At 43.5% G+C, this 57,671-nt stretch carries 53 protein-coding genes (1 of these 53 only partly in view); 47 read left to right on the top strand and 6 right to left on the bottom strand.

The window, feature by feature from the left end; translation table 11 throughout:
- The first annotated feature begins 205 nt into the window (after positions 1–205).
- The 15 genes from BA724_RS01160 (at position 206) to BA724_RS01090 (ending at position 15,845) form a co-directional block, all read left to right on the top strand.
- The gene (locus BA724_RS01160; protein WP_069936861.1) at positions 206–1,498 is read left to right on the top strand and encodes an ABC transporter substrate-binding protein; all 1,293 of its coding nucleotides are present in this window, start codon (positions 206–208) and stop codon (positions 1,496–1,498) included.
- Between the two features lie 95 nt (positions 1,499–1,593).
- The gene (locus tag BA724_RS01155; protein WP_069936860.1) at positions 1,594–2,454 is read left to right on the top strand and encodes a carbohydrate ABC transporter permease; all 861 of its coding nucleotides are present in this window, start codon (positions 1,594–1,596) and stop codon (positions 2,452–2,454) included.
- A complete protein-coding gene (locus BA724_RS01150; protein ID WP_069936859.1) occupies positions 2,454–3,278 on the top strand; it encodes a carbohydrate ABC transporter permease in 825 nt (274 codons plus the stop codon). The genes BA724_RS01155 and BA724_RS01150 overlap by 1 nt, the downstream gene beginning before the upstream one ends.
- A 39-nt stretch (positions 3,279–3,317) precedes the next feature.
- Positions 3,318–4,352 carry a LacI family DNA-binding transcriptional regulator gene (locus tag BA724_RS01145; RefSeq protein WP_069936858.1) on the top strand — a complete coding sequence of 345 codons (1,035 nt, stop codon included), beginning with the start codon at positions 3,318–3,320 and terminating at the stop codon, positions 4,350–4,352.
- Positions 4,349–5,068, top strand: coding sequence for a ThuA domain-containing protein (locus BA724_RS01140; protein WP_069936857.1), 720 nt, complete (start codon positions 4,349–4,351; stop codon positions 5,066–5,068). The genes BA724_RS01145 and BA724_RS01140 overlap by 4 nt, the downstream gene beginning before the upstream one ends.
- Before the next feature lie 5 nt (positions 5,069–5,073).
- Positions 5,074–6,099 carry a Gfo/Idh/MocA family protein gene (locus BA724_RS01135; RefSeq protein WP_069936856.1) on the top strand — a complete coding sequence of 342 codons (1,026 nt, stop codon included), beginning with the start codon at positions 5,074–5,076 and terminating at the stop codon, positions 6,097–6,099.
- Positions 6,100–6,116: 17 nt separating this feature from the next.
- Positions 6,117–7,154 carry a Gfo/Idh/MocA family protein gene (locus BA724_RS01130; protein WP_069936855.1) on the top strand — a complete coding sequence of 346 codons (1,038 nt, stop codon included), beginning with the start codon at positions 6,117–6,119 and terminating at the stop codon, positions 7,152–7,154.
- 15 nt (positions 7,155–7,169) lie between these two features.
- Positions 7,170–8,138: a sugar phosphate isomerase/epimerase family protein gene (locus tag BA724_RS01125; RefSeq protein WP_069936854.1), complete on the top strand. Its 969-nt coding sequence runs from the start codon at positions 7,170–7,172 to the stop codon at positions 8,136–8,138.
- 135 nt (positions 8,139–8,273) lie between these two features.
- Positions 8,274–9,275, top strand: coding sequence for a LacI family DNA-binding transcriptional regulator (locus BA724_RS01120; protein WP_069936853.1), 1,002 nt, complete (start codon positions 8,274–8,276; stop codon positions 9,273–9,275).
- Positions 9,276–9,325: 50 nt separating this feature from the next.
- Positions 9,326–10,087, top strand: a complete 762-nt coding sequence (locus BA724_RS01115) for a sugar phosphate isomerase/epimerase family protein (RefSeq protein WP_069936852.1) — start codon at positions 9,326–9,328, stop codon at positions 10,085–10,087.
- Between the two features lie 14 nt (positions 10,088–10,101).
- Positions 10,102–11,196: a Gfo/Idh/MocA family protein gene (locus BA724_RS01110; RefSeq protein ID WP_342669979.1), complete on the top strand. Its 1,095-nt coding sequence runs from the start codon at positions 10,102–10,104 to the stop codon at positions 11,194–11,196.
- Between the two features lie 174 nt (positions 11,197–11,370).
- Positions 11,371–12,393 (top strand): Gfo/Idh/MocA family protein, encoded by a 1,023-nt coding sequence (locus BA724_RS01105; protein WP_069936850.1) that lies wholly within the window; start codon positions 11,371–11,373, stop codon positions 12,391–12,393.
- A 124-nt stretch (positions 12,394–12,517) separates the two neighbouring features.
- The gene (locus BA724_RS01100) at positions 12,518–13,402 is read left to right on the top strand and encodes a PucR family transcriptional regulator (protein WP_069936849.1); all 885 of its coding nucleotides are present in this window, start codon (positions 12,518–12,520) and stop codon (positions 13,400–13,402) included.
- 107 nt (positions 13,403–13,509) lie between these two features.
- Positions 13,510–14,610, top strand: coding sequence for an ABC transporter ATP-binding protein (locus BA724_RS01095; protein ID WP_069936848.1), 1,101 nt, complete (start codon positions 13,510–13,512; stop codon positions 14,608–14,610).
- A gap of 59 nt (positions 14,611–14,669) precedes the next feature.
- Positions 14,670–15,845: an MFS transporter gene (locus tag BA724_RS01090; RefSeq protein WP_069936847.1), complete on the top strand. Its 1,176-nt coding sequence runs from the start codon at positions 14,670–14,672 to the stop codon at positions 15,843–15,845.
- A gap of 412 nt (positions 15,846–16,257) precedes the next feature.
- Here BA724_RS01090 and BA724_RS01085 read toward each other — a convergent pair whose 3' ends face one another.
- Entirely contained in the window at positions 16,258–16,863 is a 606-nt protein-coding gene (locus BA724_RS01085; protein WP_069936846.1) for a hypothetical protein, read from the bottom strand.
- A gap of 296 nt (positions 16,864–17,159) precedes the next feature.
- Between BA724_RS01085 and BA724_RS01080 the strand changes: the two genes are divergently transcribed.
- On the top strand, positions 17,160–17,465 hold the full coding sequence (locus BA724_RS01080; protein WP_069936845.1) for a Dabb family protein: 306 nt from the start codon (positions 17,160–17,162) through the stop codon (positions 17,463–17,465).
- Between the two features lie 221 nt (positions 17,466–17,686).
- On the opposite strand, the gene BA724_RS18205 is transcribed toward BA724_RS01080, so the two are convergent.
- Positions 17,687–17,851, bottom strand: a complete 165-nt coding sequence (locus BA724_RS18205) for a hypothetical protein (RefSeq protein WP_211272203.1) — start codon at positions 17,849–17,851, stop codon at positions 17,687–17,689.
- Positions 17,852–18,003: 152 nt separating this feature from the next.
- Here BA724_RS18205 and BA724_RS01075 point away from each other — a divergent pair, with 152 nt between their 5' ends.
- The 20 genes from BA724_RS01075 to BA724_RS00980 all read left to right on the top strand — a co-directional run bounded on the left by BA724_RS01075 (position 18,004) and on the right by BA724_RS00980 (position 43,520).
- Positions 18,004–18,837, top strand: coding sequence for a VOC family protein (locus tag BA724_RS01075; protein WP_069936844.1), 834 nt, complete (start codon positions 18,004–18,006; stop codon positions 18,835–18,837).
- Positions 18,838–19,026: 189 nt separating this feature from the next.
- Positions 19,027–22,338, top strand: a complete 3,312-nt coding sequence (locus BA724_RS01070) for a substrate-binding domain-containing protein (RefSeq protein ID WP_069936843.1) — start codon at positions 19,027–19,029, stop codon at positions 22,336–22,338.
- 18 nt (positions 22,339–22,356) lie between these two features.
- The gene (locus tag BA724_RS01065; RefSeq protein ID WP_069936842.1) at positions 22,357–23,067 is read left to right on the top strand and encodes a LytR/AlgR family response regulator transcription factor; all 711 of its coding nucleotides are present in this window, start codon (positions 22,357–22,359) and stop codon (positions 23,065–23,067) included.
- A gap of 213 nt (positions 23,068–23,280) precedes the next feature.
- The gene (locus tag BA724_RS01060) at positions 23,281–24,282 is read left to right on the top strand and encodes a LacI family DNA-binding transcriptional regulator (protein WP_069936841.1); all 1,002 of its coding nucleotides are present in this window, start codon (positions 23,281–23,283) and stop codon (positions 24,280–24,282) included.
- A 329-nt stretch (positions 24,283–24,611) separates the two neighbouring features.
- Positions 24,612–25,421, top strand: coding sequence for a sugar phosphate isomerase/epimerase family protein (locus BA724_RS01055; RefSeq protein ID WP_069936840.1), 810 nt, complete (start codon positions 24,612–24,614; stop codon positions 25,419–25,421).
- Between the two features lie 31 nt (positions 25,422–25,452).
- The gene (locus tag BA724_RS01050; protein WP_425388962.1) at positions 25,453–26,619 is read left to right on the top strand and encodes a substrate-binding domain-containing protein; all 1,167 of its coding nucleotides are present in this window, start codon (positions 25,453–25,455) and stop codon (positions 26,617–26,619) included.
- A gap of 30 nt (positions 26,620–26,649) precedes the next feature.
- Positions 26,650–27,843 carry a levoglucosan dehydrogenase gene (locus tag BA724_RS01045; protein WP_069936838.1) on the top strand — a complete coding sequence of 398 codons (1,194 nt, stop codon included), beginning with the start codon at positions 26,650–26,652 and terminating at the stop codon, positions 27,841–27,843.
- 63 nt (positions 27,844–27,906) lie between these two features.
- On the top strand, positions 27,907–29,406 hold the full coding sequence (locus tag BA724_RS01040) for a sugar ABC transporter ATP-binding protein (RefSeq protein ID WP_211272202.1): 1,500 nt from the start codon (positions 27,907–27,909) through the stop codon (positions 29,404–29,406).
- Positions 29,387–30,385, top strand: coding sequence for an ABC transporter permease (locus BA724_RS01035; protein WP_069936836.1), 999 nt, complete (start codon positions 29,387–29,389; stop codon positions 30,383–30,385). Before BA724_RS01040 ends, BA724_RS01035 begins: the two co-directional genes overlap by 20 nt.
- 20 nt (positions 30,386–30,405) lie before the next feature.
- Entirely contained in the window at positions 30,406–31,584 is a 1,179-nt protein-coding gene (locus tag BA724_RS01030) for a Gfo/Idh/MocA family protein (protein ID WP_069936835.1), read from the top strand.
- Positions 31,581–32,552: a sugar phosphate isomerase/epimerase family protein gene (locus BA724_RS01025; RefSeq protein WP_069936834.1), complete on the top strand. Its 972-nt coding sequence runs from the start codon at positions 31,581–31,583 to the stop codon at positions 32,550–32,552. The genes BA724_RS01030 and BA724_RS01025 overlap by 4 nt, the downstream gene beginning before the upstream one ends.
- A 28-nt stretch (positions 32,553–32,580) precedes the next feature.
- On the top strand, positions 32,581–33,615 hold the full coding sequence (locus BA724_RS01020; RefSeq protein WP_083255985.1) for a zinc-dependent alcohol dehydrogenase family protein: 1,035 nt from the start codon (positions 32,581–32,583) through the stop codon (positions 33,613–33,615).
- Positions 33,616–33,635: 20 nt separating this feature from the next.
- A complete protein-coding gene (locus BA724_RS01015) occupies positions 33,636–34,475 on the top strand; it encodes a sugar phosphate isomerase/epimerase family protein (protein ID WP_069936833.1) in 840 nt (279 codons plus the stop codon).
- A gap of 98 nt (positions 34,476–34,573) precedes the next feature.
- The gene (locus BA724_RS01010) at positions 34,574–35,743 is read left to right on the top strand and encodes a substrate-binding domain-containing protein (protein WP_069936832.1); all 1,170 of its coding nucleotides are present in this window, start codon (positions 34,574–34,576) and stop codon (positions 35,741–35,743) included.
- 473 nt (positions 35,744–36,216) lie between these two features.
- Positions 36,217–37,980, top strand: coding sequence for a methyl-accepting chemotaxis protein (locus BA724_RS01005; protein WP_069936831.1), 1,764 nt, complete (start codon positions 36,217–36,219; stop codon positions 37,978–37,980).
- Between the two features lie 222 nt (positions 37,981–38,202).
- Entirely contained in the window at positions 38,203–38,502 is a 300-nt protein-coding gene (locus tag BA724_RS01000; RefSeq protein WP_069936830.1) for a helix-turn-helix domain-containing protein, read from the top strand.
- 316 nt (positions 38,503–38,818) lie between these two features.
- Positions 38,819–39,571: a sensor histidine kinase gene (locus BA724_RS00995; RefSeq protein ID WP_069936829.1), complete on the top strand. Its 753-nt coding sequence runs from the start codon at positions 38,819–38,821 to the stop codon at positions 39,569–39,571.
- Positions 39,572–39,740: 169 nt separating this feature from the next.
- Positions 39,741–41,453 (top strand): thiol reductant ABC exporter subunit CydD, encoded by a 1,713-nt coding sequence (gene cydD / locus BA724_RS00990; protein WP_069936828.1) that lies wholly within the window; start codon positions 39,741–39,743, stop codon positions 41,451–41,453.
- The gene (gene cydC / locus BA724_RS00985; RefSeq protein ID WP_069936827.1) at positions 41,450–43,147 is read left to right on the top strand and encodes a thiol reductant ABC exporter subunit CydC; all 1,698 of its coding nucleotides are present in this window, start codon (positions 41,450–41,452) and stop codon (positions 43,145–43,147) included. Before cydD ends, cydC begins: the two co-directional genes overlap by 4 nt.
- Before the next feature lie 115 nt (positions 43,148–43,262).
- The gene (locus BA724_RS00980) at positions 43,263–43,520 is read left to right on the top strand and encodes a hypothetical protein (protein WP_069936826.1); all 258 of its coding nucleotides are present in this window, start codon (positions 43,263–43,265) and stop codon (positions 43,518–43,520) included.
- Positions 43,521–43,577: 57 nt separating this feature from the next.
- On the opposite strand, the gene BA724_RS00975 is transcribed toward BA724_RS00980, so the two are convergent.
- Positions 43,578–44,174 (bottom strand): TetR/AcrR family transcriptional regulator, encoded by a 597-nt coding sequence (locus tag BA724_RS00975; RefSeq protein WP_069936825.1) that lies wholly within the window; start codon positions 44,172–44,174, stop codon positions 43,578–43,580.
- A 117-nt stretch (positions 44,175–44,291) separates the two neighbouring features.
- On the opposite strand from BA724_RS00975, the gene BA724_RS00970 reads away from it, so the two are divergent.
- Positions 44,292–45,284: an NADPH:quinone oxidoreductase family protein gene (locus BA724_RS00970; protein ID WP_069936824.1), complete on the top strand. Its 993-nt coding sequence runs from the start codon at positions 44,292–44,294 to the stop codon at positions 45,282–45,284.
- Between the two features lie 55 nt (positions 45,285–45,339).
- Here BA724_RS00970 and BA724_RS00965 read toward each other — a convergent pair whose 3' ends face one another.
- Entirely contained in the window at positions 45,340–46,065 is a 726-nt protein-coding gene (locus tag BA724_RS00965; protein WP_069936823.1) for a 3-ketoacyl-ACP reductase, read from the bottom strand.
- A gap of 78 nt (positions 46,066–46,143) precedes the next feature.
- Complete coding sequence (locus BA724_RS00960; protein WP_069936822.1) at positions 46,144–47,445, bottom strand: acetamidase/formamidase family protein; 1,302 nt, start codon at positions 47,443–47,445, stop codon at positions 46,144–46,146.
- Between the two features lie 357 nt (positions 47,446–47,802).
- Between BA724_RS00960 and BA724_RS00955 the strand changes: the two genes are divergently transcribed.
- The 6 genes from BA724_RS00955 to BA724_RS00930 all read left to right on the top strand — a co-directional run bounded on the left by BA724_RS00955 (position 47,803) and on the right by BA724_RS00930 (position 52,796).
- Positions 47,803–48,261, top strand: a complete 459-nt coding sequence (locus BA724_RS00955) for a small multi-drug export protein (protein ID WP_069936821.1) — start codon at positions 47,803–47,805, stop codon at positions 48,259–48,261.
- A gap of 3 nt (positions 48,262–48,264) precedes the next feature.
- Positions 48,265–48,996, top strand: coding sequence for an oxygen-insensitive NADPH nitroreductase (gene nfsA, locus BA724_RS00950; protein ID WP_069936820.1), 732 nt, complete (start codon positions 48,265–48,267; stop codon positions 48,994–48,996).
- Complete coding sequence (locus tag BA724_RS00945; RefSeq protein WP_069936819.1) at positions 48,993–50,210, top strand: hypothetical protein; 1,218 nt, start codon at positions 48,993–48,995, stop codon at positions 50,208–50,210. The genes nfsA and BA724_RS00945 overlap by 4 nt, the downstream gene beginning before the upstream one ends.
- Before the next feature lie 166 nt (positions 50,211–50,376).
- Positions 50,377–51,030, top strand: coding sequence for an MtnX-like HAD-IB family phosphatase (locus BA724_RS00940; RefSeq protein WP_069936818.1), 654 nt, complete (start codon positions 50,377–50,379; stop codon positions 51,028–51,030).
- A gap of 156 nt (positions 51,031–51,186) precedes the next feature.
- Positions 51,187–52,386 (top strand): MFS transporter, encoded by a 1,200-nt coding sequence (locus BA724_RS00935; protein WP_069936817.1) that lies wholly within the window; start codon positions 51,187–51,189, stop codon positions 52,384–52,386.
- 224 nt (positions 52,387–52,610) lie between these two features.
- On the top strand, positions 52,611–52,796 hold the full coding sequence (locus tag BA724_RS00930) for a hypothetical protein (RefSeq protein WP_069936816.1): 186 nt from the start codon (positions 52,611–52,613) through the stop codon (positions 52,794–52,796).
- A gap of 245 nt (positions 52,797–53,041) precedes the next feature.
- Here the strand turns inward: BA724_RS00930 and BA724_RS00925 are convergent, their stop codons facing one another.
- A complete protein-coding gene (locus BA724_RS00925; RefSeq protein WP_069936815.1) occupies positions 53,042–53,284 on the bottom strand; it encodes a hypothetical protein in 243 nt (80 codons plus the stop codon).
- A 115-nt stretch (positions 53,285–53,399) separates the two neighbouring features.
- Between BA724_RS00925 and BA724_RS00920 the strand changes: the two genes are divergently transcribed.
- From BA724_RS00920 to BA724_RS00905, 4 genes are all read left to right on the top strand, one after another.
- Positions 53,400–55,085 carry an ATP-binding protein gene (locus BA724_RS00920; RefSeq protein ID WP_083255982.1) on the top strand — a complete coding sequence of 562 codons (1,686 nt, stop codon included), beginning with the start codon at positions 53,400–53,402 and terminating at the stop codon, positions 55,083–55,085.
- Positions 55,086–55,168: 83 nt separating this feature from the next.
- On the top strand, positions 55,169–55,843 hold the full coding sequence (locus tag BA724_RS00915) for a response regulator transcription factor (protein WP_069936903.1): 675 nt from the start codon (positions 55,169–55,171) through the stop codon (positions 55,841–55,843).
- Complete coding sequence (locus BA724_RS00910; RefSeq protein ID WP_245676105.1) at positions 55,833–57,218, top strand: sensor histidine kinase; 1,386 nt, start codon at positions 55,833–55,835, stop codon at positions 57,216–57,218. The genes BA724_RS00915 and BA724_RS00910 overlap by 11 nt, the downstream gene beginning before the upstream one ends.
- 163 nt (positions 57,219–57,381) lie before the next feature.
- On the top strand, positions 57,382–57,671 hold the 5' end (the start) of the coding sequence (locus BA724_RS00905; protein ID WP_069936813.1) for a S1C family serine protease. 946 nt of this gene lie beyond the right edge of the window; only the first 290 of its 1,236 coding nucleotides appear in the window; it begins with the start codon at positions 57,382–57,384; the stop codon falls past the right edge of the window.

Below are 57,671 nucleotides of genomic sequence, written 5' to 3'. Positions count from 1 at the left end.
TTTGCGTGGAAACTTCGAAAATCATTTTGTATATACAAGAAAAATAAATATTGATACAACAATGATGAAAGGCTTTACAAAAAACATGCAAACGATTTCTTAAAAAGTGTTGACGTTTTCATAAAAGCGGTGTTATATTATGTGCAGAAGTTGAAAACGGTTACCGCTTTCAACCTAAATCAAAGACTGCAAAGGGGTAGATGACATGTTTAAGAAAAAAGCATTTGTACTTTCATCCGCATTGTTTTTAGGTCTTGCTGGCTGTTCAACAGCTGAAGAAGAGAGTGGTTCTTCAAACGATTCAGGCAGCGGCAGCGGCGACAAAACGGTTGTTGATGTTTTCCAGTTTAAAGTAGAGTTTAAAGAGCAGTTTGAAGAGCTTGCAAAACAATATGAAGAAGAAAATCCAGATGTGGATATTAACGTAGAAACAGTCGGAGGCGGTAACGATTACGCTTCAGCTTTAAAAGCGAAATTCTCATCTGGTGATGAGCCGGCGATTTTTAACATTGGTGGTCCAACGGCTGTTGCAGAATACCGTGATCGTTTAACAGATTTGAGTGATACAGAAGCGGCTGGCGCAGCGCTTGAAGGAACACTTGACACCGTAACGGAAGGCGAAGAAGTATTAGGTCTTCCATTTAACCAGGAAGGTTACGGATTCGTTTACAATAAAACGGTTTTTGAAGAAGCGGGTGTTGATCCAGAATCAATTAAATCAATTGAAGATTTAACAAAAGCAGCCGAAACGATTGACAGCAAAAAGGACGAGCTTGGTCTTGACGGTGTCTTCGCAATGGCAGCTAAAGAAAAATGGGTAGACGGAAACCACGGTTCCAATGCCTTTACATCAGCTGACTTCAATGACAGCGCTTTAGAAGCTTTTAATTCAAAAGAGCTTCCATTTACAAAAGCGGATCAATTCAAAACGTATATTGATCTTCAAAACAAATATTCTGTGCAGCCAGTTGTAAGCCTTGACTACTCACAGCAAGTGGAAGAGTTATTCTCAACAGGCCGCGTAGCGATGATTCAGCAAGGAAACTGGGTATATCCAACTATCGAGCAAATGGATCCTGAGCTTGCCCAAAACGTAGGCATTATGCCAATTCCTGTTGATGGTGAAATGAAAATGCCTGTAGGTGTCCCGCAATACTGGACAGTTAATGCAAAAGCAGACGAAACAGAGCAAGAAGCAGCAAAAGCATTCTTAGACTGGATGTATACATCTGAAGAAGGAAAAGAAGCTGTCTTAACGCAATTCAAGTTTATCCCGGCTTACGATGGCTATGATACTGACAAAATCTCTGATCCACTATCTAAGACGATTTATGAATACGCACAAGAAGGCAATACACGCGGCTGGACATTCCTTGGCTATCCAACTGGATGGGGCGATGTGCTGGGTGCAAACTTGCAGAAATACCTTGCAGGCGAAGCGTCATGGGATGAAGCGATTCAAGCATCAAAAGATGAATGGGCGAAACTTGCCAAGTAATCAACGAGCCACCTGAAAACGAAAAAGATAACAGGCTCCATCACGCTGTTATCTTTTTCTTTACACAAATTCACCTGAAATGAGGTTTTACAGGCATGAGAAATAAAGATCTTTCCTTCTGGCTTTTTCTCGCACCCGTATTATTCGCTCTCGGAACCGTTGTTCTCATTCCCCTTTTATATGGCATTTATTATTCATTTACCGACTGGAATGGAGTCAGCTACACTCAGTTTCTCGGACTTGATAACTATGTAACTTTGTTAAAAGATGAAGGGTTCCGGGACGCACTTTGGTTTACCGTGAAATTCTCGGTTGCATCTGTTATTGTCATTAACATTTTAGGGCTTGCATTAGCAATGCTCGTCACATCAAAAATTAAATCACGCAACCTACTCCGGACGGTTTTCTTTATGCCGAACTTGATCGGTGGTTTGATTCTCGGATTTATCTGGCAGTTTATTTTTACAAAAGTGTTTGACTCAATCGGCCGCGCAACAGGCATTGAATGGATGCAGGGCTGGCTGTCTGATTCTGCAACAGGTTTCTGGGGCATGGTCATTCTTATGAGCTGGCAAATGGCGGGTTACATTATGGTTATTTACATCGCTTATTTGGAAAATGTACCAGGCGATTTGTTGGAAGCAGCGGAAATCGATGGTGCGAATCCATGGCAAAAATTCCGTAACATTACCTTCCCACTTGTAATGCCCGCATTCACTGTCAGCATGTTCTTGACGCTTTCCGGCGCATTCAAAATTTATGACCAAAACTTGTCACTCACAAATGGCGGTCCATTTAACTCAACGAAGATGGTTGCGATGGACATCGTTGATACAGCATTTAAATTTAATATGATGGCAACTGCACAGGCAAAAGCCGTTATCTTCTTTATCATCGTGGCTATTATTTCATTAACACAAGTCTACATTAACAAAAAACGGGAGGTGGAGATGTAATGGAAAAGAAAAAATCCAGACAGCGATTAATCATCGAGGTTTTAGGAATTCTCTTCGGTCTTCTCTGGCTCTCACCATTTTATTTAATGATTGTGAACGCCTTTAAAACAAAATTGGAAATTTTCCAAAATACATTAAAAGTTCCAACGGAATGGACATTTGATAATTTCACGCAGGCGTTTGAAGAACTTGCCTTCTTACAGACATTTATGAATTCACTGCTTATGTCTGTGGCTAGTATTGTCATTATCCTTTTTTTCTCGGCGATGGCAGCCTATGCATTGTCGCGTAATGGAAGCAAGCTGTCTGGAGCGATTTTCTTCCTCTTTGTTGCAGCGATGCTGATTCCGTTTCAATCCGTTATGATCCCGCTCGTTGCTCTGTTCGGGAAAGCGGATGCGCTGAATTTTTATGGATTAATATTTATGTATCTTGGATTTGGGTGCAGTTTGTCAATCTTCTTATATCACGGGGCATTAAAAGGGATTTCGAAGTCGCTTGATGAGGCTGCAACGATTGATGGGTGTAACCGGTTCCAGGTGTTTTGGTACATCATTTTGCCAATGCTGAAACCAATTTCGATTACTGTTGCGATATTGAATATCATCTGGATTTGGAATGATTACCTTCTGCCGTCACTTGTAATCAGCGGTGCTGGAACTGATACGATTCCATTGAAATTGTTCTTGTTCTTTGGTCAGTATACGAAACAATGGCATTTGGCGCTTGCGGGATTAACCATTTCGATTATCCCGGTAATCATCGCGTACTTGTTTGCCCAAAAACAAATCATTAAAGGAGTATCCGATGGCGCGGTAAAATAAAAAAATGGTACTATAAACAAGAAAAGGGAGGAACCGGTCATGACTGTAACAATTAAAGATGTCGCAAAAAGGGCACAGGTTGCACCGTCGACCGTCTCTCGTGTCATTGCCGACCATCCAAAAATTACACAGGAAACAAAAGAAAAAGTAAGAAAAGTTATGCAGGAACTTGGCTATCATCCGAACTTGCTGGCTAGAAAGCTTGTCACACAGTCCTCACAGACCATCGGCATTATCCGAAAAACGTCATCAAAGCATTCGCTTTCTGATCCGTTTTTTCCGGCAGCGCTTCAAGGGATGAGTGATTTGCTGCACCAGAAAGAGTACAGCATTTTACTGACGAGCGGCGAGTCGGATGAAGAGATTTACCGTGAAGTCGTAAATATGGTGCAGGGAAAAAGTGTCGATGGCATGATTATGCTTTATTCACAGGATGATGACCCGGTATTGCGTCTGCTTTTAGAACGAAACTTTCCATTTGTCATGATCGGCAAACCGACAGATCATATGGATAAAGTCATGTATGTGGATAATGATAATGTAAAGGCGGCCCGTGATATTACGGAGTACTTAATCCGCGCAGGACACGAGCATATTGCATACGCTGGGGGCGATCCGAGGTTTGAAGTGCACAAAGATCGTGAACATGGATATAAACAGGCGTTAAAGCGTGCGAATATTCAGTCGGAATTTATGTTTAGACAAGAAACCTCAAAAGAAAACGCTAGAGAAATAATTAAAAAAATCTTTGATTTAAATCCACGGCCAACAGCAATTGTCACAACAGACGAATTAGCAGCAATGAGCATATTGTCAGCACTATATGAACAAAAGCTGCGAGTGCCTGATGATATGGCGGTCACAGCGTTTACAGATTCGATGCTGTCTGAATTATCAAGTCCGCCGATGACAACGGTTAATATCAACCCGTTTCAACTTGGTTTTGAAGCTGCGAAAACGTTAATTGATCTTTTGGAAAATCCAAGCATGATGAAGCGGAATATTTTGGTCCCAACATCGATTGTTGTACGGGAATCATGCAAAAAAATAAAAGAAAATGAGGCGATCAGATGAATATTACAGTATGGAACGAATTCCGTCATGAAAAGAAAAATGAAACAGTGAAAGAGATTTATCCGAATGGCATTCATGAAGTGATCGCCGATTTTCTTCAAGAAGAAGGCCGGACTGTTAAAACAGCGACATTGGATGAAGCAGAACATGGGTTGACGGATGACGTATTAAATAATACAGATGTACTTCTCTGGTGGGGACACGTGGCTCATGAAGAAGTCGACGATGAGATTGTGAAAAAAGTACAGCAACGCGTGCTGGATGGAATGGGATTGATTGTTCTTCATTCCGGTCATTTTTCGAAAATCTTTAAAACTTTAATGGGTACGTCGTGTGATTTAAAATGGCGCGAAGCAGGCGAAAAAGAACGCCTTTGGGTCATTGACCCGGCGCATCCTATTGCAGAAGGCATCGGTGAATATTTTGAACTAGAGCATGAAGAAATGTACGGTGAGCACTTTGATATTCCGGCACCGGACGAGCTTGTCTTTATGAGCTGGTTTGAAGGAGGCGAAGTATTCCGCAGCGGCGTGACCTACAAGCGCGGCAATGGCAAAATCTTTTATTTCCGCCCTGGACATGAAACACACCCTACATATTATAACGAAAACGTCCAAAAAGTAATTCAAAACGCAGTAAAATGGGCCGCGCCTGTGAAACGGGAGCGTCCTGTTTACGGAAATGCACAACCAATTGAAACGATAAAAGGAGAATAAATAAAATGGTAAGAATTAAAGTAGGCATTATTGGCTGTGGAAGCATTGCAAAACACCGTCACATTCCTGAATATGCAATGAACGAAAATGTTGAAATCGTCGCTTTTTGCGATATTATTGCAGCGCGTGCACATGCTTTTGCGGATCAATACAACGCGAAAGCGTATGTGGATTACAATGAACTTTTAGAAAATGAAGAGATCGATGCAGTGAGTGTATGCACACCGAACTCTCTTCATGCGCCGGTGTCCATTGCCGCACTGAAAGCGGGCAAACATGTTCTGTGCGAGAAACCAATGGCCACATCAAGTGAAGAAGCAGAAGCAATGATCGCAGCGGCGGAGGAGAACGGAAAAAAATTAATGATCGGGCACAACCAGCGTTTTGTCCCGTCACATGCAAAAGCTCGCAGCATCATTGAAAGCGGCGAACTCGGCAAAATATACAGCTTCCGCACGGCATTCGGTCACAGCGGGCCGGAAAATTGGAGTGCAGATGGCGAGCATAGCTGGTTCTTTGATAAAGAACAAGCATTTATTGGCGCGATGGGTGACCTCGGCGTTCATAAAACGGATTTGCTCCGCTATTTAATTGGTGAAGAATTTGTGGAGGCAGCAGCATTTGTTGAAACATCGGCTAAACAAAATTCCACAGTAGATGACAATGCCGTATGCATCTTAAAATCAGAAAGCGGCATTATCGGTACGCTGGCTGCAAGCTGGTCATACAACGGCGGCGAAGACAATTCAACTGTCTTTTATGCGGAAAAAGGCATAATGCGTTTAGAAGATGACCCGGATTATTCGCTTATTATCGATTACAAAAACGGCAACAGCGAGCGCCACAGCTTAGGGACGATCCAGTCGAACGAAGAAGGCCAGCAAACAGATACACACGTTGTGGAACATTTTATTAACAGTATTGTAGAAGACAAAACCCCGCCTGTATGCGGAAATGAAGGCAAAAAATCACTCGAAGTTATTTTAGCGGCACTGGAGTCAAGCGCAGGAAAACAAATCGTCCGTATTTAATCAAAGAGGTGACCAGCATGACAAAACTGAGAATCGGCGTTTTAGGCACAGGCGGCATTGCGACGGAGCGGCATATTCCCGCTTTTAAGCACGTAAAAGAAGCAGAAATTACAGCTGTTATGGATGTAAATGCGGAGCGGGCAAAGGAAACAGCCGAAAAATTTGGCATCAAGCATGTTTGCAAGAGTCTTGACGACATGCTTGGGAAAATTGATGCTCTTTTAATTACCACGCCGAATAAATTTCATGCACCTGCTGCTGTGCAGGCATTAAATGCCGGTGTTCACGTCATGTGTGAAAAACCAATGGCATTGAATACAAAAGAATGCGAAGAAATGGTGGCAGCCGCTGAAAAGTCTGGCAAGGTACTGCTGATTGCTTATCACTGGCGGTTTATGAAAGAATCACGGGCGGCAAAGCGCTTGATTGACAGTGGGGAAATTGGCCAGCCGCTTGTTATTCGGATTAAATCCATGCGGCGCCGAAAGGTACCAGGCTGGGGCGTGTTTACAAATCGTGACCTGCAAGGCGGCGGCGCTCTTATTGACTACGGCTGCCACCTTCTGGATTTAGCGATGTGGCTGACTGGCAGCCCGAAACCATATGAAGTAAGCGGCACAACCTTTAACCATTTAAGCATGCAAAAAGATATGGTCAATGAATGGGGCACGATTAACCCATCGACATTTGAAGTGGAAGACCACGCAACAGCATTCATCCGGCTTGAAAACGGAGCTGTTGTGATGCTTGAAACGTCTTGGGCGGCGAACATTCCAAAAGATGAAGAAACAATCAGCATTTCCGGTACAAAAGGGGGCATTGAGGTATTTCCACTTCGTGTGAATAAAGCGGAGAACGGCGTCCTGATCAACTCTGATATTGCATGGATTCCCGAAGAAAAACCATTTGCGATCCTGCAGGCGGAGCATTTTGTTTCCTGCTGTTTTGGGGAAAGCACGCCGATGTCAAGTCCCGAAGAATCAATGTATGTATCAAGCATTATTGAATCAGTCTATGAAAGTGCTAAAATTGGAAATAGCGTTAGAATTAGATAAAAAGGAGCGATTCATTTGAAATTAGGTGTATTTACTGTTCTTTTCTCCAACAAATCGTTTGAAGAGATGCTGGATCATGTAAAGGCATCCGGCTTGGACGCCGTTGAAATTGGTACAGGCTGTTATCCGGGCAATGCACATTGTCCACTTGATGAATTGCTCGAAGATGAAAAAAAGCGGGCAGACTATCTTGAAGCAGTGACATCACGGGGACTCTCGATCAGTGCATTCAGCTGCCATGGCAATCCACTTACACCGAATAAAGCATTCGCGGAAGAATCTGATTCGGTGCTCCGCAAAACAATTAAACTGGCTTCTCTTTTAAACGTACCGGTTGTAAATTGCTTTTCCGGCACAGCGGGTGATTCAGACGACGCGAAGCAGCCGAACTGGCCGGTTGTTCCATGGCCGGCAGAATACGGGGACATACTTGCATGGCAGTGGGAAAACAAATTGATTCCATACTGGAAAGAAATTGGTGAGCTTGCAAAAAGCCATAACGTAAAAATCGGTTTGGAGCTGCATGGCGGTTTCCTCGTACATACACCATACACGATGCTGAAGCTTCGCGAAGAAACATGTGATGCCATCGGCGCAAACCTTGATCCGAGCCATATGTGGTGGCAGGGCATTGATCCGATTGCCGCGATTAAAATTCTCGGCAAGGCCGGTGCAATTCACCATTTCCATGCAAAAGACACATACATTGATCAGGACAATGTGAATATGTACGGCTTGACGGACATGCAGCCATACGGAAACGTACAGTCACGCGCGTGGACATTCCGCAGTGTCGGCTGCGGACACAGTCTGCAGGAATGGTCAGACATGATGAGTGCACTCCGTATGTACAATTATGACTACGTTGTCAGTATTGAGCATGAAGATGCGATCATGTCGATCGACGAAGGCTTCGGCCGCGCGGTTAAAAATTTAAACGATGTCCTTATCCGTGATTCTGCGGGCGAGATGTGGTGGGCTTAAAAAGAGAAGGGTTCTTGTCTCATGAAAGTTGAGGCAGGAACTTTTTTTATTCCGATGGTAAACGCTTGCAAAAGGGATTGAAAAAAGATAAAATAGCCCTATAAATGTAATCGATTACATTTAAAGGAGAAGAAAATGGCTAAAATGAGTGATGTGGCAGAACTTGCCGGCGTTTCAACTGCCACTGTTTCAAGAGTGCTGCGAAGTCCGGAAGCGGTAAAAGAAGCGACACAAAAAAAGGTATACGATGCGATCCGACAGCTTGATTATCAGCCAAACATGCTTGCCCGGAATTTACGCATCAATAAAACCGGTACACTGCTCGTTGTCGCACCCGATTTAAATAACCTCGTCTTTTCGGAGATGATTGCCGGAATTGATGAAGAGGCAGGAAAATGCGGCTATCAGGTGCTACTTGGCAACACACATGGAGATGCAAAAAAAATAGAAGGCTACATTGATCAGCTAAAGCAAAAGCAAGTGGATGGGCTCATTCTTCTTTCTGTTGAGCTGGATGAAAAAGTCTGGCAGGATATTACCGACCATTATCCGATCGTCATCGCATCTGACTACGTGGAAGCGATTCAGGTGCCGACGATTTCCATTGATAATGTTGCTTGCGGAAAGCAGATAACGAACCATTTTATTCAAATGGGGCATTCGAAAATCGGCTTTATCGGTGGCAGGCTGCAGGCATCCGTCAGCCGCGACCGTTTAAATGGATACAAGCAGGCATTAGTAGAAGCTAAAATAGCGATTCAAGATTTATGGATTGAACAAGGTGATTACTCTATTTTATCCGGTTATAATCTTTGTTTAAAAATGATGAATGGACCAAATACGCCAACTGCCATTTTTTGTGGAAGTGATGAAATGGCGTTTGGGGCGATCAAGGCGTTAAGAGAAAAGGGGTATCGTGTACCGGAGGATGTAGCGGTAGCGGGTTTTGATGACATTAAGTTTGCCGCTGTGATGAACCCGGCGCTTACAACGATTGCTCAGCCGCTCCAAAAAATGGGACAAAAAGCAATGGAAGTGCTGTATCAGCTAATCAATGGACAAGTGCCTGTTCAGAAGCAGTATATTATTGAATGTGAATTTAAAATTAGAGAATCGTGCGGGTATCATTTAAAATGAACCGCATTTATTCATATAATGTAATCGATTACAAAAAAGGGGGATAAAAAATGAAAACCATTCCAGTTGCTGTACAACTATTTACATTGCGTGAGGAAAGCGAAAAAGATTTTGCCGGCACTTTAAAAAAAGTGGCAGAGCTTGGTTATGCTGGGGTTGAGTTTGCAGGATTCTGTGGATTAAGTGCATCAGAGGTAAAAGCACTGCTTGACGAATATGGATTAAAAGCAGCGTCAAGTCACATTTCGCTTGACCAAATAAAAAATAATCTCCCTCAGGTCATCGAAGAACAAAAAGTAATTGGCAGCCGTTATATTGTTTGTCCATACCTGCTTCCTGAACAACGCAATGAAGCCGATTATCAAGCACTTCTTTTGATCTTAAAAGAAGCGGAGGAAGAGTGCCAAAAAGAGGGGATTACACTTTGCTATCATAATCATGATTTTGAATTGGAAAAGCTGGCAGACGGCCGGACGGCACTTCAAACGATTTTAGACGAAACAAAAACGGCGGCTGAATTTGATATTTACTGGCTGACAAAAGCTGGCGAACAGCCTGTTGATTGGATCAAGCGTTACGCGGGCCGTACACCACTTATTCATTTAAAGGACATGACAACAGACAATGAACAATTTTTTGCAGAGCTTGGGACGGGTGGCGTAAATCTTGAAGCAGTGTTTGAAGCAGCGGAGGGCACGAATGTGGAATGGTGGATTGTCGAGCAGGATATGACAAAACGTACACCATTTGAAAGCATTGAAATAAGCTTGAATTATTTAAAAACAAAAATGCCGCATTTGGCCGGCAAGTAAGGAGGAATCCAATCTTGTTAAACGTTGGATTAATCGGCTGCGGGAATATAAGCGGTATTTACTTGGAGAATAGCCGTTATTACGAATCTTTTACTATTATTGCTTGTGCGGATCTTGACAGAACCAAAGCGGAGGAAGCAGGCGTGAAATATAGTGTGCCGCATGTAATGGACGTTGATGAATTAATAGCATTACCAGACATTGACATTGTCTTGGATTTAACAGTGCCGCATGCACACGCCGATATAGCGGTCCGGGCAATTGAACAGAAAAAACATGTGTATTCGGAAAAACCGCTGGCTATTACAATTGAAGATGGCAAACGGATTGTGGAAAAAGCGACGGAATATGGCGTCATGGCCGGTTCTGCTCCCGATACCTTTTTAGGCGGCAGCATCCAACTTGCCGGACAGATGATTGAAGATGGGGTAATTGGCAAAATTGTCGGTGCGACTGCTTTTATGATGTCAAGGGGACCGGAATCATGGCACCCGAATCCCGAGTTTTTCTATCATATTGGGGGCGGGCCGATGTATGATATGGGTCCGTATTATTTAACAGCGCTTGTAAGCCTGCTCGGTCCGGTAAAGCGCCTGACCGGATCAGCCCGCATTACCTATCCTGAACGAACCATTACGAGTGAACCGAAATATGGTGAGAAAATTGTCGTGCAGGTGCCAACGCATGTAACCGGTATTTTGGATTTTGAGCAGGGTGCCACGGCAACTATTACAACGAGCTTTGACATTGCAGCCGCCCGTACGCCCTTTATTGAAATTTACGGAGAAGAAGGCACGATCAGCCTGCCAGACCCAAACCACTTTCATTTGCCAGTGCTTATTAAAAAGAATGGAGAAGAGGAGTGGGAGGAAATAAAACCGAAAACAGATTTACCTGAAAATGCGCGGGGCATCGGCCTTGCCGACATGGCGGCAGCGATTGAATCAGGTAAATCGCCGCGTGCGAATGGTGATTTGGCATATCATGTGCTTGAAATCATGCACGGCATTCATCACTCATCTAATCATGGAAAGCATTACGAAATGGAAAGCACATGTGAAAAACCGAGATTATTAGAAAAGCAGGCCGACTTTAATAAGCAGAAATAATTTAAAAATGAAGGAGCCGCCTGCAGGTATAGGTGGCTCCTTTTTGCAGGTATTAGGTATTATCCACAAAAAATACTAACATGTATACTGACCTATTCCGAAGAGTTGTGATAATCTTGGGCTGAACAAAGTCGTCGGTGAACATTTACTTTGAAATAAAGGGGAGAAAGATGAATGAATTATTATAAAGCAGTGGTTGTCGGCTGCGGCGGCATGGCGAATACATGGATTGATTATATAGAAGCACGTGAAGATGCGGACATCATTGCGCTCGTGGATGTGAATGCAGAAGCGGCGCAATCAATGGCTGAACGACGGCGGCTAAACGTGCCTTGTTATACCGATTTATCAGAAGCGCTGGCAGACACAGGAGGAAACCTGGTGATTGACGTCACCATCCCGGCTGCGCATAAACAAGTTGTCACAACCGCGTTAAAGTCAGGGTATCATGTGATGGGGGAAAAGCCGCTTGCTGAAACACTTCAGGATGGAAAAGAAGTTGTTCAAACCGCAGAGAAAACCGGAAAGAATTATTCTGTGATGCAAAACCGCCGGTATACGAAGCACATTCGAACATTGCAGCAGCTTTTAATTGAAAATAAAATCGGACAAGTGGGTTCCATTCATGCCGACTTTTTTATTGGCCCTCATTTCGGTGGATTCCGTGAAAAAATGGACAGTCCACTGCTTATCGATATGTCCATTCATACGTTTGATCAGGCGCGATTTTTAACGGGAGCAGACGCGGTGTCTGTCTATTGCCATGAGTATAATCCACCGGGGTCCTGGTACGAGGGAAATGCATCAGCTGTCTGCATTTTTGAAATGAGTAATGGGTCTATTTTTTCATATCGTGGTTCATGGTGCGCGGAGGGACACAAAACATCCTGGGATGCAGATTGGCGGATCACAGGAACAAACGGAAGTGCGATATGGGACGGGGAAGGACCACCGGTTTTCGAAATAAAAGATCCTTCAAAGCCATCAGAATTTATTCATCCGGTTCGGACGGAAACAGCCGGCACTCTTTGGACAGGTCAGGAGGGACATGCAGGCTGTCTTGACGAGATGTTTGCGGCGCTTAAAGAAAATCGATTAGCAGAAACGGACTGTCGAGATAATATTAAAAGCATGGAAATGGTGTTTGGCGCTCTTGAAAGTGTCAAAACCGGCAAAAAAGTAACACTTTCTCTCTAAAAAGAAAAAGCTTGTTTCTAGTACAGGAGCTTTTTTCTTAAATTCGGTATACTAATAAGGAAGAATTGTAAATATCATCTGCACGGGGCAGGTGCCATTTGCGTGTTGAAAAGAGGCAGCAGAAATGAATAACATCGAAGCAATATATGAAAGAGCTGTGATTACCGAGAAACCTGAGCCTGATGAAAAACGCCTTCATTATTACGATAAAGGACAGAATCGCTATATTTCGATTCCGAAAGAAGATGTAAGTGATAAAGAGCAGCAGCTTCTTTCCCATTTTTTCGTCTTAATCGAACGGGAGCAGGGAATGAGCCAGCTTTCTGCCGTAGAACAGGCGTGGTGGGATTTCCTCATGCACGGTACAGAGTGCCCGGCGGTGAAATCAGAACGAGTCCGATTTTTATATGTTAAGCTGTCAGAGAACGACCGCAGCGGTTTTTTTGAAGCGGTTGATACATATTTTGATCATACACTTCTTGTTGTGTGGACGAGAGAAAAAGAGTGCATTTTAATAGAGGAAGAAACGGATTACCCGATTGGAAAAGAAGATGCACAAACGTTTTTGGACGTTCTGGCTGGTGACTTTTACATAGCAGGCCGGTTGTTTGCCGGACGTTTTTCAAATGCCGCCGATTCATTGAGAGCTGTCTATGAGAATGAAACAGAAGCGGCTCGTAAAGCAGCGCTGTTTATTCCGGAGCAGCGGGTGACCACCATTGAAATGGTCGTCCCGCATTTATTTTTAGCGCAAAGCGGTGAAGAACTGTCCCGGTTCTTTACAGGAGAACAGGAATTGTTTAATAAGGACGATGATTTGAGAAATACTCTCCAGCTGTTTATTCAAAATAACTTAAATGTGAGCCAGACTGCTAAGCAGCTTCATCTGCACCGCAACAGTCTTCAATACCGGATTGATAAATTTATTGACCGGACCGGTATCGATGTCCGTTCATATGAAGGGGCACTGATTGTTTATATGATTTGTTTAATGAGTTCGAAAAAGTGACAATCTGCACAAGGAGAAGGGGCAATCTTTGTGCACCATGTCCATTTCTATTTAACTTGTAAGCGAATACAATTAAAATAAGAAAACGGTTGCAGGAGGAATGGAAAATGGCAGAACTTCAATTAAACAGTATTTATAAAGTATACGATGGAGACGTAACAGCAGTTGAGGATTTCAACCTTCACATTCAAGATAAAGAGTTTATCGTATTTGTTGGACCTTCCGGCTGTGGAAAATCAACAACGCTTCGGATGATTGCCGGTCTTGAAGAAATTTCAAAAGGTGACTTTTACATTGATGACCGCCGCGTAAATGATGTAGCGCCGAAAGACCGCGACATCGCGATGGTGTTCCAGAACTATGCCCTTTATCCGCATATGACCGTATATGATAACATGGCATTTGGCTTAAAGCTTCGCAAAATGCCAAAAGACGAAATTCAAAAGCGCGTTGAGAACGCAGCTCAAATTCTTGGTTTGACGGAATATTTAAAACGGAAGCCAAAAGCATTATCCGGTGGTCAGCGTCAGCGTGTTGCCCTCGGCCGTGCGATTGTCCGCGATGCAAAAGTATTCTTAATGGATGAGCCGCTGTCCAACCTGGATGCGAAACTTCGCGTACAAATGCGTTCTGAAATTATTAAACTTCATCAGCGCCTGCAGACGACGACGATTTACGTAACGCATGACCAAACGGAAGCATTGACGATGGCAACACGTATCGTTGTTATGAAAGCCGGTAAAATCATGCAGATCGGCTCACCAAAAGAAGTATACGAGAATCCGGAAAACGCGTTTGTAGCTGGCTTTATCGGTTCACCACCAATGAACTTCTTCAACGCGGAGCTTGGTGATGGATTTGTGAAAATCGGCTCGAAATCACTTGACGTGCCGGAAGGCAAAATGCGCTACCTGCGTGACCAGGGATATGTTGGCAAGAGCATTATTCTAGGTGTTCGTCCGGAAGACATCCATGATGAATTGATTTTCCTTGAGGCGTCCCGGCATTCAGCTTTTGATGCAGAAGTATCTGTATCTGAACTGCTCGGTGCAGAAATTATGGTGTACTCGGATATCGAAGGCCAAAACTTTGTGGCGCGCCTTGATTCACGTCTCGACATTATGGCAGGCGAAAAAATTCAGCTTGCTTTCGATATAAACAAAGCGCATTTCTTTGATGCTACATCAGAAGTTCGGATTCGCCCATAACAATTTAAAGGCAGGAAGCAGCTGATGCTTCCTGCTTTTCTACTTTGGAGGATGTACATATGAAAAAACAGCCGGTTTTGTTTCTTAGCCTGTTTTTGTTCTTTTTTCATTCATCGGTTGCGATGACCGCCACCTTTTTGCCCTCATATTTTCAGGAAAAAGGACTGTCTGCTTCAGAAATTGGCTGGCTCATGGCAATAGGTCCATTTACGGCGCTTTTTTCGCAGCCGTTTTGGGGATATATGAGTGACAAATACAAAACTGTTAAACGAATAGTTATGATCTGCTCAGGCAGCCTTGTGGTGATGAGTTTCTTTTTATTTCAAGCAGATTCATTCTGGATGTTGCTATTTATTGCGGCAATTTTCTTTTCTTTTCAGTCACCTATTGGGGCGCTTGGGGATAATTTATCGCAAAAAACAGCCGTCCTGCACCACGTTCAATTTGGGCAAATCCGCATGTGGGGATCTGTTGGCTTTGCATTGACATCTCTGCTCGGAGGCTTTATTTTAGGGCAGCTTGGTCTTGGCTATTTATTTTATTTATTCCTGACATACGCCATTATCACGTTTGTGGTTATTCAAAAAATTAGCGATGTGACCGCTTCCTCTAAAATTATTAATATAAAAGAAGCGGCAAAAGTTGTCAGCCGCCCGGCTTTTTTATGGTTTTTGCTGATCATCATGCTTGTTACGATTACACACCGGGCAAACGATATGTTCATCGGATTGTACATAACAGAACTCGGCGGCACAGAATCACAAATTGGTCTTGCCTGGTTTATGGGCGTCGCTTCAGAAGCAATGATTTTTATGTTCAGCGCCTATTGGATCCGATTGTTTAAACGGAAGATGACCTTTGTGATTACAGCCGCTGCATTGTATGGTTTGCGGTGGATGTTGTATGCACTGGCAGCCGAACCACTCCATATCATTTTGCTTCAGCCGCTGCATGGTCTGACGTTTGGTATCTTTTATTTATGTACATTTCAAATTGTCACAAAAATTATGCCGGATGAATTTCTGGCAACTGGCCAAATGGTATTCATTTCTGCCTTTTTTGGCTTATCTGGTATCATCGGCTCGCTCGGCGGCGGGTGGATAATTGATTGGACAGGAGGTGCAGCTGCAATGTATCAGCTTCTCGGCTGGCTCGCATTCGCCGGCTGTATCGGTCTTGTTTTTTATGATCAATCCGGCAGAAAAAAAGATCAAACATCATTAAAAAAAGTTTAAAAAAAACGGTTTCATTTTGAGAGAAGCGGGTATTGTATAATTACAGAGGCAACCAAATGGAAGCCACAAAGGCATCTGAAGCATCCAGATCGATTGATCGGATGAAACAATGATTGTAATAGCCTTTGTTCCATTAACTGTGAATAACAAATTTTTCTTCACAATGGTACGCTCTGTACAGGATGAATGATTTGCTTAAAGCGGCGAAGTGTAAAAACCCGCCGACTGAATGCATTTAGCGGTTCCTGCGAATAGGCAGAGTAGACTGCTGAATAAGTAAGCAGATCTTCTCCAACAAATTCCTGCTTCACAAAGGGAATGGAAGAAGCCTATGCCGGGAGTCTGGCGCAGGCTTTTTTCCTTTTAACTGTAAGGGTGGGATAAACAACGATTTTGGGATATATTTAAATGATTATTTTTTTGGACGAGAGCTGTCTTTGTCCTTTTTCTTCATTGCTTTCTTAACTTCTTTTATTTTCTTTATCTCTTCCCGGTACCCCTCCTCAATTTCAGAAGTAGAGGGGAGGAAAGGCTCTTGATTGTAGTCAATCCGCTTTCCATACCGCAGCATTTCATAAATGATAAGGCCGTTATTGGGCATACCGTTTATGGTTTTCATTGGCACAATATCAAATAGAACAAAGTAAAAAGCATAAAACACAAATCGATCCCAGAACGTCCGATACTCTTCTAGTAATCCATTTGCAAGCATTGTGTTAATCGTCAGCGCCGCTATGGTATTAACCAAAATGGGTCCGGCATAGAGGAGGACGTACGCAATCTTTCCCTCTCTTTTTAAGGAATCGTAGGAATACCAGCTAGATAAATGATAGTATTTCCGAATATCGAATAAACCGATTTGAAATATTCGGGGCCCTGACCCAATTGTAACACGGGGATTTTTTACCCCAAATACAATACTTACAATCAGATAGCCCATTTCGCGTAAAAATGCTACTGCGGGCAATATGATAAATGCCGAGATGACTAATGAGAATAAGTCGGCTAAGCCGAACATCCAATTCCCCCTCCACATTATCTCTAGATGTACCCATCTAGAATACCCAAGTTATCGATAAACAAATCAACTTTATTCGTAGAAATTGGAAGTATTAAAAGTAAAAAGCAAATCGATTGTTTTTTATGTAAAAATCTAAAAATTTTTTTATATACATTAAACAGGATATAAAAAAGTGAATCAATGATAAAGCCTCCTTGGGAGCAGTCTCGCCGGGGAGTTCTTCTTTTGCATATCTTGTCCTGAAATGGGGAATAAAGTTATCGAATCAATAAAAAGAGAAAGGTGTCGTTAACATGTATGAACATTTAGTAAGCTTTAAATTCAAAGAAAATGTCACAGCTGAAAAGCAACAGGAACTTGCACTGCAATTGTTATCCCTTCAAAAAAAGATTCCCGGTATTATGGAAATCACAGCCGGCGTAAACGCAACAGAAGAAGCAGAGCATGCTCAAGGCTATACACTTGGACTGCGGGTAACGTTTAAGGACAAAGAGGCGCTTGATGGCTACCTGCCGCACCCGCTTCATAAGGAGTTTCTTGCATCGATAGAAGGGCTGACTGAAAATGTGATCGTGGTCGATTACGAGGTTGCCTGGTAAAAGCTACTCATTATGTGTTTCGTAAACCGAAAGAATCAAAAAGAAACTGGCGCTTTTCAAAAGTGCGAGTTTTAGTGTCGGAAAATAAACGGAGTTATTACTGATGAAGGAATCGACGCATCCGTGAAGCAAATATTCGCTGAGCGAAAAGTCGATGTGACAATCTCGACATAAAGAAACAGCCTGCTCTACGCGGAGGAGGCTGTTTCTTTATGTGTATATTACAGAACGTTTTCATCCAACGCGATTTTGTTTTTCGCGCGTTCCATTCTGCGCTGTTTCAGTGTCCCGGCAAGCAAAATGCCGGCAACAACGACAAGTTCAAATCCGTACTTTACGAATGGATTGGCGAAATAATCATAAATGAATGGTTCGCCGACAATCATTTTTTATGTCTGTCAATTACTTTTTAGTATGTCTTTTATCCGCAATTTTTTTGCTTTTATATCTGCTGCTTGACTATTTTATGATTTGTTTTATAATAAGTTACATAAAGTAACTAAAATAAAAAAGGTAACAATAAAGAGGAGAATCAAGTATGGATCATTTCCATGAAAAACCGAATACATTTGTTGGCGAAGTAAACATTAATGTAACGGATTTGGCACGTTCAATTGACTTTTACACAAATGTGATTGGACTAAAAATATTAAATGAGTCAAAGCAGCAGGCGGTTTTAACAGCGAATGGCAAGACAGCGCTTGTTACGCTGGAGCAGCCAGATGGCGTAATGCCAAAGCAGGGACGGACAGCAGGGCTTTATCACTTTGCAATTTTACTGCCGGAACGGAAAGATTTAGCTGCATTTTTGCGCCATTTGCTTCAGACAGGACAGCGGTTTGGCGCGGCGGATCATTACGTGAGCGAAGCTATTTACATTGATGATCCGGACGGCAATGGCATTGAAATTTATCGTGATCGGCCTTCTTCAGAGTGGACGTGGAATGATGGACTTGTGGACATGGCGACGGTTCAGCTTGACGGAGACAGCATTTTATCCGAAAGCGAAGAAGAATTTACCGGTCTTCCAGCGGGTACTGTGATGGGACATATTCATTTGCATGTTTCAAACATTCCGGAAGCGGAAAACTTTTATATAAAGGGGCTTGGTTTTCAAGTGGTCAGCCACTATCCGCAGGCGATTTTTACGTCAACGGGCGGCTACCATCATCATATTGCCTTGAACACATGGCAGGGAGTTGGTGCCCCGCGCCGGCCTGAAAACAGTGTAGGCTTAAATTGGTACACGCTTGTTTTCCCAAGTGAAGAAGCAAGGGAAGAAGCAGTGGCAAGGCTCAAAGGAATAGGAGCAGCTGTGAACGATTATGTTACGGAAGATCCGTCCGGCAACCAAATTCAATTGATTGTGTAAGCAAAAGGGTTCCTCTCAGCGGAGGAGCCTTTTTTATGCGGAGAGCGAGTATGAGACATTAGACTTACCAGGAAAGACAGGTTTATAATGGGGAAATAAAATGACAAGGAGCCTGGCTAAGTTGGCTGGAAAAGATCATGGAAGAATGAATATGGATTACATTCTTTTAACGAGCAAGGAGAGAAACGAATGAAGAATTCTGGACATGTTTCACAGGCAGACTTTCAGGATACAGGTATGATTTTTAAGTTTATACGTAAAAATAACGAATTTATCCATACATTTTCTGAAGGTGAATTACTTTATAAAATAAATTTTCATCCAGAAGGTCTTATTGGAAAAACAGTATATGAATTGTATCCGGACAATATTGATATTGCGAATTCATTGATTACATATTACGAAAAAGCCTGGAAAGGTCACTTTGTGGAATATGAAAGTGACTACAAAGGGATACAGTACGTGACATATTTGAGGCCTTTGTTTTCAGAAGGAAAAGTCATTGAAGTAGTTGGAACCTGTATTGATATTACAAAAAGAAAAAAGATGGAAGAAGACATTCGTCAAAAAGAAAATTTATATCGCACAGTGCTTGAAACGATGTCTGAAGCGGTACTGATCGAAACAGGCGGCAAAATTACCACACTCAATGAAAGCGCAAACAAAATATTCGGGATTGAAATAGGTGATTTGACTGAAGATTCTATGGCAGGATTAGAGCGGGAGTATATAAAAGAAAATGGCATGCCGATTTCTTATGCAGAGCTGCTAGATGTCATTACTCAGAAAGATGGCATTCCTATTGAAAATTTTGTATTAGGAGTGAAAGATAAAAATAATGGAACACAGTGGTTTTCTGTCAATTCAAATCCGCTTAAATTACCGGATAAGGACGAGGAAGCAGCTCTTGTAACACTTTCCGAAATTACACTTCAAAAAGAACAGGAAAGGAAGTTAATAGATTCGTACGCTTTTCAGCGCAATTTGATTGATCAGATGGACAGAGGAGTCATTGTGACAGACCGGGATAAAAAGATTAGCCTCATGAACAAAAAGTTTTATAAAATGTTCAGGTTAGAAGGCGGGATTGATTTATATATTGGACAGTATGCTCCGGATTTACATTTTCTTTTTGACAAAGAAATGGAAGAGATAGAAATTGAAAGGCGCGGTGGTCAGCCAAGAATAACAAATGAAATTGAAATCAACAAAAATACCATACTGTGCTATAACTGTGTTCCACTCAATGAAGGAAACGGGAATGGTGGATACTTGTGGGATTTTGAAGATATAACCGAGAGTAATAAGATAGAAAAAATGATTATCCATGCAAAAGAAGAAGCCGAAAAAGCAAATGCAGCAAAATCGGACTTCCTGTCTAAAATGAGCCATGAGCTTCGTACGCCGCTAAATGGCATTCTTGGCTTTGCGCAGCTTCTGGAAATGGAAGAAGACTTGACCGAAACACAGCATGACTTTGTGCAGGAAATTTTGAACGGAGGAAGACATTTATTACAGTTAGTAAACGAAGTATTGGATGTATCGAGAATCGAAACAGGAAATTTGAAAGTTTCTATAGAAGAGGTTAACCTTCTTGCCGTTATGAACGAATGTATCAATATTGTCCAGCCGCTGGCAAAGAAAAAGAACATAAGGATAGATAACCAAATAAATCCCTCCCAAAATAACCTGGTTCATGCTGATCCGATTCGTCTTAAACAAATCCTTCTTAACCTTCTGGACAATGCCATTAAATATAATAAGGATTATGGAGAAATAAGCATCGCCTGCTGGCAGGAAGGCAGCAAGCAGGTTGTGCATATCGTGGATACAGGTATAGGGATTTCAAAAGAAGAATATCAAAAAATATTTGTCCCATTTTATCGAATTCGAGACACAAAGGAAGCAGGTACAGGTATCGGCTTGTCTCTCGTTAAACAGCTTGTGTACTTAATGGGGGGAGAAATCAGCGTGACAAGCACAAAAGGAAAAGGCAGTGACTTTTCTTTTTATCTGCCGGTTCCCCCTAATTTAAAAGCTGTTATGCGGTGGGATGAACAGGTGGAACCTCCTGCAGCGAAAGATGAGAAGACAGATCACTATCGTTTGCTCTATATTGAAGATAACGAGGCCAATTTTCAGTTAGTGAGCAACATCCTAAAATCGCAGCCGTCCTTTACGCTTATATCAGCACACACTGGAAAAAAAGGATTAGAAATGGCAGAGAAAGAAAAAGTGGATTTGGTTTTGATGGATATTAACCTCCCCGATATTCATGGGTACGAAGTTTTTGACATGCTAAAAAGGAATGAACAGACAAAAGATATTGCCGTTATTGCTGTAAGTGCCAATGCAATGCCGCAGGATATTCAATATGCGTTAGCTAAGGGATTCGATAATTATGTGACGAAGCCTATAAATATAAAAGAGTTTTTGACAGTCATCCGGGAAACGTTAAATAAAACCATTTATCAAAACATTCCGGATCATAAAATTTTAAGTACTGGACCGTATGGAGAAGAGGCTGTCTCAGCAAAAACACTTCAGTTATCTTTAGAAGACCTGAAAAAAATTAAGGAAAAGAAATACAAGGCAGCCATCTCCATGCACTATGCCCGAAGTGATTGGTCAAGGTCTCAAGTGGAAGGGGTAAAAGCCACTTTTGAAAAAATGGGGATTGAGATCACAGCTGTGACGGATGCGCAGTTTAATTGGGAACAGCAAGTAGCTGATATTGAAAACATTTTAACCGAAAAGCCGGATATTCTTGTGAGTATTCCTGTAAATCCGGCACGGATGGCAGGCATATATAAAAAAGCAGCGCAAGCGGATATAAAGCTGGTGTTCATGGACAATATACCAAAGAACCTGCATCATGGAAAAGACTACGTTAGTGTTGTGTCCGCTGACAACTATGGAAACGGTGTTGAATCAGCTCATGTTATGGCCGGAAAATTAGGTGGAAAGGGAACGGTTGGGATTATTTATCATAAAACGGATTTTTTTGCAACCAAACAAAGAACCGAAGCATTTGAACAAACGATAAAAGATAAATATCCCGAAATTCAGATTGTGGAGCGTGTCGGAATTGAAGGACCGAATGATGGACAAAAAGCGGCGGCTGCTATGATTGTTAAACATCAGGATTTGAATGGTATCTTTGCTGTGTGGGATGTACCAGCGGAAGGAGCTTTAGCGGCAGCGCGTGCTGCAGGAAGAAATGATTTGGTCATCACGACAGTCGATTTGGGCCTCAATGCGGCAGTGGAAATTGCCCGCGGCGGACTGATCAAGGGATTGGGTGCGCAGCTTCCATACCAGCAGGGAGTCGCTGAAGCCATCCTTGCAGGGTATGCGCTTATTGGAAAAAAGGCACCGTCCTATGTGGCAGTACCAGCTTTAAGAGTAACAAAAGAAAATGTCCTGGACGCCTGGAAGCTAGTTTATAACGAGGAGGCGCCACACATCATACAAAAAGCTGCGGACCAAGGAAATGGTTAAGGAAAAGGAGATTACCAGATGAAAGTATTAATCGCTGACGATGATGCTCCTTCAAGAAAACTGTTAAGATATTTCATCGGCAGTTTACCTCATTATAAAATTGTTGGAGAAGCCACGAACGGTGAAGAGTTAATAAAGTATGTGACGAAAGAAAAGCCGGATGTCGCTTTAGTGGATATTGGAATGCCTTTATTGAATGGGATGGAAGCAGTAAAAGCATGCAAAGAACTTTTTCCAGCCCTGCAGGTTATTTTTATTACCGGCCATGACGACTATGCACTTGAAGCATTTAGTGTAAGAGCTGTTGATTATATTTTAAAGCCAATTGAACGAAATCGTTTATACAGCGCTTTAGAGAGGGCTGCACAAGCTGGTCATTTAAAAGCGGATAAAGAGCAGTCTGTTAAAAAGAATTTAATGATCAAACAGCAGAAAAATATCCTTTTTATTCCTCTTGATGACATTATTTTTATAGAAAGAATAGACCGTAAATCCGTCATTCATACAAAGAACAATAATTTCGAAACAAATGAAGCATTAGCCAGCCTAGAAGGTGCCCTTGACTCCAGATTCATAGCATCTCATAGATCCTATATCATTAACGTGGGGCTTTTAACCAAAATTGAAGCAGCGGGTCAAATGTATAAAGCATATTTTCAAGATTATAACAATACGGCAAGGGTTTCAAAACACAAAATCGATGAATTACAAAGATATATGTCATTATGAACCAATGAACTCAGCACACGTTGCTGGGTTTTTTATTTTTTAAAATCTTTGCTTTTTTTGTTTAAAAGGACAGTTTTTAAGTCTGAAACTAGGAAAATAGCCTGTTGAATGGAAGAAAATCATGTCTGAAAGCGGTTAGACACTAAATTTGAATGCGGTTACAATCCAATTATAGCTAAATAAAAAGCAACAAAAAGAAAAGAGAATCCTAATATGCCAGGAATAAAAGAGGTAGCTAAACAGGCAAATGTTTCAATTGCGACTGTATCCAGGGTGTTAAGCAAGCCAGAATCAGTGGCGGAGGAAACGATCAAAAGAGTACTGGAAGTCATTGAAGATTTAAATTACCAACCTAATGCAGCAGCACGCCAGCTAAGAATGTCCGAAACAACAACGATCCTAGTGGTTGTCCCGGATATTACGAATACATTCTTTTCCGATGTGCTGAGAGGGATCGAATTTGTCGCTCTTGAAAATGGTTATCAGGTTTTGCTTGGAGATGCAGGCAATAATCCTGAACAGGAAAAAGGATATTTAAACATACTTCGTCAAAAGAAGGCAGCAGGAATGATTTTACTGACCGCAGGAATTGAAGCGAACCTCGTAGAAGAAATAGCCGCCCAATATCCAGTCGTCCTTGCATGCGAATATTTGGAGGGCGTCAATGTTCCGACAGTTTCAATTGACAATGTCAGCAGTGCACGAAAAGCAACTGAGTATTTGATTAATCTTGGACATAAGAGAATAGGCTATATCTCAGGCCCTATGAATAGCGTACTGGGCAGAGACAGGCTAAAGGGATTTTATCAGGCGATGGCACAATATAATGTAAAGGTTGAGCCCGATTTAGTGCAGGAAGGCGATTTTTCTTATAAAAGCGGTTTTAATATGATGCTCAAACTTTTAGCGTACAGCCACACACCTACAGCAGTGTTTGCGGCAAATGATGAGATGGCCTTTGGGGCTGTCAATGCAATTGAAGAAAAAGGGTTAACGGTTCCGCAGGATATATCGGTTATCGGGTTTGACAATATAAAGTTTTCATCCATCTTCAAACCGGCATTAACGACAATCTCACAGCCCACTTTTGACATCGGCACGAAAGCGATGGAATTGCTGATCGGCCTCATGACAAAGCAGGAAATGAAGAAAACACAGTTCATTTTAGAGAATAAGCTTGTTCTTCGGGATTCATGCTATAAATGCAGCCGTTAAAATCATTTTTAAAAATGTGATGTAAACGTTTACGAAATAATGAAAAGAGTATCCAGCAGAATTTTTGGTTACAGGAGCTTGAATGGACAGGAAAACAGTGAAGCTTCAAATAATTTTACAAAGAATGTAAACGTTTACCATGTGAGTAAAGCATCAACATCCTTTATCCACGAGTTAGTTGGATTGAAAGGCTAAAAAGAGCTGATGTGTAAACGTTTACGATAGATTCTTTAATGAAAATTCTTGTTCATCTCTTTAAGGAGGTGGTGGAGCCACATTCGCAATCGATGTTGTACTTTTGAAAACTACTTCAAAACGGGGGAGAAACAATGAGACTTGGATATCAAACAAATACGTGGGGCGGGGTCGTAGGTCATCCTGCCGGAGTCACTTCGATAAAAGATCTTTATTACCTGGCGAACGGCTCAACTGAGGAAGCCTTAAAAGACATTGCGGAAGCAGGTTATGAAGGCTTTGAAATTTTCGACGGCAACCTAATGCAGTATAAAAGCAATAAAGAAGAATTTAAGGAACTGCTGGAAAAGTACAAGTTAACATTGATCGGTGTCTACACGGGAGGAAACTTTATTTATCCAGATGTTTTGCAGGAAGAATTAGCGAAAATTGAGGAAGTCGCTGCCTTTGCTGCTGAACTTGGCGCCCGCCACCTCGTTATTGGCGGAGGAGCTGTCCGTTCGGCGGGTATTTTAGAAAGCGATTTCGAAGATTTAGGAAAAGCATTGGATCAAGTAAAGGAGATTGCGGAAAAACATGGATTGATTCCAACATATCACCCGCATCTTGGAACGACTGTTGAAGCGCCGGAGCAATTAGATAAGCTGATGCCGCTCACAACAATTGGTCTGTGTCCCGATACAGCCCACATTGAAGCAGGCGGCGGTGATCCGGTAGAAGTTGTGCGCAAATATGCAGACCGGATTAAATATATTCACTTTAAAGATTATGCGGATGGTGAGTTTCTTCCATTGGGAAAAGGCCATCAGAAGTTTGATGAAATGATCAGCCTTTTAAATGAAGCCGGTTACGATGACTGGATTACGGTTGAGCTTGACAGTTACGATGTGCCAAAACAAGGAGCGGAAATAAGCCGCAGCTTCTTATCGTCATTTGAAAAATAATTGATGCCAGATTGAATGTAGAGGGGACAGGATGATGAAAAGAAAAGCACCGTTATTAACAGGTATGTTATTGAGCGGAAGCCTTTTGCTGGCAGCGTGTGGGGGACAGCAGGCGACGACAGATAAAGAACCAGCGAATAAAACAGTGGAAATGCCGGACACAGGTTCTTTAACGATTAATCCTGAAATTGAAGATAAAGAGATTTTGGGCACTGGACCTTTTGGTGAACAAGCTGTTTCAGCGAAAACACTAGAATTAACGGAAGAAGATATTGCAAAAATTAAAGAAGGCAGTTACACAGCAGCACTCGTCATGCATTACTCTGGCACTGACTACATGACTGCACAGACAGATGCCTTAAAAGCGAGCTTTGAACGTATGGGTGTTGAAGTTATTGCAGTAACAGATGCTCAATTTAAAGCAGAAAAGCAGGTTTCTGATATTGAAACAGTCACTGCGAAAAAACCGGATATCATTGTCAGTGTTCCTGTAGACCCTGTGTCGACAGCAGCAGCTTACAAAAAAGCAGCTGACGCGGGCATTAAATTAGTCTTTATGGATGGTACTGCACAAGGACTGGAGCCAGGAAAAGATTTTGTCAGTATTGTATCAGGAGATAACTATGGAAATGGTGTAGAAGCTGCAGAGGTAATGGCGGAAGAACTTGATGGCAAGGGCAAGATCGGTGTAGTTTTCCACGATGCGGATTTCTTTGTCACAAAGCAGCGTCAAACCGCTTTTGAAGAAACAATAAAAGAGAAATACCCGGATATTGAAATTGTCGCACATGGCGGCATTACAGGTCCGAATGATGGTGAAAAAGTGGCATCGGCCATGCTGACACAGCATCAGGATTTAGATGGAATCTTTGCCATCTGGGATGTACCGGGAGAAGGGGTTGTATCAGCGGCTCGTACAGCTGGAAGAGATGATCTTGTTATTACGACAACGGACTTAGGTACAAATGTTGGATTGGAAATGGCATCCGGCGGAACGGTAAAAGGACTTGGTGCACAGCTTCCATATGATCAGGGAATTGCTGAAGCGATTTTAGCCGGGTATGCTTTACTCGACAAGGAAGCCCCTTCATATGTAACAACACCAGCAGTGCAAGTAACAAAAGAGAATTTGGAAGAGTCTTGGCAGCTAGTATATCGCCAGGATGTTCCGGAATTAATTCAAAGCGCGATTCAATAATAAATTACACAATTAATGGAGGACTATACAATGAAAAAACTTAATGTAGGTATGATTGGCGGAGGATTTATGGGGAAAGCGCATGCACTTGCTTATGCAGGGATGCCCATGTTTTTCTGGCCGGCACCGGTTATCCCGCATCGCCACACTGTAGTAGACGTGACAGATGAGCTTGCGAAAGATGCAGCTGCCCGCCTTGGGTTTGAACACTATTCGACTGACTGGAGAAAAGTAGTGGAAGATCCGGAAATCGACATTATCGATATTGTCACACCAAATGATTCTCATGCGGAAATTGCCATCGCAGCCGCAAAAGCAGGCAAGCATATTATTTCTGAAAAGCCGCTTGCACGTGATGCAGCTGAAGCAAAAACAATGCTTGATGCAGTAAAAGAAGCAGGCGTAAAGCACATGGTTGCGTTCAACTATCGCAGAACACCAGCTGTTGCGCTGGCGAAAAAATATATTGAAGAAGGCAAGCTGGGCAAGATCTTGAATTTCCGCGGTACGTATTTGCAGGACTGGTCGGCTGATCCGAATTCTCCACTTTCATGGCGCTTTCAAAAAGACCGTGCCGGCTCTGGTGCTTTAGGAGATATTGGCACACATGTGATTGACTTTGCACGCTACCTTGTTGGAGAGATCTCTGATGTAAATGCGGTCGCGAAAACGTGGATTGGCGAACGCCCGATTCAAAGCGGCGGCGTCGATAAGCTTGGAACAGTCAAAGCAGATGTCGATGTACCAAAAGCGGAAGTTGATGTGGATGATGAATTTATGACACTCGTTAAATTTGAAAACGGTGCCGTTGGCAGCATTGAAGCAACACGCAACGCCTGGGGCCGCAACAACTTTTTAACATTTGAAATTCACGGTGAAAAAGGGTCTCTCGTCTTTAACTATGAGCGCCGTGACGAACTTCAGGTATGCTTCTCAGATGATCCAGGCGACAGCCGCGGCTTCAGAACGGTATACACAGGCCCTGCTCATCCGTACGGTGAAGGCTTGTGGCCAATCCCGGCACTTGGCATCGGCTATGGAGAAACGAAGATTATTGAAACATACGACTTTATGAAATCTATTGCGGAAGATACAAAGGTTTCGCCTGACTTTGAAGACGGCTACCAAATCGCCGTTATTTCAGACGCGATTCTGGAATCAGCCGAAAAAGGCGAATGGGTGAATCTTTCAAAACAAGGTGAAATGGCGAATCTTTCGAAATAAGGAACTTGAAAAAATAGATGGAGGCTGCAGCCGCGGCCTCTGTTATAAAGAAGGTGAATGAGATTGGAAAAGCCAATGCTTTCAATGAAAAATATCTCAAAAGCGTTTAATGGAATTACGGTACTGGATTCAGTCGATTTCTCTGTTAAAAAAGGTGAAGTTCATGCGCTCATGGGCGGAAATGGAGCCGGGAAATCAACATTAATGAAAATTTTAACCGGTGTTTACTCAGCCGATCAAGGTGAAATTTACATTGATGACCAGCTCGTTGAAATTAAAAATACAGATGATGCAAGAAAAAATTATATCTCCATGATTTTTCAGGAGTTCAGCTTAATTCCTACGTTAACAGTCGCACAAAATATTTTTCTTACGAGAGAAGATAAAACGTCATTCGGATTATTGAACGATAAAGAATGTGTTGAAAAAACGCGAAAGCTGCTTCAAGAGCTGGAGGTCGATATTGACCCGAATGAACTTGTCGGAAACCTCGGTGTAGGCTACTGGCAAATGACTGAAATCGCAAAAGCATTATCGCAGGAAACGAAAATTCTCGTCATGGACGAGCCAACCGCTTCTTTAACAAAAAAAGAAACAAAAATTTTATTTTCCTTTATTAATCAATTGAAATCAAAAGGCTACGCAATTATTTATATTTCACATCGCATGGATGAGATACTTGAAATTTGTGATAGAATTACCATTTTACGTGACGGAAAACATGTCGCTACTGAAGATTGCAAACAAATCGATCTCGATATGGTTATTCAGTACATTGTCGGATCGAGTATGGATAAAGCGTTTGAATGGAAGGAACGGGAGTATGCGACAGACGTTGCACCCGTACTGGAAGTAAAGAATTTATCAATTGGATCAAAAGTTCAGGACGTGAATTTTAATCTGTATCCGGGTGAGATTGTTGGCATCGCGGGATTAATGGGAAGCGGCCGGACTGAAACGGTAAGCGCTATCTTCGGGACAGGTCCAAAAGACAGTGGCGATATTAATGTAAATGGCCAGCCTGTAACGATTAAAACTGCAACGGATGCGATAAAAGCCGGATTAGCTCTTATTCCGGAAGACCGGCGTGTGCAGGGTCTTGTCCTGGAACATAGTGTAAAAGATAATGTCATTCTTCCAATTTTATCAAAAATGCAAAAAGGTTTATTTATTGATAATAAAAAAGCCGATAAAGTGGCGAATGATTTTGTGAAAAAATTAAACATTAAAACAGATGATATTTATAAAACAACGAATCTATTGTCTGGGGGAAATCAGCAAAAAATCGTTTTGGCGAAATGGCTGGCAAATGATCCATCCGTGCTAATGCTCGATGAACCAACCATTGGTGTAGACATTGGAGCTAAAACGGAGATTGTTGATGTCGTACGCGAACTCGCGGACAGCGGAAAAGCCATTCTGGTCATTTCTTCGGAACTTCCTGAGCTTCTTGCATTGAGTGACCGTATATTGGTCATGCATGAAGGGCGAATTATCAGAGAAATGCAAAGACGTGAGATTCATACAGAGGAGGAATTACAACATGCAATCCAAGGATTCTAATTTAAACGGCACAGTTGCTGTAGGAAGCCATACGGTTTCGCGCAAGAAAACATTTGATTGGCGCAACTATATTGTTTATTTTGCTTTTATCGGCGTGATCATTTATTTCTCGGTCACTTTACATGACCAGGGATTTGTTTCAACGGACAACTTGCTAAATATCATTCGCCAAACAGCGATGATTTCTTTAATGGGTCTTGCGATGACATTTGTTATCAGTACAGGGGAAATTGACTTGTCAGTCGGTTCGATTGCAGCGCTATCTTCTTTAACAGCAGCGCTTGCACTTCAGGCGGGATATGGAATGATCGGCGGCGTAGCTGTTGGTCTGGGAACTGGTCTTCTTGTTGGTTTAGTAAACGGATTACTATTAACAAAGTTAGGGATCCCATCTTTCCTGGTGACACTTGCTACGTTAGGAACTGTCGGTGGTCTCGCGATGTGGATTACTGATACAGCACCGGTTCCAATTGTGGATGCAACGTTTAACTTCGTTTTTGGTTCAGGTGATATCGGCCCGATTCCGATCTTGTTAATCTGGACGATCGTGGCAACGATTATTGCTCATCTTTTATTGCGTAAAACATCATTCGGAAGACAGACACTCGCAACAGGCGGAAATGAAAGCGCTGCAAGATTCTCGGGTGTTAATACACAGCGTATTAAGCTTCTTGTTTTCCTTGGCTCAGGTTTCATGGCTGGTTTTGCAGGCTTGCTTTATGCGGGCCGTATGCACGCAGGCCGGTTCACATTTGGTCAAGGCGATGAGCTTTCAGTTATTGCCGCGGTTATTCTTGGCGGAACGAGCCTTTTTGGCGGCGTGGGTACTGTAATTGGAACAGTAATCGGTTCATTAATGATTGGAACAATTAACAATGGATTGATCATCATGGGGCTGGATGTCAGCCAGCAAATGATGATTAAAGGATTGATTATTATTTTAGCTGTCGCATTTGGCAGAAAAGCGATTAAGCGATAAGTCAGGCAGGAGGGACATGGATGAAGAGAATAAAAGTGGGCGTGATTGGCACCGGGTTCATTGGACCCACTCATATTGAGGCTGTTAGACGGCTTGGTTTTGTCGATGTGGTTGCGATTGCCGCACACGGACAGAAGTCGGCCGAACAAAAAGCCGCAGAGCTCGGGATTCCAAAAGCATTCGGTGACTATCGCGATATGCTAAAAGACGATGAAGTGGACGTAGTGCATAACTGTACACCAAACCAGCTTCACTTTTCGATTAATAAAGAGATCATTTTAGCTGGAAAGCATGTGTTGTCGGAAAAGCCGCTGGCAATGTCCAGTGCGGAATCGGCAGAACTTCTTGCTTTGGCAAGAAAACATAATGTTGTCCATGGTGTTAATTTTAATTACCGCCAGTTTCCGATTGTGAAGCAGCTTGCTTCTATGATTCAAAAAGAAGAATTGGGCAAAATCAATCTGGTGCATGGCAGCTATTTGCAGGATTGGATGTTATATGAGACAGACTTCAACTGGCGTTTAGCTCCGGAAGTTGGCGGGAAATCACGTGCAGTTGCGGATATCGGTTCACATTGGTGCGACACGGTTCAATATGTAACGGGCAAAAAAATCGTCGAAGTGTTTGCGGATTTAGCGACGGTTATTCCGGTCAGAAAAAAGCCTTCTTCAGCGCCAGAAACATTTGGCGGGCAGGCATCAAAAGAAGTCGAATATGAAGATGTCCCGATTAATACAGAAGATTATGCCTCAGTACTTATCCGTTTTGAAGATGGCAGCAGAGGTGTTTTCACCGTTTCACAAGTAAGTGCTGGCAGAAAAAACAGGTTAAGTTTCGAAGTGAATGGGAGCAGGCACTCTGCTCAATGGAATCAGGAAGAACCTGAAAAACTTTGGATTGGCCACCGTGATAAACCGAATGAATTGATGCTGGCAGATCCCGCCTTATTTACCTCGGAAGCAAAATCAGCTATACACCATCCGGGCGGGCATAACGAAGGATGGCCGGACGCACTGAAAAATATGATGATTAATTTTTACAGCTTTATCCGCGACGGCAAGGATCCTCACCATGATGAGACACAATTTGCCACGTTTGAAGATGGGCACATTTCCATGTGCATTACCGATGCTATTCTAAAAAGTCATGAACAGCAAAAATGGATAAAAGTAGAGTCACTTAGGGAGGTTTCATTGTGAAGCTAGGTGTGTTTACCGTTTTATATCAACAACTGCCTTTTGAGGCGATGCTCGATAAACTAAATGAAATGGGCGTTGAAGCAGTGGAGCTGGGAACAGGTAATTATCCGGGGAACAGCCACTGTGATCCAGATGAGCTTTTAGGCAGTCCAGAAAAAATAAAGGCATTTAAAAAAGCCGTAGAGAGTCGGGGAATGACAATAAGCGGGTTAAGCTGTCACGGCAACCCGCTCCATCCTGACAAAAAATTCGCGGCAGAATCTCATGCTGTTTGGCAGAAAACCGTGAAGCTGGCAGAACGTCTGGAAATCCCGGTTGTAAATGGTTTTTCCGGCTGTCCCGGAGATCATGCGGAAGCTAAATTTCCAAACTGGGTGACTTGTTCCTGGCCGCCGGAGTATGCGGAAATGCTGGACTGGCAATGGAATGAAGTCGTTATTCCATATTGGAAAGAAGAAGTGAAATTTGCGCAGTCGCACGGAATCAATCAAATTGCACTTGAAATGCATCCCGGATTCGTTGTTTATAATCCGGACACTTTACTGAAGCTGAGAGAGCATGCAGGAGAAGCAATCGGTGCCAACTTTGATCCAAGTCATCTTCTCTGGCAGGGAATTAATCCGGTAGAAGCGATTAAAAAGCTTGGAAAGGAAAACGCAATCTATCACTTCCATGCGAAAGATACGTATTTAGATCAAGCCAATATAGACGTAAATGGCGTTTTGGATACAAAACACTACAGCGACGTGTTAAACCGTGCGTGGACATTCCGTTCTGTCGGATATGGGCAGAATGAAAAAATGTGGAAAGATATCATGAGTACGCTGCGGGCGGTTGGCTACGATTATGTCGTATCGATTGAACATGAAGACATGCTTGCTTCTGTTGATGAAGGCTTGGGAAAAGCGATTTCTTTATTAAAAGAGGTTATGTTTAAGGAGCCTGTCGGCGAGATGTGGTGGGCATAATTTTTATAAAGTAAGTGGAGGGATATAGATGACAATGCAAGCGGTTATATTTCCAGGGGATAAAAAAGTAGAAATCCAGCAGGTTGATATTCCAACACCCGGTCAAGGTGAAGTACTGATTCAATTAAAAGCATCCGCTATTTGCCGAAGTGATATGAGCTTGTATTACGGAACATCGGTTTTTGGCGACGGCAATAAAAAAGCATCGATTATTCCAGGACATGAACCGGCCGGCGTGATTACAGAAGTTGGAGATGGCGTGACAACGTATAAAGCAGGCGACCGTGTTGCTGTATATTTAGCACTCGGATGCGGTGAATGTGCACATTGTAAAAGCGGTTATAAAATGTTTTGTAAAGACTTTAAATGCATTGGGTTTGATTCCCACGGCGGAGACGCAGACTACATGGTGGCACCAGCTGAAAACTGCATGCGACTGCCGGACGATATGAATTTTGTGACAGCAGCTGTTTCTACAGATGCAGTTGGAACACTGTATCATGCTCAAAAGCGTTTAAACATCTCCGGAAGAGATACACTCGTGATGTTTGGTCTCGGACCGATGGGCAATGCCGGGGTCATGATTGCAAAAGGTCTTGGCGCAACGGTTATTGCGGTCGACATGCTCGATGAGCGTTTAGAAATGGCAAAAGAATTAGGTGCCGACTACACGATTAACGGAAAAGAGGCCAATGTATTAGAAGAAATTGCCCGTATTACAAACGGTCAAGGTGCAGATGCAGCCATTGATTGTTCAGGAAGCCCATATGCAGAAAATGATGCGTTAAGCTGCGTAAGACCTCACGGGCGTGTAGCGTTCATTGGTGAAAGCAAAGAAACAACGATTAAACCGAGTGAACAATTGATCCGTAAACAAATAACAGTCATGGGTTCATGGTATTTCCCGATTCATGAATATGATGAAATTGCGGATTTTATCGTGAAAAAGAATCTGCCTGTTGAAAAGCTGGTAACCCATACATTCCCACTGACTGAAGCAGAAACAGCTTTCCGTTTATTTGATGAAAGAAAAACGGAAAAAGCCGTATTTATTTGGGAATAAAGAAGAAGGAGCGAGGTAAGATGAAAGGCATTTCTTTTAATACGTGGCCATATAGCGGTTTTCCAGTTTGGGTACCTTCCTATCCGCTGGATGACGTCATTAACCGCATCTCATCGTTTGGATATGATGCGATTGAAATCGGATGTGCAAGTCCGCATGCCTGGCCGGATTATTTATCTCAAGAAAGAAGAAAAGAAATTGGCACGCTGCTTAAGCAAAAGAATTTAGCTGTATCTGCTATGCTTCCTGCACCAGGCGGCGGACCGGGTGTGAATGCAAGTTCTCCTCTTGCCGAAGAACGTGCATTTACGGTCAACCATTATAAAGAAGTGGTCCGGCTAGCGAGTGAATGGGAATGCCCGACCGTGATCTGGGTAGCTGGATGGGTCGTTCACGAAACATCGCAGCAGGATGCATGGAACTACAGCCTTGAAGGTTTGGGGAATGTAGCAAAATATGCAAAAGAACTTGGTGTCACAATGGTCGTTGAACCAACGCCTGCTGACAGCAATTTAATTGAAACAGCAGATGACGCATTGCTTCTAAGTGAGCAAACAGGTGCCTCAAACGTGAAAGTAATGTTTGATACATTCCATGCACTCTACCGAAATGAAGTGGCAAGCGATTATGTATACCGGATGGCGGACAAGCTGCACCATGTTCATATTGCTGACAGTGACCGGCTGCCGCCAGGGCAGGGCCGATGTGATTTCCCGGCGGTCTTAAAGGCACTAAAAGAGATTAAGTACGACGGCTATTTATCAATGGAAGTTGGTTTCCATACACGCCAGGCTGAGCCGGACTGGTATGCGAGAACGTCTATTGAATATTTGAAATCAGAATTAGCAAAGCTTGATTAAATTGGTTTTAATCTGAAGAGTGATACCATGGGCGGCCATGGCGGCTCTTTTAGATAAAGTAGAAAGCGTTTTCAAAATGAGGAATGGAGGAATTAAAAATGAAAAAAACGTTATTATTGTTCATCACAGTACTTCTAGGTGCTTTTCTTGCTCTTGCGGGCTGTGGAAACCAAAACGCAGGTTCAGGTGAGGAAGAAACAGAACAAAAAGCAGCAGAGATTCCAGATTCAGGTGCTTTAACAATTAGTGAAGATATTCCAAGCGGCACGACGATTTTAAGTAAGGGGCCGAATGGGGAAGAAGCGATTTCAGCCAAAACACTTAACCTATCAGAAGAAGATATCGCAAAAGTGAAAGAAGGAAACTATAAAGCCGCAATCGTTATGCACTATGCAGGCAATGACTGGTCTAAAGCACAAATTGATGGGTTAGAAGCGGCGTTTAAACGGATGGGAATCGAAGTGATTGCCGTGACGGATGGCCAATTTAAAGCAGAAAAGCAAGTATCTGATATTGAAACAGTACTGGCGAAAGATCCAGATATTATCGTAAGTATTCCGGTAGATCCAGTTTCAACAGCGGAAGCGTATAAAAAAGCAGCGGCTGCAGGCGTAAAATTAGTCTTTATGGATAACGCGCCACAAGGATTAGTAGCAGGGAAAGATTATGTCAGCGTTGTTTCTGCTGATAACTATGGCAACGGTGTAGAAGCAGCGGAAATTATGGCTGCTCAGCTTGAAGAAAAAGGGAAAATCGGTGTTGTGTTTCATGATGCGGATTTCTTTGTAACACGCCAGCGTACAGAAGCTTTCGAAAAAACAATTAAAGAGAAATATCCAAACATTGAAATTATTGCACGCAGTGGTATTACAGATCCAAACACAGGTGAAAAAATCGCATCTGCCATGCTAACAAAAAATCCTGATTTAGATGGGATCTTCGCTGTCTGGGATGTGCCGGCTGAAGGAGTACTTTCCGCTGCCCGTACAGCAGGAAGAGAAGATCTTGTTATTACAACCATTGACCTTGGGACAAACGTGGCACTTGATATTGCACAGGGCGGCATTGTAAAAGGACTTGGCGCACAGCTTCCATATGACCAGGGAATTGCTGAAGCGATTTTAGCAGGCCACGCATTGCTTGGAAAAGAAACACCGCCATATGTGGCAGTACCTTCATTGAATGTAACGCAGGAAAACATCTTGGAATCTTGGAAAATGGTTTACCATACAGATGCCCCGGATGTTATTCAGCAAGCAGCACAATAAAGTTTCAAACAGAACCGACTCAAAGACATTCTTACTGACTTTGGGTCGGTCCTTTGTTTTAAAATGTACAATTTTTCACAATATAAATTGCATTTCGTACTAGACTAACAGTAAAGTGCGCGGGACTAGTAACTATTCAGATCATGCTTTTAGCAGTAGCTTCAGCATATAGCAAACACACCATTCTGTTGCCCAGCTGCTTTTCCAAGTCTGCCCAAGGGCAGACAACTTATCAATGATGAAGGCCTATTGTTCAATAGTAGAAATCAGCTCTCTTTTTGATAGATACTCACGGGACATTCTATGTTCCTTTTTTAATTCTTTTATTTTCCCAATCTTCATTCTGAAAATACAAGAATTTAAATACAGGTATATAATTATAATTATCGGCTTTAATAAGAATGCGTTTACATTTATATTGAGTATTATGATATAGTATAAAAAGACTATACTATATGGATGGAGAAAATATAATGAAGAAAAAAACACGCTTGCCCCGCAAGGAAAAAAAAGTAAAGGTACGAACAAAGAAAAGTGTTTCTTTTTTTAAAAATAAGCGTATCAGCCAAAAATACGGTTCAGTTCTTGCAATCGTTATTTTATTATTTATTATTGCAACCGCTATCACATCAGTTATATTAAACGATTTGACGAACAAACTGGACGAGCTCGATCAAAAAGGAAACAATGCTCTTGTTCTCAGTGAAATGGCATCGTTATTTCGCCAAAAAGATATTCGGATAAGCGACTATATTCTATTGGAGGATCAAACGGCCATTGATCAGTATAATGAACAGAGCGAAAAGTTAAATGCACTGATAGAACAAGCAAGAGGGGTAGCACCCGCCTCAGCGCGCGACATATTGGACCAGGTTAAAGCGAATGACAGTGAAATGAATCGTATTTTTCTCGATCTGATTGTTCCTTCCGTTCAACGGGGCAATGAAGAAGAAACGTTTTCATCAAAACAACTGTCGGCCTATTTGCGGTCTCAGACAATTGACCACATTGACAGTCTTCAAGAAGATTTAGAAAATGATTATTCAGCTTCTGTTCAAGAAGCAAAAGAAGCGGCAAGACAATCCCTTTTTCTGCTCATTCTATCTGTAATCGTTGCATCCCTCGTCAGCATCATTTTCTCTAAATGGATCAGCCGTGTTGTTGAATCCAATTTGAAAAAAGTCGTACAGGTCAGCACAAGTATTGCCCAGGGCAAATTAAATGTTGAACCGATCGATTACGACGGCAAAGATGATATTGGACAGCTTACCTATGCAGTGAACACAATGGCTGATAATTTACGATCGATTGTTTCAGAGCTCCTTATTGTTTCACAGCATGTGGATACACAGAGCGGCACATTAAATTCAACGGCAGTTGAAGTAAAAGACGGTAGCGGGCAAATTGCGAGCTCAATGGATGAATTAGCTCAAGGAGCGGAACAGCAGGCTGATGCCGCATCCTCCATCAGTGAACTCATTGAATCGCTAAATCACCAAATTGCGGATACCCACAGAAGCGGTATACAGCTTTCCGAAACAGCAAACAGTGTACTTCGTGTTTCGGAGGAAGGCCGGATTCAAATGGAACAAACCGCCGGACAGATGAAGCATATTACCTCCCTCGTATCAGAGTCTGTTGAAAAAGTACAAGGACTTGAAAAAAGGACTCTTGAAATCTCTCATTTGGCAAATGTGATTCAGGCCATTTCAGCTCAAACAAACCTGCTGGCTTTAAATGCGGCCATCGAAGCAGCACGTGCAGGGGAGCACGGCCGAGGTTTTGCGGTTGTTGCGGATGAGGTGCGAAAACTCGCTGTGCAGGTAGATGAATCCGTTAAAGAAATTACCGGCATCGTTAATGGTGTGCAAAGTGAAACAGCCAATGTTGTTACATCACTTAATAATGGGTTTAATGAAGTACAAAAAGGCAGCCAGGCAATGCAGCATACGACGAAAACATTTGCGGATATTATTCAGTTTGTCAACGAAATGTCGGGAAGTATTCAAACCATCTCCTTAAGCCTTGATTCGATCAGCGAAGGAAGCGATAAAATCAGCTCCTCTAGTCAGGAAGTTGCTTCTGTCTCTGAGGAGTCTTCCGCAGGTGTAGTAGAAACGGCCGCGGCTTCCCGCCAATTAAATAAATCGATGGAAGAAATTAGTGAAAGTGCGCAGTCCCTGGCTAAATTATCGAAAGACCTTGAACAATCCGTCAAACAATTTACACTGGCATAAAGGAGCCTGTCTCCGAAGTTGAATTTTTTGTTAGTATATTAGGTATATGGAAAAAATTATTGATTTTTAAAAATAACTATATAGGTTGAACAAAGATTCTTACTTTAGAAAACATGAACTGTTTAGATTAGTGCGTTTCATATAGATGCAAGGGTGATTACCAATTTGTTCTGGATCCACTTTCCCACTAACACTTTATTTTTGCAGGAATGGGTCGATCTTGTGGGGAATGTCTATCGCTTTGAAAAGGAGACGATCAGCCAGGCCATTCAAAGAGCGCGCGTCGAGGAAGCGGAAAGTTGGCTGCTGCTTTCTTCTCACCCGATTGCCGTTATTAGCGCCTGGCTGCTCTTTACCGGCCAAAGTCATTTTACAAAAATATTTAAGAAGCATACCGGCCTGACGCCGAAGCAGTATCGCCAGTCTATTCACATAAGCAGACTGGCTTTTTTGTATTTTCATTTGAAATGTAGGAAAAATAGGATTGAAATGTACTTTGTTTTTGAAAAAACACTAAAATGATAGACCTGAAATGATTTATCGAAATAGACGACATGAAGTTTGATCACGTAGGATGAAATAATGAAGAAAAAAAGAAATACGATGAAAAGCTTACTGATTTCTTTGCCTGTCTGGATAACTCGTTTTATTTGGCCCATCGTTTCAACCTTATACATTTGATAACGTTTTCGTCATTAAGCTAAAGAATGAAACATATTTAGCGTATTTTTGGGATTTCCCAAAACATGCGCATATTTCCAGGTTGAAAATAAAAGAAATGCAACAACAGATTGAGAAGCTGTGTTGAATACAATTTAAAAGAATTTGGTGATCGATTGTGGCAGTATTGTTGATTATGTGCAGCTTGCTTGCGGCACTGGCATATATTCTTTATTTGCATAAATCAATTGTGAAAGTGGAGAAAAAGCTTCGAAAAGAATCCCTTTACCATCTGGCGGCATCATTCGGTCATGAAATGCGTCAGCCGCTGACTGTCATTCAAGGAATGCTTCAGCTTATCCGTGAGGAAACGATAAACGAACGGCAGCGAGAGTACCTTGAAACCGCGATGAATGAACTGAATCGTTCTGAACAAATGATTCAAGACTATCAATTGTATGCAGATCCATTTTTTGGAAAAAAGGAGCCGGTGCATATCCGGACAGAAATTCAAGATGTTGTCAGCCGGATGAGGCCGTTTATGAAAAAGAATAACGTAGAGATTCGTCTGAAGCTTGACGAAGGAGCCGTTCATGGGGAGCGGCTCCGGCTGAATCAATGCTTCTGGAATATTTGTGAAAACGCGGTGGAATCGATGAAAAACGGCGGGACGTTAGCCATTTCCATGCACGTAAATAAGAAACAGGTAAGGGTTACGTTTTCTGATACCGGCGCGGGGATGACAAAGGAACAGATAAAGCGTCTTGGAGAACCATATTTCAGTTTAGCAGAAAGCAAAGGAACCGGCCTCGGCATGATGACAGCCGCTCGAATAATTGAAGGAATCGGCGGCCATATGATCATTACAAGTGAAAAAGGAAAAGGGACGGTAGTGAAAGTGAGTCTGCCATCCGACAGGCCTGTCGAATGATTTTATCATGCGGCAGGCTTTTTTCATGATATGATTGAACAAATTGTGAAAGCGGCTGCTAAAAAGTGGAATAGAGTAAGCAGATGAAGAGCAATTTAGATCAGACTATTTTATACTAAAAAGATATTGTGAATATTTTCACGTTTTGAAAGGTGGATAGGATAAATCCATGAATGAGCTTCGAAAATGGGCATCTGAACAAAAAGGAATCAGGGCAGCGCTTTTGGGCTTATCGTTAGTAATGGGAGCAGTGATCGTCGGCCAGGCTTACTTTTTAGTCAACATTGTGGATGGGGTTTTTTTGCAAAATGAATCGTTTGAAGCGATGGTGCCGATGCTCGGTTTTCTGCTTGGAATGATGGTGATCCGGACCAGCATTACGTATGCCAATGCACGATTTGGTGTGAAAATGGCATCAAATGTGAAGCGGAATATCCGATCGCTTCTTCTCCAGAAATGGACAGAAAATCCAATTCAGACGGCTATTCAAGGACAGTCCGGTGGGAAAGTAACGGTGATGATGGAAGCGATTGACGGCATCGACAGCTATTACCGCGAGTATATGCCTCAAGTGATGAAAGCATCCATTGTGCCGCTTGTTGTTTTGGCGGCTGTGTCCTATACACATATTTATAGCGGATTGATTATGATGATAACCGCGCCTTTTATCCCGCTTTTTTATATCATTATCGGAATAAAAACGAAAAAAAAATCAGAAGAACAGCTCGACAAACTGGCCGCGTTCTCAGGGCAATTTTTGGATACATTGCAGGGGCTTCAAACGTTAAAGTTATTCGGCCGGGCGGGACGGCAGCGGGATGTGATTCAAAGGAGCAGCCTCGGATTTCGGGAAGCGACGATGGATATATTGAAAATCGCGTTTACATCAACGCTGATGCTCGAGTTTATTTCGACGCTCAGCATTGGGCTGATCGCTCTTGAAATCGGTCTGCGCCTCGTTGTATTTGATAGCATTTCGTTCGTCTCGGCGTTTTTTGTGCTCGTTTTAGCACCGGAATATTACACAGCGCTAAAAGAACTAGGTGCCGCGTTTCATACCGGACGAGGGAGCCTCGGGGCGGCGGAAAAAATTAAAGCAGAGCTTGAAGTGGATGAGCAGCCGGTAAAATGGGGCAATATGGAGGTGCCGGCGCGTCCAGGTTTGGAGCTGAAAAACGTGCACTTTCAATATGGAGAAGGTTTTTCATTGAAAAAGGTGAATATATGCGTTCGTCCAGGTGCCCGTGTGGCAGTTGTCGGCGCGACGGGCTCCGGCAAAACGACGCTGTTAAATGTGGCAGCAGGGCTGTTTGACCCACTTGAAGGTGACGTGCTCATTGACGGCCGTCCGCGCAGTTCGTTCAGCGAATCATCCTGGTTTAGAGAAGTGAGCTACATTTCGCAGCATCCTTATTTATTTTCTGGAACGATTGAAGAAAACATCCGGCTTGGCGCGCCCGGTGACCCGACGCGTACGGAAGTGGAAGCAGCAGTGGAAAAAGCGGGGTTGTCGGAGCTTATTTGCGAGCTTGAGAACGGGCTGGATACAAAAGTCGGTGAAGCAGGACGCGGTCTTTCAGGTGGAGAAAAACAGCGTGTGGCGCTTGCCCGTGCGTTTTTAAAGCAGCCATCATTCGTTCTGTTTGACGAGCCGACGACCGGGCTTGATTTGAAAACGGAACAGATTTTGCAGCGGTCGATCAATGAACTGGCCCAAACGGCTTCGGTTATGACTGTCGCCCATCGGCTGCATACGATTCAACAAGCGGATGTCATTTTCTTGATGGAAAACGGGGAGGTCGAGGCGGCAGGCACGCACATGGAATTAATGGAATCCAGCGAATCATACCGCGCAATGGTTCAAGGGGGGGCAGCAGGATGAAGCGGCTTGTGTCTATTATGATGGAGGAAAAGCGGGATATTTGGTTGTCTGTACTGTTTGGTGTTCTTGCAGGATTGACATCAGTAGCGCTGTTTGGCCTTAGCGGGTTTATGATCTCAAAATCTGCCCTTCAGCCCCCATTGTACATTATTACGATTATGACAGCGTTGTTGAAATTGTTCGGTGCAGCGAAAGCAGGAAGCCGCTATGCGGAGCGGTACGTCTCCCACCGGGCGACGTTTACGATTTTAAGCAATTTGCGTGTATCGTTTTATGAAAAATTAGAGCCGCTCGCGCCGCGGATTTTTGGCAAATACCGAAGTGGGGACTTGCTGGCGCGCATCGTCGGTGATGTCGAAACGCTGCAAAACTTCTTTTTGCGTGTTTTTTATCCGCCGCTGGTGCTCGTTATTGTGTTTTTAAGCACCATCTTTTTTACACTTTTTTATTCTGTATGGATCGCGCTTGTACTATTCGGTGGATTAGTACTGACCGGCTTTGTCATTCCTGGGTTACTTGCGCTGCGGCAGCGGAAAATAAAACAGGGCGTCCGCGAACGCCGCTCCGTTTTTTCAACGGAAGTGACGGAGCTACTATATGGATTTCGGGATTTAAAGCTACACCAAAAGCTGGATGAAAAGGAAGAACAGCTTCTGCACATGGCCGACACGTATGTGCAGGAGCAAGAAAAAGAAGGAGCGCAGGCGGCCGCCAGCCAGTCGCTGAACGCTGCAGCTGCCTTGGGCGTTGCATTTGTTGTGCTCGCACTCGGCGCCTATTTTGTCACGATTGGAGAGCTTAATGGCCTGTTTTTGGCGATGCTCGTGATGATTTCGTTGACAATATTTGACAATTCAGTACCCATGGCGGTTTTCCCGGCGTATCTCGAAGACACGAGACAAGCATCCAACCGGCTGTTTTCCGTTGTTGATGAAGAACCGCCAGCGCCAAAAATCGGCACGATCGAACGGGATGACACCTTTTCAATTGAATTGAAAGATGTGACATTTATGTATCCAGGGGAAACACGTACTGCGCTTCAAAATGTCTCAATATCCATTCCTGCCGGCTCGAAAACGGCAATTGTCGGGCCGAGCGGTTCAGGAAAATCCACTGTCATGCAGCTGCTTTTGGATATGTATACGGTGAATGCCGGGACAATTCTGCTTGATGGAAATTCGATAAGGGAGATTCAGGCGGAAAACATATGGTCGAAAACGAATGTCGTGCTGCAGGCGAACCACTTTTTCTATGGCACAGTGCGGGACAATCTGCAAATCGCGCGGGAGCGTTTGAAGGATGAAGAAATGAAGGACGTACTCCGGCTCGTTGAACTGCCCTTTACACTGGATGACCCGGTGCTTGAAAAAGCAGAAAACCTATCGGGCGGCGAAAAGCAGCGGCTCGCGATTGCGCGGGTATTATTAAAGCGGGCGCCAGTCTGGCTGCTTGACGAACCATCATCGTCACTCGATGTGCTAACCGAACAACGGATCTTTGACCATTTGCATGAGGCTGCGCATAAAGATACACTTGTGCTGGTCAGCCACCGGTTAACAGGGCTTGAAAAAATGGACCAAATTGTCGTCATGGAGCATGGGCATGTGGTCGAAGCTGGAACATTTAATGAATTGATGGAGAGAAAAGGATATTTTTATGAAATGAAGCAAATTGAAAAAAGTTTGTTATCGTAACGATAAAAGCAGAACCAAACAACGAAACGGCGTTTGGTTCTGCTTTTTTTACACCATTTTAAGCAAACGTGAATATTGTGAGAGAGAAGTCAAAAATGAAAGGGAGGCTCTTGCGTTGAACGATCTGCCTGTAAACAATGAAGAGCAATTTGAAGTGCCGGTAGAACAAGGTTTCGATGATGCATTGGAAGTACAGCAGCCGTATTATCAGCAACCCTATTATTATCAGCCGCGTCCCTATTACCCATACCGCCCGTATCCGAGACCGCCATACTATCCGTACATTCCATATTTTCCATACTACCAGTACCCGCCATACTATCCGCGTCGTCGTCATGGCGGATATGGCGGATATGGCGGATGGGAAGACTGATCAAAAAACTGCATAGTTCAAAAGGCTGCCGAAAATTACGGCAGTTCTTTTTTAAAATCATTCCGGCGACGTTAAAAGCGTTGAGATACTTTCTAAGCAAGACTGCTTATAAAAATCATGCAAATCGTCCTGACCGCACATCAGCCATTGAATCAAGCAGCCATCGATCATCGCACGCATCATTTTGGCTGATTTTTCAACATCCAGATTGGCAGAAAAGGTGCCTTCTTTTTTGCCGAGCGTGATAATTTCACACCCGATTCCCCAGCAGTTTTCGTAAAAATGATAGTTGATCTCCCGATAGAGAGGATTCCTGCTCGCCTGTGCTAAAAAATCCATGTAGACCCGGTAAAATTTCTTGTTTTTCTCCGGTGAAAGAAAAACAGAATGAACGTAGGCATTTAATTTTTCAATAGCTGTTTGTTTTTCGGTAATCGCCCGATGTTCCGCCTCATAAATTTTCGCGGTAATCGACTCCAATAATTGAGAAAGAATTGTTTCTTTGTTTTGAAAATAATAATGAACGACCCCTTTGCTGACACCGGCCTGATCCGCAATATGCTGCAGCGTGACTGCATCAAATCCATGGTTGGCCACTGCCTGAAATGCCGCTTTTAATACTTGATCCTTTCGTTCTTCCGCTTTCTTTTTCATCCAAGCCCTCCACTTTCTGATTTAAATAAGTATACAACAAACGAAAGATTCGTTAAAATTATTCTGACCGGTCAGAATAATTTTTCTGAGCATACTACATACAAAGGGGATGTCAGCATGAACGAACGGTTTTACGCATTAATCGTGGATAAAACAGAGGATAATTTTTCAGTCGATGTAAAAAAAATAGGAATGGAAGAGCTGCCTCAAGGGGAAGTATTGATTAAAACGGCTTATTCGGGAATTAATTACAAAGACGGCTTGGCAAGCATTCCGGATGGAAAAATCGTTCGGTCATACCCGTTTATTCCGGGAATTGATTTGGCAGGCACCGTTGTCTCCTCATCGGATTCCCGTTTTCAAGAAGGAGACGAAGTCATTGCCACAAGCTATGAAATCGGCGTTTCGCACTTTGGCGGATACAGTGAATACGCGCGCATTCCGGCTGATTGGATTGTTCCGCTCCCGAAAGGACTTACATTGAAAGAAGCGATGATCTTCGGCACAGCTGGCTTTACAGCCGCTTTGTCGGTGCAGCGCCTTGAGGAAAACGGGCTGCAGCCTGACCAGGGAAATGTTCTTGTAACGGGTGCGACAGGCGGCGTCGGCAGTTTTGCTGTCTCGATGCTGGCAGGGCGCGGGTATAATGTTGTAGCAAGTACGGGAAAAGATTCAGAAAAAGACTATTTAATAAAACTGGGTGCGAAAGAAATCGTCTCCCGGGAAGATGTCTACAACGGCAAAATAAAAGCACTGGATAAAGAGCAGTGGGCGGGAGCTGTCGATCCGGTTGGCGGCGAGACGTTAGCCGCTGTATTAAGCAAAATCAGCTACAAAGGCTCCGTTGCTGTCAGTGGATTAACCGGCGGCACAAATGTGCCAACGAGTGTATTTCCTTTTATCCTCCGCGGGGTCAACTTACTTGGCATTGACTCTGTGAATTGCCCGATGGAAACGAGACGGAAAATATGGGAGCGTATGGCAACAGACTTAAAGCCGGAAGATCTCTCCACATTTGTACAGCAGACGGCGACTCTTGAAGAACTTCCTGCCATTCTTCCAACTATATTACAAGGGAAGATGCGGGGAAGGGTGATCGTAAGTCTTTAAAGACTTGAGCCGGTTAAGACATAAAAAAGCGCCGGATACAGTCCGGCGCTCATTTTTATGGATTTGTTGACCAAAGACCCGCTGATTTAATGAAAGTACGGCTGTTTAATTTCAGCTGCGCGACAATAAATTCTGCAAGATCTTCCGGCTGCATAACTTTGTCCGGATTGCCATCTGTTAAATCGTTTTCTACTGCGAGATCGGTTGCGACGGTACTTGGCGTCAATGCGGTTACACGGATGTTGTGCTTCCGTACTTCAAGCGCCAGTGACTCCGTCAAGCCAAGCACACCAAACTTTGATGCACTGTACGCGCTTGTCACTGGTGCGCCTCTTTGACCGGCCGTAGAGGAAACGTTAATAATATCGCCTGATTTTTGCTCAATTAAGTCCGGTAAAACAGCACGTGTGACGTTGTACACACCCATCAGGTTCACATCAATAATTTTTTTCCATTCTTCTGGATCGAGTTCCAGAAAGCTGCCAAACTTCGCAATTCCGGCGTTGTTAATTAAAATGTCTACACCGCCGAGCTCGTTTTTCACTTTTTCAACAGCCGCTGCCACTTCGTCCAAATTGGACACGTCCGCTGCAGCGTATGCGGTTTTAATGTCAGCTGAATTTGAAGACAAATCTTCCGCTGCCGACCGTACATTCTCTTCTGTCCGTCCGATTAAGCCAATATGAACGCCTTCTGCGGCGAGTGCTTCTGCAACCGCACGGCCGATGCCGCGGCCGCCGCCAGTGATAATGGCTTTTTTGCCTTGCAATGATTGTGCCAAAATAAAGTCCCCCTTTTTTGAAATAACTACGCTTTATCATATCAGCATGAAAGGCGGCTCACAATTTATTTGCTTGAGTCAAAAGTCAGGGTACTGTTTAGACACGTGCTCGTATAAATTGGTTTTTTTCAAATAGGTTTCCGGAGCTAGAAAGGTAACAGTAACAACACCCGGATGGCGGCCGATTTCAATTGAGCCGGTAATCGTAGCGCGGTTCATGATTTCCGGTACAGTGACGGAAAAGAAACGGGCAGCCCTTTCCATTCCGTTTATGGTTGCTTCGTTTAATGTAGGGCCTGTACCAACAAAGGAAACTGGCAGTGAAACTTCCGGTTCTGCAACGTCCCACTTTTCGGCTAAACGCTTGGCAGCGGCTTTTTCTTTATCCGACAGTGGGCGGGCTGTGTAAGGAAGATCTTCTTCATTTGGCAAAAGAATGGGTCCGTCGATGTTAATTCCTTTTAGCACGTGAACTTGAAGATGGACGATACCGGATACGTCTGCTGTATGACCGGCAATTTCTCCGTCTCCCTGCATCGCATGCATATCACCGAGATAGATGCCGCCGCCTGGCACTTTAACCGGGCAAATAAGCGTTGCTCCTGCTCGGACCCGGCTGATGTCCATATGACCATCTGTCCGGTGCCCATCAAGTTCGTCCTGCGTCACCACGTAGTCATGCGGCGCACCGACCAGAAAAGAACCGAAGTCACCAGCATTGTGTGAATCCGGGAGTGCTTTGGAAGGAGTCGTGCCAAGTTGTCCTAAAAACGGACGCATTCGTGCAACAACGCCGATTAAATCGTGCGGCATAAACGTCACAATCGGGTTTTGCACAGAGTTTTCAGGCGTCTTCATGTAAAACTTGCCATTTTCTGCAACTTGTTCAGCTTGTTCTTTTGGGAGCGTAATGCCTAACTGATCTTGTTCGCTAAAGGCCATTGTGTAGCCATTTGTAAAAATAAATGGCGTTACATCTTCGCCACATTCCGCACAGCGGATTGCTTCAGGACCGGTTCCTTTAATAACAGTATCCGGATACATCGTGCCGCAGCCAGGACATTTTACCGCAACGAATGGATCGCCTAAAAAGCGGCCATCTACTGCTTGGTCGTTCCCTGAAGAAGTGGCGAGTGATGTCACTTGTATGGAATGAATCGTCACCGCAATCGCATCCCCAGGCTCCGCGCCTTCTACATAAACAGGCTTCGTCACCTCATGTCCGCCCCGCAGACAAGGCGTAATCATGGGGCCCCAGCACCCGGGGGCTGTATTCGCTAAAATATGACCGCCATCTTTTAGAGGACCCAGCATCTCTTCTGCTGGGTCCAAAATCCCGTTTGTAAACGTATTGACCATAAGTGTTTGCTTTGCATCCATTTCTCGCACTCCCCTTTTCTGAATATTCATTCTTATTATACTGCAATGAGTGCAAAGTTCGAGATTAAATTATGTTTCGCTGAAATTCGATCCAATAAAAATAGAAATTTATGTTAAAAGAGAGAGTGTATAGGCGGTAAGCAAGTGCCTTAAATAAGAAAGTGATAAGGTTGTCGGCTGGATTTTATCTCATAGGCAAAGGCTGCCTCATCGTCAGAATTAGTAGAGGTACTGTGAAATAAGGCACATAATTCGGCTGGTGTATATATGGATAGAAGATGTTTAATAAAATCTCACGGTTGCGCGAATGTCCAGCCTTCGTTAAAGTAAAGATACTACTGTAATGGAGGAAACCGGATGCAACTTGTAGAGTACGCTCTTGTGTTTATCGCAGCGGCGATCCCGTGGATGGAAATTGCCCTCGTTATTCCGGTCGGGATTGTACGCGGGCTGTCACCCTTTTGGGTCATGGTGCTCGCATTTACCGGTAATATGCTGACGGTACTTATGCTGATTTTTGGCTTTTCCAGAGTGGAAGAGTGGATGAAGAAGCGGTTTAACCTGAAAAATGGACGACAAACAAAACAAATGGAACGGGCCAGGCGGATTATGAACAAATACGGCCTGCCGGGACTTGCGATGCTGGGCCCTTTATTTATCGGGACACATATTGCGGCGTTTATCGGGCTGTCATTCGGGGCAGGTAAAAAGTGGACAACGCTTTGGCTGGCGATCAGCATCGGCCTATGGACAGTGATAATCGGCATTGCGACGATGCTCGGTTTTGACTTTTTTCTACACCAAACGGAAGGATGATGAATGATGATCGACTTGTTAAAATCACACGCATCTGTTAGAAAATATACGGATGAACCAGTAACAGACAAACAGCTTCACGAGCTGATCGAAGCGGCGCAAAGTGCGGCTTCGTCTCACTTTGTCCAGGCATATTCCATTATTGATGTCACTGATACGGACAAACGTGATCAGCTGGCTGAACTGTCGAAAAACCCGGTACAGATCAAAGGAGCTGCGCGGGCGCTCGTGTTTTGCGCTGACTTAAAGCGGCTTGACTATGCAGCGAAAAAGCATGGTAAAACAGTCGAAGCCGGCACTACAGAAAACTTTATGGTCGCTGTGATTGACACAGCACTTCTCGCCCAAAACTTCGTCGTCGCGGCTGAATCAAAAGGATACGGCATTTGTTATATTGGCGGCGTCCGCAACAACCCGGGCCCGATCAGCAAATTGCTGAATCTTCCTGAGCATGTAATTCCACTGTTCGGTTTGACTTTCGGCGTGCCGGCACAGACGAATGAAGTTAAGCCGCGCCTGCCGGTTCAGGCAATTTTGCACACGAATGAATATGAAGAAACGAAATACGAAACGCTCCTGGATGAATACGACAATGTAATCCGAGATTATTATGCGAGCCGGTCGACGAATAATAAATCAGCCAGCTGGACAGAAGGCATGGCTGATTATTTATCAGAACCGCGCCGTTCATATATGCTTGACTTTGTGAAAGGAAAAGGATTTTTGAAAAAGTGACAAATGATCAGTTGAAGCAATGGACAGACATGATAGAAGTGAAATTCGGCCTCTCCGGGTACACATGTTTTGAAACGATGACAGCATACGAAAAAAATGACTGGAACGAAACAGACTACCGGTTTACAACCGAGTGGCTGCCGCCCGGCGTTCATGAGCGTGAAGAAGATGAGTCAAATCCAAAAGGCACCGCTGTCATTGAGCTGGATGCCAAAACAGGACGGTTGAACAGCGCCATTTTTGTTGGCGGGGAAGCACCGCGGCATGGGCTATGTTTTTTAAAGGGTGAAAAAGAAGAAGTGATCCGCTTTGTTGAGCAGGAAACGGGCTGGACGTACGGCGATCAATTTATTGATGCAAAGCCGCTTGGCCACAATTTCTCGTTTCAAACAGCGTATAAAGGAATTCCTGTGTCGCCAGAAGGGTTTATCCATGTTTCACTCGATGAGCAAAAAAAGCTGACGTTTTTTTCTAAGCAGGGTCCGGCGCCAGGTCGAGCAGAAGAATCCGGCTTTCAATTGACGATAGATTCCATTGAACTACTTGCGGAAAAACGGCTCGTGTTTGTGGAATACCCGTCTAAGGAAGAAGAAAAGTGGCTGCCGTTTTTTATGATCGATGACGTGTTAGTTGACAATCAAACCGGCAGTGCCGTGGAGGAGCGGCAGGAAATCCTGACATGGAAAACAGCAAAAAATAAAAAAGTAAAACGAAAGCTTATTCAAATGGCCCCGGCCGACATCGAGCCGGATCGGTTGTTTGAATTTCCACCCCACCCGGATACAAAGCCGATTACAAAAAAGGGCTATGCGAAAATCCGTGAAGCAAGCACAGAATTCTTACAGACGTATGTGCCGAAAGAAAGCGGTGAATGGTCTTTATCGAACATAAAGCGGACCAACGGCGTGATTGAAGCAAGACTAACTAACATAAAAGATGTTTCGGTTGTGCCGCGTATATGGCAGCTGCTGATCGACAAAGACACGTACGAGATTATGAACTATCATGACAGAAGCCCAATGCTCGAACAATTTGCCGATTATGAACAAGCTCCGAAACCGGTGCTGTCTAAAAAAGAAGCATTTAAAAAAATAAAGCCATTCTTAAGTGTAAAGCCTGTTTACGCATATGATGGAAATACGTATCGGTTAAGTGGAAAACTCGATTCCAATGCAGCAGTTCATGCTGTAACTGGCGAAATAGTACATTTTTAATAGAAAAGCAAAGCTGGATTCAACAAGCTTTGCTTTTTCTTATTTTATTCCGATCACAGTTATTAAAAATGTATTTGTGAAAGGTTTTACAAAAATGAACATGCTCGTTTTTGCTGGATGCCTGATATATAATGACGGTATTAATAGATGATCAGGGGGAAAAGGCATGACAAAATGGGCATTTGTTTCTGATTTTGATGGGACGATTTCAAAACGGGATTTTTACTGGCTCGTTATTGATACATATTTTCCAGAAGGACGTGATCTGTATCCGAAGTGGAAAAGCGGCGAATGGAAAGACATTGATTTTCTTGCAAAAGTGTTTGCGTCCATTCACCAAAACGAAGAGCAGATTACCAAAGACATTTTATCAATTCCGATTGATGAGGATGTGCCGGATTTTGTCTGTGCCGTACAGGAAGCAGGCGGCGACTTTTATATTTTAAGCGCCGGAACGGACTATTACATTAAGCCGATTGTAGAAAACCGCGGTTTAAAAAACGTGACGGTATTATCCAATAAAGGAGTATATCGTGATCAAAATATTCACCTTGATATTGATCCAGCGCATTGGAGCTATTCAGAACGGTACGGCATTGATAAAGCAACTGTGATTAAGCGGCTGAAAGAAGAATATGACGTTGTTTATTTTGCGGGCGACAGCGAGCCTGATTCACACCCAGCCGTGTTTGCGGACCGGACGTATGCAAAGGAAGCACTGCCGGACATCTTAGATGAAAAAAGGGTGCCGTACGTTAAATTTGACCGCTTCAACGATATTAAAAAGGACTTAATTAAAGAAGGAAGGCTTACAAAATGAATCGTACCGTTAATCATGGACGTTAGAGAAGCAGGTAATGGAGTCTGACCGGATTTTAAAAATGACTCTGCAATGAAGCAAAAACGATTGTTTTTTCGACAAAGATTGTCTATAGTTGGGAAGTAAAAACATCTGTAAAGACAGGAGAATACATCAATGTCAGAGAAAACACTTTCACAGAAAAAACTGCTCGGTGTTGCGGGTCTTGGTTGGATGTTTGACGCAATGGACGTCGGCATGCTGTCGTTTATTATCGCGGCGCTTGCAGCGGAATGGGCGCTGACACCGGAGCAGATGGGCTGGATCGGCAGTGTCAATTCAATTGGCATGGCTGTCGGAGCTCTTGTGTTCGGCATTTTCGCGGACCGGGTTGGACGGAAAAACATTTTTATTATTACGTTGCTTTTGTTCTCACTGGCAAGCGGCTTGTCCGCCTTTACGACGACACTTACTGCTTTTTTAATTTTACGTTTTTTCGTCGGAATGGGGTTAGGCGGGGAATTGCCGGTTGCGTCAACGCTTGTGTCGGAAAGTGTGCCGGCGAAGGACCGCGGACGGGTTGTTGTGCTGCTTGAAAGTTTTTGGGCGTTCGGCTGGCTGCTCGCTGCACTTATTTCGTATTTTGTCATTCCATCGTATGGCTGGCAGGCAGCACTGATCATCGGTGCATTACCGGCATTTTACGCGCTATATTTACGGCTGAAGCTGCCAGATTCGCCGGCGTTTTCACCGAAAAAAGCGGAAAAAAGGACCATTGGCCAAAATATGCGCGACGTTTGGTCAAAAAAATATGCACGTTCCACTCTTGTGCTTTGGACAGTCTGGTTTACGGTTGTCTTTTCCTATTACGGTATGTTTCTTTGGCTCCCGAGTGTGATGGTGATGAAAGGGTTCAACCTCATTCAAAGCTTTGAATACGTGCTCATTATGACGCTTGCCCAGCTGCCAGGTTATTTTACAGCGGCCTGGCTCATTGAAAGAGCCGGACGGAAGTTTGTACTTGTCACGTATTTGCTTGGAACAGCCGCATCCGCACTTGTATTCGGGAACGCGGAATCCATTCCAATGCTGATTGGATCGGGGATGTTTCTCTCATTCTTCAACCTTGGTGCGTGGGGGGCGCTGTACGCGTATACGCCGGAGCAGTATCCGGCAGTCATTCGTGGAACAGGATCCGGCATGGCGGCATCCGTCGGCCGGATTGGCGGGATTTTAGGGCCGCTGCTCGTCGGCTCGCTTATCGCCTCCGGGCAGTCGATCGGCTTTATTTTCGGCTTGTTCTGCGTAAGTATTGTCATTGGCGTTGTTGTGCTGGCACTGCTTGGACAGGAAACGAAGCAGATAGAACTTGAATAAAAGAAAAGCTCAGGCTGTTGACAAACGCCCGCTTTCGGCGTCACTTGCCGGATGTGAATGCTCATGACCCCAAAAAGGTCACTCTGCGTCCCAACCGGCGGCGTTCTTGGAAAGACAAATGTTGTCAATCAGCCTGCTTTTTGACTTTGTCTGCACACTGAAGCTGCCTTTGATCGAAAGAGGCAGCTTTTTTCGTATGGAAAAGAAGGACCAAACAGCGTAAAATGGAGAAAAAACGAAAGAAGGCTTTTTATGTTTTCCTATATTGGACTTGCAGCAGTGATTATGCTCGCGGCTGTATTTTTGATGAGCCGGGAGAAGCGGTCATAAATAAATTTATTATTGCCGGCATAGTGGTGCTTGTTATTTTCTTTTCGGTGATCGGTACGGCGTTATATTTCACTCTTTAATACAATCGTAATGTAATTTAATCCCATTGTCATACGCATGTAACCACTGGCACGTATACTACCCTTATCAGAATTACGTGAGAGGGGCGCACAGCGAAAATGGAATTTTTTCTTTTCATGTTTGTGACGTTTATTGTCGTTATTGCGATCGCCAGCGGCGGACTTCATTTGCTGTTCAAGCAGCTGAACCACTATTTAAAACAAGACGAACGATAAAACAAAACCGCCTTTACCAGGCGGTTTTTTCATGCTAAAAAGACAAAATAGAACATCATAAAAAACGCAAGCGCGAATACAATGACAAAAATAATACGCTCGGTTTTACCCGCTTTTTTCATGAATACATCTTCAAAAGTCATAAAGGCTGCAATAATGGCAATAAGCAGCGCAAATCGGCTCCAGCCATTCGGATAAGCGGAAATACCATAAACGAGTGCAAATAGAATAAGAATGATCCGGTACGTCAGCCGGAACTTAGAAGCTTTCAATCGATCACGTCCTTTTCTTTTATTATTTTAATAGAATAGATTAAATCTGTATAGTTTTCAGGTGTAAAGCACTATATATACGGGAAAAACTGTATGTGGTACAATGGAATGAAAAATGAATGTTCGGAATGAGGGATCGCTTGTGGGACCAACAAATGACCTTGTACATCCAAAAGTTGCATTAACGAAAAACATAGAATTAAAGAATGGAACACACATTTTATATTTGTATTCAAAAAAGGAAAAATATTGGGATAATATGCTTTCTTTCGTCATGGCGGGTCTAGAGCTCCAGCACCAGGTGATATTATTGGAATCTTCGGATATGTTTCTAAAAATAAAAAAATATCTGCGGATAAAAGGGTTTTCTGAGGAACAGATAAAGTCCATTGTGTTTGCGGATCACTTTTCGTTCTATGGAGCTGAGCAATCCTTTGAGGTCGAAAAAGTGTTAAAAGTACTGAAGGGCTCGATTCAGCACTATGTAGAAAGTGGTCTTGCGATTCGAGTATGGAGCCGAGCGTTTCTCCATAAGGATTCCTGTTGTGAGGAGGGTCTGCCACTCTATGAACAAAAAGCCGATGAAGTTTTGAAGCCGCTGCATACATTTACTGTATGTGCCTACAATTCAGATGAAATTTCGGCCAGCTTATCAATCGGTTTAATGAAAGGCCATTCATGCGTCATGACAGACGATGAACTGACCGAATCTATGTATTATAAAAGTAAGCAAAAAACTCCATCGTTATTTATGGAAGAACACTTGCGTGAAAAAGTCAGCCACTATAAATATTTAATAGAAGAAATGCCTGATGCTGTTCTTGTTTTGACAAATGATCAGGTATTATATGGAAATCAAACGGCTGTGCAAGTGTTGGAATGCAAAACACATGATTTTTCGACTATGACGGCATGGAGTATTTTTTGTCCAGAATACCATGAACTTATGGAAAATGGGGTGAAAAGGCTAAGGAAGAATGAAAAGCTGCCCCCCGTGGAAATGAAAATGAAAACGTTCAGCGGAAAAATTATTGATATCGAAGTTTCTGCATTCCCTTTTTCACAAAATATGAGGAAGGACTTTACAGTTGTATTGATTATCCGGTCCATTCAGGAGCGAAAAGTTCATCAGCAGCTGACGATCAAAACGGAAAAATTAAGTCTTGCCGGACAATTGGCCGCTTCCATTGCGCATGAAGTACGCAATCCGCTCACCTCTATTAAGGGCTTTATGAAGCTGGCTCGAGAAGATGTTATGCATGACTCATATTATACGATCATTGAAGAAGAAATTGACCGGATTGAAACGATTGCGAGTGAATTGCTCGTGCTCGGCAAGCCGATATCGATTGAAGTCGGTGTGCACGATGCGGGAAAAATGGTACGTGATGTTTGTGTATTGATGCAGTCTCAGGCGGTGATGCGAAAAATCGATATTCAATTTCAAGATATTGAGCCGGCCTGTTTCATCAGCTGTAACGCGGGTCAAATGAAGCAGGTATTTATTAATTTGATTAAGAATGCAACGGAAGCGATGGAAAACGGCGGTGTTATTCGAGCATCAGTCCGACTTTATGAAGATAAGGTTCATGTGAAAATAGAAGACGAAGGAAAAGGCATGCCTGAGCATGTTTTGAAAAAAATCGGGGAGCCATTTTATTCGACAAAAGAAGATGGAACCGGTCTCGGCCTGATGGTTTGTTTTAACATCGTTGAGCAATATGGGGGAACAATCGAAGTGAAGTCTGAAGTAAATGAAGGGACGGTATTTACCATTCAGCTGCCGGTCGCACCTTGTTAAAGTCGTCTGCTTAGACGTCTTTTTTTTCACTCTTTTTTCATCAAAACATGATATAACAGAAGAAGAGAAAGGGTGTGGACCGGATGAATGTACTGCTTGCAGAAGATGATTTACAGCTGGGGGAATTGGTCAGCTTTATGTTAAAGAGAAAAGGCGGCTATCAGGTTGAATGGGTGAAGACAGGAGAGGATGCGTACGATTATGCATCGTCTGCTCATTACGATGTGCTCGTCTTAGATTGGATGATGCCGAATGGGAATGGTGTCGATGTATGCCGCGACCTTCGGAAAGAAGGATATGGCGGTGCGATTTTAATGCTGACAGCAAAGGACGCGGTGGAAGACCGTGTTGTCGGGCTTGATGCCGGCGCGGATGATTATTTAGTGAAGCCGTTTGAAATTGATGAACTTCTTGCCAGGCTCCGGGCGCTTGCCCGCCGCAATTACGCGCCGATTGTTGAAGAGACCGTGTCAATTCAAGGCGTTGAATTAAACCGAAACGGCCAGATGATTCAAAAGGGTGGCGAATCGATCCAACTGAGTCCGCGTGAATTTCAGCTGCTGGATTTGCTTGTGCAGAATAAAGGCCGGGTGCTCACACGTGATGTTATGCTTGACCGTATTTGGGGATATGATGCGGACGTGACAGCGAAAACGATTGATGCGACGGTGAAGCTACTGCGCAAAAAGCTCGATGTGTTTGGCCGCCCGGATATCGTGCAAAGCGTTCGGGGAGTCGGGTATAAAGTTGAAGATTAAGTGGTTTAAAGGCGGCAGCGATCTGTTTCAAACAACACAGCGGCGGCTAACGATGCAGTACAGCGGCCTGCTCATGCTGTTTCTCGTCTTGTTTATCGTTGTCGTTTACACGTTATTATATATTGTTATTTTACGCGACCAGCACCGGGAGCTTGAAAATTTAACCCGGCAGGAAACAAGGATTATCAGCAGCTATTTAGCCGAAAGCGCTCGGAATGAACTGCAGGGGCTTGGCAGCCAGGAGCTTGTTTTAGCCGGGGCAGACCAGTTTTTTTATTACGTGACTGATACGGACGGGAACTTTGTCATGGGCAGTGAGACGATGCGGCACATGCGGGAAGAGTTATTCGAGCTTGTGTCCGGCTGGGTGCCGGAACAAAATGAAATTCGCGAAGAAACAATTCGGTTGACGTTTGATGAGCGGCGGATCGGCGGGCGGGAAATTGATGAGGCGCCAAAATCGGATACCGTCCGGCTTATGATTGACGGCAGCCCAATTTTTTACAACAATCAATTTGTGGGCATGATTTACATTGGCAAAGATATATCATTTGCTTATCAGTTATTCCAGTGGCTGCTCATTGTACTTGTCAGCTTGATGGTTTTGTTTGCGGGTGTAGCGGTTTTCATGAGTTACATGATGTCGAAAAAAGCGATGGGGCCAATTTCAACCGCTTTTCACCGGCAAAAAGAATTTGTCGGCGATGCGTCTCATGAACTGCGGACACCGCTCAGTGTGATGCTGTCATCCATTGACGCAATGGAAATGACTGATGGTGTTGAGGAAGATCCATTTGCACAAAAGTTGCTGAGAAACATGAAGTCGGAAGTAAAAAGAATGACCGGCCTTGTCAGTGATCTGCTTGTGCTGGCTCGGGCGGATTCAGGCGTCGTGGAGCGGGTAATTGATGAAATAAATGTACGGGTGGAAGCGGGTAATGTAATCGAATCGCTGACGCCTTATGCAGAGTCAAATGGGATTTCACTGTATCTGGACGCGCCGGATGAGCTAATTGTGCCCGGCGACCGGGCGCGGCTGAAGCAGCTGATGTATATTTTATTGGACAATGCGGTGAAGTATTCGCTAGAAGGCGGGCGGGTAGAAATGATTCTTTCAAAAAATGACCGCCACTGGACGATGAAGGTGTCAGATGAAGGCATTGGCATTGATGCGGCGGATCAATCCCGTATTTTTGACCGTTTTTTCCGGTCTGACAAATCTAGGACTCGAACAGTCGGAGGGCATGGGCTAGGATTATCCATTGCTAAATGGATCACCAGTATTCATGGCGGCACGATTACCGTTGAAAGTGAGATAGGCAAAGGCAGTACCTTTACTGTGCAGATTCCGAATGAGCAAGCCGCTTCCATATAATGTGGAAGCGGCTTTTTTTGCGCGGCGATTGGGCGCAAACTGGCCAAAGCAGGGACAAACAAAACAAATGGTGACATTTTTTGTTCTTTTCACCGTCTTTTCACTTTTCTTTTTTACAATAAGGTCAATCAATAAAACCATTACCTAAAAGGAGCGAATATATATGGAAAACGAAGAACGTTATACACCGACACCTCAGCCGGAGAAAAAAGGAAAAGACGGGCTGATAAAAACGGCGGCTGCCTCATTTACAGGAATGCTGGCCGGGGGAACAATGATGTTTTACATGGCGCCGGCTTTGCTTGAAACGAATCCTACGACAATAGAGACTACGTCATCGGATACGTCAAGTGAAATAACCGTGCAGCCAACGTCGACAATAGCATCGTCTCAAACGGATCTTGTGTCCGCAATCGATTCAATTGATGAAGCAGTTGTCGGAGTTGTAAAATT

The organism is Domibacillus iocasae, assembly GCF_001750285.1.
Lineage (GTDB): Bacteria > Bacillota > Bacilli > Bacillales > Domibacillaceae > Domibacillus > Domibacillus iocasae.
The sequence above is the reverse complement of the archived record's forward strand: the minus strand, read 5'-3'. Positions and strand labels throughout refer to the sequence as shown.

What these genes read in the sequence shown, in the direction of transcription:
- cydD (WP_069936828.1), top strand. Translation starts at nt 39,741, where the DNA reads ATGAATGAGCTTCGAAAATGGGCATCTGAACAAAAAGGAATCAGGGCA.
- BA724_RS01005 (WP_069936831.1), top strand. Translation starts at nt 36,217, where the DNA reads ATGAAGAAAAAAACACGCTTGCCCCGCAAGGAAAAAAAAGTAAAGGTA.
- BA724_RS01010 (WP_069936832.1), top strand. Translation starts at nt 34,574, where the DNA reads ATGAAAAAAACGTTATTATTGTTCATCACAGTACTTCTAGGTGCTTTT.
- BA724_RS00960 (WP_069936822.1), bottom strand. Translation starts at nt 47,445, where the DNA reads ATGGATGCAAAGCAAACACTTATGGTCAATACGTTTACAAACGGGATT.
- BA724_RS01060 (WP_069936841.1), top strand. Translation starts at nt 23,281, where the DNA reads ATGCCAGGAATAAAAGAGGTAGCTAAACAGGCAAATGTTTCAATTGCG.
- BA724_RS01145 (WP_069936858.1), top strand. Translation starts at nt 3,318, where the DNA reads ATGACTGTAACAATTAAAGATGTCGCAAAAAGGGCACAGGTTGCACCG.
- BA724_RS01055 (WP_069936840.1), top strand. Translation starts at nt 24,612, where the DNA reads ATGAGACTTGGATATCAAACAAATACGTGGGGCGGGGTCGTAGGTCAT.
- BA724_RS01080 (WP_069936845.1), top strand. Translation starts at nt 17,160, where the DNA reads ATGTATGAACATTTAGTAAGCTTTAAATTCAAAGAAAATGTCACAGCT.
- BA724_RS01020 (WP_083255985.1), top strand. Translation starts at nt 32,581, where the DNA reads ATGACAATGCAAGCGGTTATATTTCCAGGGGATAAAAAAGTAGAAATC.
- BA724_RS01150 (WP_069936859.1), top strand. Translation starts at nt 2,454, where the DNA reads ATGGAAAAGAAAAAATCCAGACAGCGATTAATCATCGAGGTTTTAGGA.
- BA724_RS01095 (WP_069936848.1), top strand. Translation starts at nt 13,510, where the DNA reads ATGGCAGAACTTCAATTAAACAGTATTTATAAAGTATACGATGGAGAC.
- BA724_RS00970 (WP_069936824.1), top strand. Translation starts at nt 44,292, where the DNA reads ATGAACGAACGGTTTTACGCATTAATCGTGGATAAAACAGAGGATAAT.
- BA724_RS01155 (WP_069936860.1), top strand. Translation starts at nt 1,594, where the DNA reads ATGAGAAATAAAGATCTTTCCTTCTGGCTTTTTCTCGCACCCGTATTA.
- BA724_RS01135 (WP_069936856.1), top strand. Translation starts at nt 5,074, where the DNA reads ATGGTAAGAATTAAAGTAGGCATTATTGGCTGTGGAAGCATTGCAAAA.
- cydC (WP_069936827.1), top strand. Translation starts at nt 41,450, where the DNA reads ATGAAGCGGCTTGTGTCTATTATGATGGAGGAAAAGCGGGATATTTGG.
- BA724_RS01090 (WP_069936847.1), top strand. Translation starts at nt 14,670, where the DNA reads ATGAAAAAACAGCCGGTTTTGTTTCTTAGCCTGTTTTTGTTCTTTTTT.
- BA724_RS18205 (WP_211272203.1), bottom strand. Translation starts at nt 17,851, where the DNA reads ATGATTGTCGGCGAACCATTCATTTATGATTATTTCGCCAATCCATTC.
- BA724_RS00920 (WP_083255982.1), top strand. Translation starts at nt 53,400, where the DNA reads ATGAATGTTCGGAATGAGGGATCGCTTGTGGGACCAACAAATGACCTT.
- BA724_RS01140 (WP_069936857.1), top strand. Translation starts at nt 4,349, where the DNA reads ATGAATATTACAGTATGGAACGAATTCCGTCATGAAAAGAAAAATGAA.
- BA724_RS01105 (WP_069936850.1), top strand. Translation starts at nt 11,371, where the DNA reads ATGAATTATTATAAAGCAGTGGTTGTCGGCTGCGGCGGCATGGCGAAT.
- BA724_RS01030 (WP_069936835.1), top strand. Translation starts at nt 30,406, where the DNA reads ATGAAGAGAATAAAAGTGGGCGTGATTGGCACCGGGTTCATTGGACCC.
- BA724_RS01075 (WP_069936844.1), top strand. Translation starts at nt 18,004, where the DNA reads ATGGATCATTTCCATGAAAAACCGAATACATTTGTTGGCGAAGTAAAC.
- BA724_RS01115 (WP_069936852.1), top strand. Translation starts at nt 9,326, where the DNA reads ATGAAAACCATTCCAGTTGCTGTACAACTATTTACATTGCGTGAGGAA.
- BA724_RS01100 (WP_069936849.1), top strand. Translation starts at nt 12,518, where the DNA reads ATGAATAACATCGAAGCAATATATGAAAGAGCTGTGATTACCGAGAAA.
- BA724_RS01085 (WP_069936846.1), bottom strand. Translation starts at nt 16,863, where the DNA reads ATGTTCGGCTTAGCCGACTTATTCTCATTAGTCATCTCGGCATTTATC.
- BA724_RS01050 (WP_425388962.1), top strand. Translation starts at nt 25,453, where the DNA reads ATGATGAAAAGAAAAGCACCGTTATTAACAGGTATGTTATTGAGCGGA.
- BA724_RS00955 (WP_069936821.1), top strand. Translation starts at nt 47,803, where the DNA reads ATGCAACTTGTAGAGTACGCTCTTGTGTTTATCGCAGCGGCGATCCCG.
- BA724_RS01035 (WP_069936836.1), top strand. Translation starts at nt 29,387, where the DNA reads ATGCAATCCAAGGATTCTAATTTAAACGGCACAGTTGCTGTAGGAAGC.
- BA724_RS00930 (WP_069936816.1), top strand. Translation starts at nt 52,611, where the DNA reads ATGGAGAAAAAACGAAAGAAGGCTTTTTATGTTTTCCTATATTGGACT.
- BA724_RS01045 (WP_069936838.1), top strand. Translation starts at nt 26,650, where the DNA reads ATGAAAAAACTTAATGTAGGTATGATTGGCGGAGGATTTATGGGGAAA.
- BA724_RS00975 (WP_069936825.1), bottom strand. Translation starts at nt 44,174, where the DNA reads ATGAAAAAGAAAGCGGAAGAACGAAAGGATCAAGTATTAAAAGCGGCA.
- BA724_RS01015 (WP_069936833.1), top strand. Translation starts at nt 33,636, where the DNA reads ATGAAAGGCATTTCTTTTAATACGTGGCCATATAGCGGTTTTCCAGTT.
- BA724_RS00915 (WP_069936903.1), top strand. Translation starts at nt 55,169, where the DNA reads ATGAATGTACTGCTTGCAGAAGATGATTTACAGCTGGGGGAATTGGTC.
- nfsA (WP_069936820.1), top strand. Translation starts at nt 48,265, where the DNA reads ATGATGATCGACTTGTTAAAATCACACGCATCTGTTAGAAAATATACG.
- BA724_RS00940 (WP_069936818.1), top strand. Translation starts at nt 50,377, where the DNA reads ATGACAAAATGGGCATTTGTTTCTGATTTTGATGGGACGATTTCAAAA.
- BA724_RS01070 (WP_069936843.1), top strand. Translation starts at nt 19,027, where the DNA reads ATGAAGAATTCTGGACATGTTTCACAGGCAGACTTTCAGGATACAGGT.
- BA724_RS01130 (WP_069936855.1), top strand. Translation starts at nt 6,117, where the DNA reads ATGACAAAACTGAGAATCGGCGTTTTAGGCACAGGCGGCATTGCGACG.
- BA724_RS01065 (WP_069936842.1), top strand. Translation starts at nt 22,357, where the DNA reads ATGAAAGTATTAATCGCTGACGATGATGCTCCTTCAAGAAAACTGTTA.
- BA724_RS01160 (WP_069936861.1), top strand. Translation starts at nt 206, where the DNA reads ATGTTTAAGAAAAAAGCATTTGTACTTTCATCCGCATTGTTTTTAGGT.
- BA724_RS00935 (WP_069936817.1), top strand. Translation starts at nt 51,187, where the DNA reads ATGTCAGAGAAAACACTTTCACAGAAAAAACTGCTCGGTGTTGCGGGT.
- BA724_RS01120 (WP_069936853.1), top strand. Translation starts at nt 8,274, where the DNA reads ATGGCTAAAATGAGTGATGTGGCAGAACTTGCCGGCGTTTCAACTGCC.